Here is a 56,472-nt window from a genome sequence, read left to right on the forward strand (position 1 = left end):
CGAGCGCATCCGCGAACATTTCGCCTATTGGGACGACATCGCCGTGGTGCACAAGGGCGTGCGCACGCTCTCCACGGGACACGGATTCTGCGGCATTGGCCGCATGCGCCTGCTCATTCTCTTGCAGGAGCGCGCCCGCGAACTCGGCATCAGGCTCGAATTCGAGACGGAGATCGACGATCCCCGCCCCTTCATGGCCGAATACGACATGGTGCTGGCCTCCGACGGCCTGAACTCGCGGACGCGAACCACCTTCGCCGACGTGTTCAAGCCCGACATCGACGTGCGCAAATGCAAGTTCGTCTGGCTTGGCACCCATCAGAAATTCGACGACGCCTTCACCTTCATCTTCGAGAAGACAGAGCATGGCTGGGTGTGGGCGCACGCCTACCAGTTCGATGACGAGACCGCGACTTTCATCGTGGAGTGCGGCCCGGAGACCTGGGAGAAGTTTGGCTTCGGCGAGATGAGCCAGCAGGATTCCATCGCCGTATGCGAGCGGATCTTCAAGGATCATCTGGGCGGCCACAAGCTGATGACCAACGCCAACCACATTCGTGGTTCGGCATGGATCAACTTCCCGCGCGTGCTGTGCGAACGCTGGTCGCATGAGAATATCGCGCTGATGGGCGATGCGGCGGCAAGCGCGCATTTCTCCATCGGCTCGGGCACCAAGCTGGCGCTCGAAAGCGCCATCGCGCTGGCTGAATATCTGCACACCGAACCGACGCTGAAAGAAGCCTTCGACAAATACGAAGACGCTCGGCGGCTGGAAGTGCTGCGCCTGCAGTCGGCGGCGCGCAACTCGCTGGAGTGGTTCGAGGAGGTGGAGCGCTATCTCGATCTCGACCCGGTGCAGTTCAACTATTCGCTGCTCACCCGCTCGCAGCGCATCAGCCATGAGAACCTGCGCCTGCGTGATCCCGAATGGCTTGCGGATGCGGAGACCTGGTTCCAGCAGCAGGCAGGCGCCGAGGACAATGCCGCCCGCGCGCCCATGTTCGCGCCCTACAAGCTGCGCGGCCTGACGCTGAAGAACCGCGTCGTCGTCTCGCCCATGGCTCAGTACAAGGCCGTCGACGGCTGCCCGACCGACTGGCACATGGTGCATTATTGCGAGCGCGCCAAGGGCGGCGCGGGTCTCGTCTATATCGAGATGACCTGTGTGAGCCCCGAGGGCCGCATCACGCCCGGCTGCCCCGGTTTCTACAAGCCGGAGCACGAAGCCGCTTGGACGCGCATCGTCGATTTCGTTCACCGTGAGACCGATGCGCGGATCTGCGCGCAGATCGGCCATTCGGGTCCCAAGGGCTCGACCCAACTCGGCTGGGAAGAGATGGACGCACCGCTGAAAGACGGCAACTGGCCACTCATGGCCGCCTCCGAAGTGGCATGGTCCGACGCGAACCAGACGCCGAAGGCGATGGACCGCGACGACATGGACGCGGTGCGCGACCAGTTCGTCGCTGCCGCCGGGATGGCGGAGCGCTGCGGGTTCGACATGCTCGAACTGCACTTTGCGCACGGCTATCTGCTGTCGTCCTTCATCTCGCCGATGACCAACAAGCGCACGGATGACTATGGCGGCAGCCTGGAAAACCGCATGCGCTATCCGCTGGAGATCTTCGCTGCGGTACGGGCCGCATGGCCGGAAGACAAGCCGATCTCGGTGCGCATCTCGGCCAATGACTGGGTGGGCGACGCAGGCGTGACCCCGGCCGAAGCCGTGGAGATTGCGCGCATGCTGCAGGAAGCCGGCGTCGACATCTGCGACGTCTCGGCGGGCCAGACCTCGAAACAGGCGCGCCCGGTTTATGGCCGCATGTTCCAGACCCCGTTCTCCGACCGCATCCGCAACGAGACCGGCATGGCGACCATGGCCGTCGGCAACATCTATGAGCCGGATCACGTCAACTCGATCCTGATGGCCGGCCGTGCAGACCTCGTCTGCCTCGCCCGTCCGCATCTGGCCGATCCCTACTGGACGCTGCATGCTGCGGCAACGCTGGGCGACAGGGGCGTGACCTGGCCCGATCCCTACCTGCCCGGCCGCGACCAGCTCTACCGGCTTGCCGAGCGGGCCGAGCAGATGACGGGGAAGGTGTGATCATGTTTTCCGAGCGCTGGCTCTGCCCCTCATCCTCACCTTCTCCCCGCGCACGGGGAGAAGGGGGCATCAACGTCGCCGCTTCGTCCTTCTCCCCGCCTGCGGAGAGAAGGTGCCGACAGGCGGATGAGGGGCATCGCCCGGCGTCAAGGAAAGGGCCGATACGATGACCGGTTCACGCCACGCACTTGTGACAGGCGGCGGAACGGGCGTCGGCGAGGCCGTGGCCCTTGCGCTCGCGGAAGCCGGCATCGATGTCACGATCTGCGGGCGGCGCGCCGAGCCGCTTGAAAAAGTGGCGACCCGGCACGAACGCATCCATGCGCTGACTGCCGACGTGACCGACGAAGCCTCGATGCAGGCGCTCTACGAGACGGCGGAAGCCGCGCGCGGCCCCTTCGACATCGTCATTGCCAATGCGGGCACGGCCTCCAGCGCGCCCGCCCATCGCACGAAGCTCGAAGACTGGAACCGCATCCTCGACGTCAACATGACCGGGGCGTTCCTGAGCGTGAAGCCAGCGCTTTCGCCCATGGCCAAGCGCGGCAATGGCCGCATCATCTTCATCGCGTCCGTGGCCGGCCTGAAGGGCTACGCCTATGTCGCGCCCTATGTTGCATCGAAGCATGGCGTCATCGGCCTGATGCGCGCACTCTCCGTCGAGCTGGTGAAGACCGGCGTGACGGTGAACGCGATCTGCCCCGGTTACGTGGAAACCGAGATGCTGGAAGAATCCATTCAGCGCGTGGTCGAGAAGACCGGGCGTAGCCACGAGGAAGCCCGCAAGGGGTTCGTCGAAGCCAATCCCCATGGCCGGCTGATTCAGCCCCGGGAAGTGGCCGCTGCTGCGCTTTGGCTCATCAGCCCCGAGGCCAATTCGGTCACCGGCCAGTCGATTTCCATCTCTGGAGGTGAAACATGGTAAGCGCTCCCCTCGCCGCTGTTCGCAGCGGCGCTCCGGCAAAGGAACGCCTGCGCCTGTGGATCAGAATTCTGCGCGCCTCGCGCCTGGTCGAGGCGGTTCTGCGCGAACGGCTCAAAGCCCGCTTCAACACCACGCTGCCGCGCTTCGATGTGCTGTCCGTGCTCGACCGCGCGCCCGAAGGCATGGCGATGAGCGACATTTCGCGCTTTCTTCTCGTGTCGAACGGCAATGTGACCGGGATCGTGGAACGGCTCGTCACCGACGGGCTCGCCTGCCGCACGAAGCGCGACGGCGACCGCCGCACCTCGATCATCAAGCTGACGCCGGCCGGCAAGGAAGCCTTCGCCGCCATGGCCGAAGCGCATGAGCGCTGGATCAACGAACTGCTCGGCAATCTGCCCGAGGAAGAAGCCCGGGCGCTGGCCGGCACACTCAAGACATTCGAAAGCAATTGGGAGGGCGGGGTATGAGCTCCATGGCGGGTTTAAAGCCGCAGCATTTCATCTGGCGGATGGAGGGCAATGTCGCGCTGATCCAGCTTGACCGGCCCGACCGCAAGAACCCGCTCACCTTCGAGTCCTATGCCGAGCTGCGCGATACGTTCCGCGCCCTCCCCTATGCAGATGACGTGGATGCGGTCGTGTTCCTGCCCAATGGCGGAAACTTCTGCTCGGGCGGCGATGTGCACGACATCATCGGCCCGCTGGTCGACATGGACATGAAGGGCCTGCTCGCCTTCACCCGCATGACCGGCGATCTGGTGAAGGCGATGATCGCCTGCAACAAGCCGATCATCTCCGCCATCGACGGCGTGGCGGTTGGCGCCGGCGCAATCATCGCCATGGCGTCCGACCTGCGGCTGGCGACACCGGAGGCGAAGGCCGCATTTCTGTTCACCCGCGTCGGGCTGGCAGGCTGCGACATGGGCGCATGCGCCATGCTCCCGCGCATCATCGGTCAGGGCCGTGCGGCGGAACTGCTCTACACCGGCCGCTCCATGAGTGCGGAGGAAGGCGAGCGCTGGGGCTTCTACAACAGGCTCGTCGCCGCCGACGCACTTGAAGCGGAGGCGCTGAACATGGCCGCGCGGATCGCCGCCGGACCGACCTTCGCGCATGGCATCACAAAGACGCAGCTCAATCAGGAATGGTCGATGGGTCTGGAACAGGCCATCGAGGCGGAAGCCCAGGCGCAGGCGATCTGCATGCAGACCCGGGATTTCGAGCGCGCCTACCGCGCGTTCGTCGCCAAGGAAAAACCGGTTTTTGAGGGGGATTGATGGCTGATCGTTCGTTTCTGGACTGGCCTTTCTTCGAGCAGCGCCACCGCGACTGGGCCGACAGGCTGGATGCGTGGTGCGCCAAAAACCTCCCCGTCGACCACAGCGACGTGGACGCCGCCTGCCGCGACCTCGTCGCCCGGCTTGGCGAAGCGGGTTTCCTGAAACCCACCGCAGTCGACACGGCCAATCCCGGCCCGCTCGACGTGCGCACATTATGCCTGACCCGTGAAACGCTGGCCCGTCATGACGGGCTGGCCGATTTCGCGTTCGCCATGCAGGGCCTCGGCACCGGGGCGATCAGCCTGTTCGGCACGCCGGAGCAGCAGCAATGGCTCGACAGGACGCGGGCGGGCAAGGCGCTCTCGGCTTTCGCCCTGTCGGAACCGCGCTCCGGTTCGGACGTGGCGAACATGGACATGGCCGCCACCCGGGACGGCGGCGACTATGTGCTGTCCGGCGAGAAGACCTGGATCTCCAATGGCGGGATCGCCGACCTCTACACCGTGTTTGCCCGCACCGGCGAAGCGCCGGGCGCAAGAGGCATCTCGGCCTTTCTCGTACCTGCCGACACGCCGGGGCTGGAGGTCGCGGAGCGCCTCGACGTGATCGCGCCGCATCCGCTGGCGCGGCTTGCCTTCAACGATGTGCGCGTGCCCGCCTCCGCCATGATCGGCAAGCCGGGCGATGGCTTCAAGATCGCCATGTCGGTGCTCGACGTGTTTCGCTCGACCGTGGGTTCGGCCGCACTCGGCTTCGCACGCCGCGCGCTTGATGAGACCCTGGAGCGGGCAGGCAGCCGCGAGCTTTTCGGTGCGCCGCTGTTCGACCTGCAGATGGTGCAGGGACATATCGCCGAGATGGCGCTCGACATCGACGCTGCAGCACTCCTCATCTACCGCGCAGCCTGGACCAAGGACATGGGCGCACCGCGCGTCACCCGCGAGGCGGCAATGGCCAAGCTGTTCGCCACCGACCGGGCGCAGGAGGTGATCGACAAGGCAGTGCAGATACATGGCGGCGACGGTGTGCGCCGCGGACACATTGTGGAGAGCCTGTACCGGGAGATCAGGGCGCTCCGCATTTATGAGGGCGCATCAGACGTCCAGAAAGTCGTGATCGCACGGCAAACGATGAAATAGGGAGGAAACATGCTCGGACCGACAGGTCATACCGACACCTTTGCGCGGGACAATCTCCCGCCGGAAGACCAATGGCCGGCCTTCCTTCTCGATGGCTTTGACTACCCCGAATATCTGAACGCCGGCGTCGAGCTGACCGACCGCCTGGTCGAGCGCGGTTTCGGCGATCATGTGGCGCTGATCGGCAATGGACGCCGCCGCACCTACAAGGAACTGGCGGACTGGACGAGCCGCCTTGCCAATGCGCTGGTCGAGGATTACGGCGTCAAGCCGGGCAATCGCATCCTGATCCGCTCGGCCAACAATCCGGCCATGGTGGCCTGCTGGCTCGCCGCCACCAAGGCGGGCGCGGTTGTGGTCAACACCATGCCGATGCTGCGCGCGGGCGAGCTGGCCAAGATCGTCGACAAGGCCGAGATCGAGCTGGCGCTGTGCGACACGCGCATCAAGGACGAGCTGGTGGCCTGCGCCAAGGAAAGCCGCTTCCTCAAGAAGGTGGTGGGCTTTGACGGCACGGCCAATTTCGATGCCGAGCTGGATCGCATCGCGCTCGACAAGCCGGTCACGTTCGACGCGGTGAAGACGGGCCGTGACGATGTCGCGCTTCTGGGGTTCACCTCCGGCACCACCGGCATCCCCAAGGCCACCATGCACTTCCACCGCGATCTGCTGATCATCGCCGACGCCTATGCGAAGGAAGTGCTTCAGGTCACGCCGGACGACGTGTTCGTCGGATCGCCCCCGCTTGCCTTCACCTTCGGGCTTGGTGGTCTGGCGATCTTCCCGCTGCGTTTCGGCGCAACGGCGACGCTTCTTGAAAGCGCCACCCCGCCCAACATGATCGAGATCATCGAGAAGTACCGCGCGACGGTGAGCTTCACCGCGCCCACCGCCTACCGCGCCATGATGGCGGCGATGGACGAAGGGGCGGACCTTTCCTCGCTGCGCGTTGCCGTTTCGGCAGGCGAGACCCTGCCGGGACCGGTATTCGAGGCATGGACGGAGAAGACCGGAAAGCCGATCCTCGATGGCATCGGCGCAACCGAGATGCTGCACATCTTCATCTCCAACCGGTTCGACGACCGGCACCCGGCAACCACGGGTCGCCCGGTGACCGGCTATGAAGCGCGAATCGTGGACGAGGACATGAACGAGCTGCCGCGCGGCGAAACCGGCCGGCTGGCCGTGCGCGGCCCGACCGGCTGCCGCTATCTCGCCGACGAACGGCAGAAAGAGTATGTGCGCGCCGGCTGGAACCTGACGGGCGACAGCTTCTATCAGGATGAGGAGGGCCGCTTCCATTTCGCCGCCCGCTCCGATGACATGATCCTTTCCTCCGGCTACAACATCGCCGGCCCCGAGGTTGAAGCGGCATTACTCGCCCATTCCGAGGTGCTGGAATGCGCCGTGATCGGCGCGCCGAACGAGGAACGCGGGCAGATCGTTGAAGCGCATGTGGTGCTGGCCGAGGGTGTGGCCCGCGACGAAGCAACGGCGAAACGCCTGCAGGACCACGTGAAGGCGGTGATCGCGCCCTACAAATATCCGCGCTCGATCAGGTTTCTCGATGCTCTGCCAAAAACAGAGACGGGCAAGATCCAGCGTTTCCGCTTGAGAGAGACAGACTGAACCATGGCCAGCCAACCGGAACTCGATGACGACAACGCGGCGGACATCAAGCCGCCCATGTCCTACAGCGACTATCTGCATCTGGAGAAGATCCTCGATGCGCAGGAGCCTCTGTCTCCGGCGCGTGACGAGCTGCTTTTCATCATCCAGCACCAGACATCCGAACTCTGGATGAAGCTCGCCATCACCGAGATCCGGTCGGCGCGCGCCGCCATCGCCGATGACCAGCTGCGCCCTGCCTTCAAGATGCTGACCCGCGTGGCCCGCATCTTCGAGCAGCTCAACAGCGCATGGGACGTGCTGCGCACCATGACGCCGAGCGAATACTCCATGTTCCGCGATGCGCTTGGCCAGTCCTCGGGCTTCCAGTCGTGGCAGTACCGCTCCATCGAGTTCCTGGCCGGCAACCGCAACCTGGCGATGCTCAAACCCCATTCGGACCTGCCGCAGATCACGGCGCGTCTTGAGGAGATCCTCGCCGAGCCGAGCCTTTACGACGAGGCGCTGCGGCTTCTGGAGCGCAATGGCTTCGACATCGGCGCTGACGCCGGACGCACCGACTGGCGCACAAGGCGCGAGGCCAACGACCAGGTGCAGAAGGCCTGGAAGGCCGTCTACTCAAAGCCCGACGAGCACTGGGCGCTTTACGAACTCGCCGAAAAACTGATCGACTTCGAGGACTATTTCCGCCGCTGGCGCTTCAACCATGTGACGACGGTGGAACGCATCATCGGCCTGAAGCGCGGCACGGGCGGCACGTCCGGCGTTTCCTATTTGCGCAAGATGCTGGATGTGGAACTATTCCCCGAGCTCTGGCGTGTCCGCACGGACATGTAGCCTGAGAAACGGGTGACAAAGCCGAAAATAACGGCAACTAATAACCTGGGAACCATTGGGAGACACTTCATGAAAAAGCTTATTGCAGCGAGCCTGTTTGCCCTGTCGGCAAGCGTTGCCGGCAACGCCTTTGCCGAGCCGGTCAAGATCGGCATGATCACCACGCTTTCCGGCGGCGGCGCAGGACTGGGCATCGACGCCCGCGACGGCTTCATGCTGGCGATCGAACAGTCCGGCAACAAGGACATCGAGGTCATCACCGAAGATGATGCGCGCAAGCCGGAACTTGCCGTGCAGATTGCGGACAAGATGATCCAGAGCGACAAGGTGGACCTGATGACGGGCATCATCTGGTCGAACCTGGCCATGGCCGTCGTGCCGTCGGCAACGGCGCAGGATGTGATTTACCTGTCGGTCAATGCCGGCCCCTCTGCTCTTGCCGGCGCTGGCTGCAGCCCAAACTATTTCAACGTCGCCTACCAGAACGACAATTTCCACGAAGCGATGGGCGAGGCCGCCAACAAGGACTTCAAGAAGACCTTCATCATGGCCCCCAACTACCCGGCCGGCAAGGACTCGCTCACCGGCTTCAAGCGCTTCTACAAGGGTGAGCTCGCCGGCGAGGTCTACACCAAGCTCGGACAGACGGACTATGCCGCCGAGATCGCACAGATCCGCGCATCGGATGCAGACTCGGTGTTCATCTTCCTGCCGGGCGGCATGGGCGTCGCCTTCACCAAGCAGTATGCGCAGTCGGGCGTCGACCTGCCGCTGATGGGGCCTGCCTTCTCGTTCAGCCAGGACGTTCTGCCGGCAATCGGCGACGCGGCGCTTGGCGTGAAGAACTCGGCATCGTGGGCCTATGACCTCGACAATGAAGCCAACAAGACCTTCGTCGAGGGCTTCAAGGAAGCCTATGGCCGCCTGCCCTCCGTCTACGCGGCGCAGGCCTATGACACGGCGAACCTGATCCTCTCCGCCGCCGGCAAGGCAAGCGTGAAGGACAAGGATGCGTTCCGTGCAGCGCTGAAGGAAGCGGATTTCGATTCGGTTCGCGGCAAGTTCTCCTTCAACAGCAACAACCACCCGATCCAGAACTTCTATGTCCGCGAGGTGGTGAAGGACGGTGACACGCTGACCAACAAGATCGTTTCCACGGCGTTCACCGACCATCAGGACGCCTACGCGGCCGAGTGCAAAATGTAGGACAGCTTCCTTCTCCCCGCTGGCGGGGAGAAGGTGCCGGCAGGCGGATGAGGGGCGGGCGCCAGTCTTTGCAGATCATGGCGCAGCCCCTCACCCTCACCCTCTCCCGGTGAACAGGGAGAGGGAGACGTCCACGCAGCGCTCCACCTCNGGCGCCAGTCTTTGCAGATCATGGCGCAGCCCCTCACCCTCACCCTCTCCCGGTGAACAGGGAGAGGGAGACGTCCACGCAGCGCTCCACCTCAAAACCAGACGGCGAAAGCTCCCCGTGTCCCTGACCCTTCTCATTGAGCAGATCCTGAATGGCCTGCAGTTCGGCGTGATGCTGTTCCTGATGGCCGCCGGCCTGACGCTGATCTTCGGCGTCATGGGGCTCATCAACCTTGCGCATGGTTCGCTCTTCATGGTCGGCGCATTTGCCTGCGCGACCGTGGCCGCAGCGACCGGCTCCTTCTGGCTGGGGCTTGTCGCAAGCCTTGCCGCCGCAGCCGCCGCCGGCGCGCTCGTCGAAATCCTCGTCATCAGACGGCTCTACGAACGCGACCATCTCGACCAGGTGCTCGCCACCTTTGCGCTGATCCTCATCTTCTCCGAGGGCACGCGCTGGGTGTTCGGCTCCTTTCCGCTCTATCTCGATATTCCGCAGCTTCTCTCGGGCGCGGTGCATCTGCCCGGTGGCGCGCAATATCCGATCTACCGGCTGGCCGTGATCGGCGTCGGCATCGCGGTCGCCATCGGGCTCTATCTCCTGATCGGCAAGACACGGCTGGGCATGCGCATTCGCGCGGGCGAGTCCGACCGCGAGATGATCGGCGCGCTCGGCATCGACATCGGCACGCTCTACACGCTCGTCTTTGCGCTGGGCGCAGCCCTTGCCGGTCTGGCCGGCGCAATGGTGGGCGCGCTTCAGTCGGTGCAGGTGGGCATGGGCGAACCGGTGCTGATCCTCGCCTTCGTGGTTATCGTCATCGGCGGCATCGGCTCCATCAAGGGCGCGCTGATCGGCTCGATTCTGGTGGGGCTGACAGAGACGCTGGGCCGCTTCCTGCTGCCGCATTTCTTCGGCCTCTTCATGCCCAATTCGGAAGCTGCCACGATCGGCGCAGCTCTTGCCTCCATGCTGATCTACATCGTCATGGCCCTCATCCTTGCCTTCAGGCCCCAGGGCCTGTTCGCGGCGAATGCGTGAGGGACCGGCCATGACACGCGAAACAACCATCAGCATCCTGATCATTGCCGGCCTGCTTGCCGCCGCCTTCATTGCACAGGCGATGGGCGAGACCTTCTACATCACGCTGGCGACCCGCATGGCGATACTCGGCCTTGCCGCCACCGGGCTAAACATCGCGCTCGGCCTTGGTGGTCTGGTGTCGTTCGGCCATGCCGCCTTCTTCGGCATTGGCGGCTATGCGGCCGGCATTCTCGCCACTCATGCATTCAACAGTGAGCCGCTTCTCCTCGGTCTGCCAGGCACCAACCAGATGATCGTCATCTGGATCACGGGCGCGATTGCCGCCGGGCTCGTTGCCGTTCTGATCGGCCTGATTTCGCTCAGGACCTCCGGCGTCTACTTCATCATGATCACCCTCGCCTTCGCGCAGATGATCTACTATTTCGCGATCTCCTGGCCCGCCTATGGCGGCGAGGACGGTCTGTCGATCTATGTGCGCAACGCCTTTCCGGGCATGAACACGCTCGCGCCGATGAGCTTCTTCCTCATCTGCTTCGGGCTTCTGGCGCTGGGCCTCATCGTCTTCGCCATGCTTCGCGACTCGCGCTTTGGCGCAGCGCTGCAGGCCGGACGACAGAACGAGACCCGGCTTGCCGCCGTCGGCATCGGTCCGTTCCGGGTGCGGCTCACGGCCTTCGTCATCTCGGCCATGATGACCGCGCTTGCCGGCGCGCTCTTTGCCGATCTCAACCGCTTCGTCAGCCCCTCCATGTTCTCGTGGCACATGTCGGGCGAGCTGATCGTTCTCATCATTCTTGGCGGTGTCGGCCGGCTTGCCGGGCCGCTTGCCGGGGCCATTGTCTATGTGCTTTTCGAGTTCGCGCTGGGCGGCATCACCGAGCACTGGCAGTTCTTCCTCGGCCTGATCCTGCTGGCCGTGGTGCTGTTTGCCCGCGGCGGCGTGATGGGGCTTCTGGCCGGGAGGGCGCGTCATGGCTGAACCGATCCTCGACATTCGCGACCTGAGAAAAAGCTTCGGCGCGCTGAAGGCGACCGATGGCGTCAGCCTCGACCTCAGACCGGGAGAGATCCACGCGCTGATCGGCCCGAACGGCGCTGGCAAGTCGACGCTGATCCACCAGATCGCCGGCTCACTCACGCCCGACAGCGGCGAGATCCGCTTCGAGGGCCGGGATGTGAAGCCGCTCGATGTGGCGGCCCGCGCAAGGCTCGGCATGGGGCGCACATTCCAGGTGTCCTCGCTCGCGCCCGAGTTCTCGGCGCTGCGCAATGTGATGCTGGCGGTGCAGGCGCGTCAGGGCTCCAGCTTCCATTTCTTCAAACCCGTCATGCGCGACCGGAGCCTCACCGAACCCGCCCGGGAAGCACTCACGCGCGTGGGTCTTGCCGACCGCGCTGATGTGCCGGCGGCCGAGCTTTCGCACGGCGAGCGGCGGCAGCTCGAGATCGCCATCGCACTGGCGCTCGGCGCAAAGGCGTTTCTGCTTGATGAGCCGATGGCGGGCATGGGGCCGGAAGGCTCGCAGGCGCTGACCGGGTTTCTCGATCGTCTGCGCGACGAAGCGCCGATCCTTCTGATCGAGCACGACATGGACGCCGTCTTCGCACTGGCCGACCGCATCTCCGTTCTCGTCTACGGGCGGATCATCGCCACCGGCTCGGTCGATGACATTCGCAACCATCCCGCCGTGCGCGAAGCCTATCTGGGAGACGGCGCATGAAGCTGCTCGACATCCAGGATCTCAAAACCTTCTATGGAAAGTCACAGGCGCTTTTCGGCGTCGACCTTTCGGTCGAAGAAGGAGAGGCCGTGGCGCTGATGGGCCGCAACGGCATGGGCAAGACGACCACGATCCGCTCCGTCTGCCACCTGACGCCACCGCAATCCGGCAGCATTGCCTTTGCCGGCAAGGACATCACGCGGATGAAGCCGCACCGCATCGCGCGGCTCGGCGTGGGACTGGTGCCGGAGGGCCGGCGCTGCTTCCCGAACCTGACGGTGGAGGAAAACATCCTCGCCGCCGCACGTCCCGGCAAATGGACGCTCGATGGCGTGAACACGCTGTTCCCGCGACTGGCGGAGCGGCGCGATCAGTATGCGAGCACGCTTTCGGGCGGCGAGCAGCAGATGCTTGCCATCGGCAGGGCGCTGGCTACCAATCCACGCCTGCTCATTCTCGATGAGGCGACCGAAGGGCTCGCCCCGGTGATCCGGCAGGACATCTGGCGCGCCATCCGCGCCATCCGGGCGGAGGGCCAGTCGATCCTGATCGTCGACAAGACGCTGAGCGAGTTACTGCCCGTGGCAGACCGCTGCGTCATTCTCGAAAAAGGCCGCACCGCATGGACCGGTGCGCCCCTGGCGCTCACCGATGAAATCCAGCAGCGCTTCCTCGGCGTGTGATCACGCCTTTCGTTCCCAAGCATGAAGGAAATAGCATGACTGTCCCGCTTCACCAGATTCTCCAGCCAGCCGACTGGGTTCCTGCCAAGGGGTATTCCAATGGTGTTGTTGCAAGGGGGCGCACCGTCTTCCTTGGGGGTCAGATCGGCTGGAACAGCAATCAGGTGTTCGAGACCGACGACTTCATCGGCCAGGTGCGTCAGGCGCTTGAGAACATTGTCACGCTTCTCAAGGAAGCTGGCGCAGGGCCGGAGCACGTGGTTCGCCTGACCTGGTTCATCACCGACAAGGAAGCCTATGGCAGCCGTCTGCGCGAGCTGGGCGAAGCCTATCGTTCCGCCATGGGCCGTAACTTCCCGCCCATGAGCGTCGTGCAGGTGGTGGCGCTGATCGAAGACGAGGCGAAGGTCGAGATCGAAGCCACGGCCGTTCTGCCCGACTAGCCGCACGAGGCTCAAGCGCCGCGCATCTGAGAACGACGCCCGGCGCTATCACTTTGCTGCGGTGCCCAAGCGCCCTCGCCCTTCGACAGGCTCAGGATGAGGGCTAGTGGAAACGCCGTGCTTCTTTCCAACGTGGAACGCGGACGCAGGAGCATATGCCGTGCGTGGCGCTACGGCTTTTCTGAGCGGGGTAAGTAGCCCTCATCCTGAGCCTGTCGAAGGGCGAGGGCGCTTGGGCTCCACACCGCGAAGGCTCATCGCCCTGCGCCAGCTTCGCGTGAGTCCACCTCCCGCTCGGCATCCTCCCGCGCATTGCGGCGCAGCGTGTAGACGAAAGCCACAAGGAACATGCCCGTCATCAGAAGCACGATGGTCGGGGCCGGCGCGCTGTCAATGAAGAAGCTCAGATAGACGCCAAAGAACGAGGCGAACAGCGCCACCGCCAGGCTGACAAGCAACATGCGGTCGAAGCGCCGGACGAGCAGGAACGCCACCGCGCCCGGCCCGATCAGAAGCGCAATCGCCAGAATGATGCCCACCGCCGTCAGAGCTGCCACGATGGTCAGCGACAGGATAGCCAGAAGCCCGTAATGCAGTACCCGCACCGGCAGGCCGATTGCCTTGGCGTGCTGCGGGTCGAACGCATTGAGAAGCAGGTCGCGGCGGAACAGAAGAATGGCCGCGCACACAAACAGCGCAATGATGCCCGTCTGCGTGATGTCGCCCCAAGTCACGCCCAGCATGTCGCCGAACAGGATGTGATCGAGATGCACCTCGGTCTGGATCTTGGTGTAGAGCAGCAGGCCGAGCCCGAACATGCCGGAGAAGACGACGCCCATGATGGTGTCTTCCTTCACCCGGCTGTTTTCCTTCAGATAGCCGATGCCCACAACGCAGGTCATGCCAGCCACGAATGCGCCGATGGCGAAGGGGATGCCGATGATATAGGCGATGACCACGCCCGGCAGCACCGCATGGCTGACGGCGTCACCCATCAACGACCAGCCCTTCAGGATCAGAAAGCACGAAAGCAACGCCATGGGTGCGGCGATCAGCACCGAGATGATGAACGCCTGCTGCATGAACGGAAAGGCGAAGGGCATCAGCGCCATGTCGAGAAAGCCGCTCATGCGCCCGCCTCCTGCATCGACTGTTCCAGCGCCTCACGGGCGCGTCGGCGCGCGGCCAGCATGCCGTGCTTGGGCGCAAAGACGAAGGCGGTGAGGAAGGTCAGCGTTTGCAGCACAACGATGATCCCGCCCGTCGCGCCATCGAGGAAGTAGCTGGCATAGGCGCCGACAAAACTCGACACCGCCCCGATGGCGACCGCGATGGCGACCAGACGCGGGAAACGGTCCGTCAGGAGATAGGCCGTCGCACCCGGCGTCACCACCATGGCGATCACGAGAAACGCGCCGACCGTCTGCATGGCGGCAACCGTGCAGGCGCTCAGAAGCGTGAAGAAGATCAGCCGCAGAAAGCCCGGATTGAGACCGATGGAGCGGGCGTGGTTCTCATCGAAGAAGGCGACCATCAGATCCTTCCACTTGACCGCGAGCACGGCCAGCGTGACGCCGGAAATGATGACGAGCTGAAGCGTGTCGGACGGCGTGATGGCGAGGATGTTGCCCAGAACGATGGTCTGGATGTTCACCGAGGCCGGCGACAGCGAGATCATGAACAGACCGAGGCCGAAGAAGGACGTGAAGATCAGACCGATGATCGCATCCTCCCGCAGCCTTGTGCGCTGGTTGAGGAAGAACATCGCGCCTGCCGCCAGACCACCGGCGAAGAACGCACCGATGGAAAATGGCAGGCCAAGCATGTAAGCGCCGGCAACGCCGGGCACGATGGAATGCGAAAGCGCATCGCCGATCAGCGACCAGCCCTTGAGCATGAGATAGGCCGACAGGAAGGCGCAGACCCCGCCCACCAGCGCGCTCACCCACATGGCGTTGACCATGTAGCCATAGGAGAAAGGTTCGAGCAGATAGGCGCTCATTTGCGCTTGCCCTCGTCCGGGCGTCCGTTCTTCTCGTCGCCATAGATGACGAAGGGCCGCTCATCGTCGGTCAGAACGGTGACCTGCCGGGAATCTTCCTCGGCATCTTCATGCAGCTCCGCGCCGCCGAGCGTGAACTGGCGCAGGACGCCGCCAAACGCCTTTTCCAGATTGGCGCGCGTGAACACATCCTCGGTGGGACCGGCTGCCAGTACCGTGCGGTTGATCAGGATCGTGCGGTCACAGAAACGCGGGACGCTGCCCAGATTATGCGTCGAGACCAGCATGACATGGCCTTCTTCGCGCAGCGCCTTGAGCAGCGCGATGATGGATTCCTCGGTGCGTACATCGACGCCGGTGAAGGGCTCGTCGAGCAGAATCACCCTGCCCTCCTGCGCCAGCGCGCGAGCCAGAAAGACGCGCTTTTTCTGGCCGCCCGACAATTCGCCGATCTGACGTTTGCGGAAATCGGCCATGCCGACGCGCTCAAGCGCGGCCTCGACCATTTCATGGTCCTGCCGGCGCGCCCAGCGCATGAAATTCATGTGGCCATAGCGGCCCATCATCACCACATCCTCGACCAGAACCGGGAAGTTCCAGTCGACTTCCTCGGCCTGCGGGACATAGGCCACGACATTGCGCTTGAGCGCCCGACCGGCCGGCTCGCCCAGGATGGAGACATCGCCCTTTGCCAGCGGAACAAACCCCATGATCCCCTTGAACAGGGTGGACTTGCCGCTGCCATTCACGCCGACAAGGGCCGCAATGGTTCCGGTGGGGATGGAGAAGCTCGCATCGCGCAGCGCCGTGTGGCCATTGCGATAGGTGACGGTGACATCACGAACGTCAATGCCGGCGGACTGCGCCGCCGGCTTCTTCTTCATGTTCACAACGGGTGCGTTCATTGCCCGGTCAATCCTTCGGCAATGGTCTCGCTCGTGGCCCTTAAGAGATCCAGATAGGTGGGAACCGGGCCGTTGTCGTCGCTGAGCGAGTCCACGTAGAGAACACCGCCATAGGCCGCCCCCGTCTCGCGCGCCACCTGCTTTGCGGGATTGGGCGAGACGGTGCTTTCGCTGAAGACGGCCGGCGCATTGGTTTCGCGGATCTGGTCGATCACATGACGCACCTGCTGCGGCGTGCCCTGCTGGTCGGCATTGATCGGCCAGATGTAAAGCTCCTTCAGCCCGAAATCACGCGCCAGATAGCTGAACGCGCCTTCACTGGTGACAAGCACCCGGTGATCTTCGGGAATGGCCGCCAGCCGCTCACGGATCGGATCGACAACGGACTGGATCTCGGCCTTGTAGGCCTCCGCGTTCTTCGCATAGATCCCGGCATTCTCCGGATCGTATTGCGAGAACGCGTCGCGGATATTGTCGACATAGATCAACGCATCGCTCGGCGACATCCAGGCATGCGGGTTTGGCTTGCCGGTATAGGGTCCGTCACCGATGCTCATCGGCTCCACGCCTTCCGAAACGACGACGCTCGGCACATCCTTCAGATTGCGGAAGAAGCGCTCGAACCAGAGTTCGAGATTGAGCCCGTTCCAGAGGATCAGCTCGGCGTCCTGCGCCCGCAGGATGTCGCCGGGCGTCGGCTGGTAATTATGGATTTCGGCATTGGGCTTGGTGATCGACTCGACCACCGCAGCATCGCCGGCGACATTGCGCGCCATGTCCGCGATGACGGTGAATGTGGTGACCGCCTTGAAACGTTCGTCCTGCGCAAAGGCGGAGGACGCGGCAAGCATTGCAATGACGAAAGTGGCCAATCGCTTGGCTGATGGCATGAGAATCCCCTGAAACACATCGAAACTGCTGCAACCTTCATAGTTATGGTGAATTCCGCCGCCCGTCAATGCAATTGCAAATCGTTTGCAATAAAAAAGCAAAGAATGCCGGGAATGCGGGCTTTCCTGAGGAGAAGCACCGGCAAGTGAAGATCGAATCTTTGCAACTGATTGTCATCTGGCGCATAGTCTGCCGATGAATCAGCACCCCGCCCACAAGCCGGATTACGAGAAGGAACTGCGCCGCGCCGGTGTTCGCATCACCAGGCCGCGCAAGATCATTCTTCGCATTCTGACGGAAACGGACGATCATCCCGACGCGATGGAAATCTTCCAGCGCGCGACAATCATCGACCCCAGCATCTCGCTTTCAACCGTCTACCGGACCATGAAACTTCTTGAAGAAATGGGCGCGATCCACCGCCATGCCTTCGAGGGCGGACGCGCACGTTTCGAGCAGGCCGACGGTGAACATCACGATCACCTGATCGACATGGATACGGGTGATGTGATCGAGTTTCATTCGGACCGGATCGAGAAGCTTCAGGAAGAGATCGCCCGCTCGCTCGGCTACGACATCGTGCACCATCGGCTGGAGCTTTACGGCAGGAAACGCAGGAAAACCTGACCCCTGAACGCAAGAGCCGCCGTGGTGGAGGGGAAACCACGGCGGCCATGCTTGAAACACCGCGGCAGCCCGGAGAGGGGGGATGAGGCTGCCGCTATTTCGTCCGGTAAAGGCGGGGGACGAGCCTTTTGCGGACCACGGCGAAAAATGCCGCTGTGTGTTATTTTGTGCTTGAACGTGGCTATTCAAGGGCACGGGACATTACAACTTCGTAACAAACGCGTGATAGAAAGCGGTAGGCCCCGTTCCACCTTGTCAGGACACCTGTCCGAAAGGCGCGGACAGCCCCCCTTTTCCATGGACAGGCGCACCCCGCCGCGCTACCCGTAGCAGCCATGAAAAAAGGCGATCATCTCTTCCTCGTTGACGGTTCGGGCTACATCTTTCGCGCCTATCACGCGCTGCCCCCGCTGACCCGCAAATCCGACGGCCTGCCGGTGGGCGCCGTCGCCGGCTTCTGCAACATGCTCTGGAAGCTTCTGCAGAATGCGCGCGATACGGAGGTGGGCGTCACCCCGACCCATTTCGCGGTCATCTTCGACCATTCCTCGAAGACGTTCCGCAACGATCTTTACCCGGAATACAAGGCCAACCGCTCGGAGCCGCCGGAGGATCTGGTGCCGCAGTTCGGTCTGATCCGCGAGGCGACGCAGGCCTTCGACCTGCCCTGCATCGAGCTGGCCGGCTTCGAGGCCGACGACCTGATCGCCACCTATGCGCGGCTCGCAAGCGAGGCCGGCGGCGACACCACGATCATCTCCTCCGACAAGGATCTGATGCAGCTCGTGACCGAAAACGTCTCGATGTACGATCCGATGAAGGACCGGGAAATCAACATTCCCGAAGTGATCGAGAAATGGGGCGTGCCGCCCGAGAAGATGATCGACCTGCAGGCGCTCACGGGCGATTCCGTCGACAATGTTCCCGGCGTGCCGGGCATCGGTCCCAAGACGGCGGCCCAGCTTCTGGAAGAATATGGCGATCTCGACACGCTGCTCTCCCGCGCCGAGGAGATCAAGCAGAAGAAACGCCGCGAGAACCTGATCGAATTCGCCGACAAGGCGCGCATTTCGCGCGAGCTGGTCAAGCTCAGGATCGATGTTCCGGTGGAGCACGCCATCGACACGTTCGAGCTCGCCCCGCCGGACGGACCGAAGCTGATCGGCTTCCTGAAAGCAATGGAGTTCACCACGCTGACGCGCCGTGTGGCCGAGGCCACCGGAGCCGAAGTGGCCGAGATCGAGGCCGCCCATGTGGAGGTCGAAGCCGGCCCGGACGCGCATGGCCCCGACCTCACGCCGGCCGAAGACACGGGCGATGCGGACACACCGTCGAAGCTCGCCAACAGGATCGCAGAAGCAGGCTCGGCACAGACCTTCGATCACGCCGGCTATGAATGCATCCGCGATATCGACACGCTGAAGAAGTGGGTCGCGGAAGCCTATGAGGCGGGCATCCTCGCTTTCGACACCGAGACCACCTCGCTTGATCCGATGCAGGCGGAGCTGTGCGGCTTTTCGCTTGCGACCAAACCCGGCCGCGCGGCCTATGTGCCGATCGCGCACAAGAGCGGCAGTGGCGACCTTCTGGGCGGCGGGCTGATCGAGAACCAGCTTTCGCAGGAAGAGGCGCTGGAGGCGATCCGCGCCATGATGGCCGATCCCGCCGTTCTCAAGATCGGGCAGAACCTTAAATATGACTGGCTGATCATGTATCGGCTTGGCGTGGAGATCGTCGGCTGCGACGACACCATGCTGATCTCCTATGTGCTCGATGCCGGCACCGGCAGCCACGGCACGGTGGGCCACGGCATGGACGCGCTCTCCGAGCGCTGGCTCGGCCACAAACCCATCCCCTACAAGGAACTGACCGGCACCGGCCGCAAGCAGATCACCTTCGACATGGTGGATCTGGAGCGCGCCACCGCCTATGCCGCCGAGGATGCCGACATCACGCTGCGGCTGTGGCAGGTGCTGAAGCCCCGGCTCGCCGCCGAAGGGCTGGTCTCCGTCTATGAGCGGCTCGAGCGCCCCATGATCCCGGTGATCGGCCGGATGGAGCATCGCGGCATTTCCGTCGACCGCCAGATCCTGTCGCGCATGTCGGGCGACTTCGCCCAGACGGCCGCCGGCATCGAAGACGAAATCTACACGCTGGCCGGCGAGCGCTTCACCATCGGCTCGCCCAAGCAGCTTGGCGAAATCCTGTTCGGCAAGATGGGTCTGCCGGGCGGCAGCAAGACCAAGACCGGCCAGTGGTCGACCTCGGCGCAGGTGCTGGAGGACCTGGCTGGCGCAGGGCACGAACTGCCGCGCAAGATCGTCGACTGGCGGCAGGTGACGAAGCTCAAATCCACCTACACGGATGCGCTGCCGGGTTACATTAATCCCGAGACGAAGCGCGTTCACACCTCCTACGCCCTCGCCTCCACGACGACGGGCCGCCTCTCCTCTTCCGAGCCGAACCTTCAGAACATCCCGGTTCGCACGCCGGAAGGCCGCAAGATCCGCACCGCCTTCGTGGCGCCGGAAGGCGCAAAGCTGATCTCTGCCGACTACAGCCAGATCGAGCTTCGCGTGCTTGCCCATGTGGCTGACATTGCGGAGCTGAAGAAGGCGTTTGCCGACGGGCTCGACATTCACGCCATGACGGCGTCGGAAATGTTCGACGTGCCGGTGGAAGGCATGCCATCGGAGGTGCGCCGGCGCGCCAAGGCGATCAATTTCGGCATCATCTACGGCATTTCCGCCTTCGGTCTTGCCAACCAGCTCGCCATTCCGCGCGAGGAAGCCAGCGCCTATATCAAGCGCTATTTCGAGCGCTTCCCCGGCATCAAGGACTACATGGACGCCACCAAGGCCAAGGCCAAGGAACTCGGCTATGTCGAGACGATCTTTGGCCGCCGGGCACACTACCCGGAGATCCGTTCGTCCAATCCGCAATTGCGCGCCTTCAACGAGCGCGCCGCGATCAACGCGCCGATCCAGGGTTCGGCGGCGGACATCATCCGCCGCGCCATGGTGCGCATGGACGAAGCGCTTGCGGACGCCGGATTCGGCGAGGTGAAAATGCTTTTGCAGGTGCATGACGAACTGATCTTCGAAGCGCCCGAAAGCAAGGTCGACGCGGTCATCCCGCTGATCTGCGACGTGATGGAAAACGCCGCCCTGCCGGCCCGCTCCCTCTCCGTCCCGCTTCAGGTTGAAGCGCGCGCCGCCGACAACTGGAACGAGGCGCACTGACGCCATGACTGTCTTTGGGCTCGATCTGACCGTTGTCGCTTCTTTCGCTCTGGCATCGACGCTGATCGAGCTCACGCCCGGACCGAACATGGCCTATCTGGCCCTGATCTCCGCCTCGGAAGGCCGCCGCCCCGGCTTCGCAACGGTTGCCGGCGTGGCGCTCGGGCTCAGCATTGTCGGCATCATTGCCGCGCTCGGCGTGGCACAGGTCATTCAGGCCTCCGACCTGCTCTATGAGGGGCTGCGCTGGGCGGGTGTGCTCTTCCTGCTCTTTCTGGCCTGGGATGGCTGGCGCGATGGCGGCGACGTCTCTGCGGCAGGAGACAAGCCAGACGGCGCGCATTTCATGCGCGGTCTCGTGACAAATCTGCTCAATCCCAAGGCGGCGGTTTTCTACATCGCCGTTTTACCGACCTTCGTGGACCCCACACAGCCACTGACGCCACAGACCGTTCTCCTCACCTCGATCTATGTGGGCGTGGCGACACTGATCCACGGCATGATCGTTGTGCTGGCAAGCACGCTACAGCCGTTTCTGACCGACGCCCGGCGCGAGCGGATCGCACGGCGCACGCTCTCCGCCCTTCTCGCACTCGTCGCGCTCTGGTTCGGCTGGTCAACGGCGCGCTAGAACACCGTGCCTCAATCTGGGCAGGGAGCCGCCCCTGCGAAGCGGCTGAACTTCCTTTCGAGGTGAGTGTTACGCGCGTCAAAAAATGCCGACTCTGCCATTTTCAAAAATTGTGTTAACTTTAGGCAATGATCGCAGTCGATAAGCCAGCCAATGGTTTGTGGCGACAGATCGTTTCCTTGTGAGTCTTGGTTGGCTGATTGGCTTGTCTGAGTTCCGCGATCAACGCGGACAATCAAGAAACCATGGCGGGAAAACCATGACAGCCAAGACACCAAGCGAACTCCGCGACCATATTCGCGGAGATGTCATCACCCAATCCGACAACAGCTACGATGAGGCCCGCAAGGTCCACAACGGAATGATCGACAAACGGCCCGTCGTCATCGTGCGGGCAGCCAATGCCGGCGACGTGATGACTACAGTCAACTATGCCCGCGACAACGGGCACGAACTTTCCGTGCGCGGCGGCGGGCACAGCGGTCCCGGCTTCGGCACCAATGACGGGGGCGTCGTTATCGACCTGTCGCATATGCGCAGCGTCCGGGTCGATCCGGGCGCCAAGACGGTTCGCGCCGAGGGAGGTACTACGTGGGGTGATTTCAATTCGGCCACCCATGCCTTTGGGCTCGCCACCACGGGCGGGATCATCTCCACAACCGGCATTGCCGGGCTCACGCTAGGCGGAGGGATCGGGTACCTCTCCCGTGGTCATGGCCTGTCGCTCGACAACCTGATTTCGGCAGATGTCGTGACGGCTGACGGAAAGATGCTGATCGCAAGTGAAGACAGGAATACCGACCTCTTCTGGGCCATCCGCGGCGGCGGCGGAAATTTCGGCATTTGCACCTCGCTCGAATACAAGCTCCAGCCGGTCGAAACGGTCTATTGGGGCCCGATGTTCTTCGAGATCGAAGAGACCGAAACGATCTTCAGGTTTTATCGGGACTACATCAAGACCGCGCCGCGCGAGATGGGCGCCTTTCCGGCCTTCCAGATCGCGCCGCCACTGCCATTCATCCCGGAAGGCCGCCACGGCGACATGTTTTGTGCCATCGTCGCCTGCTGGTCAGGGGATCCGTCCGAGGGCGAAAAACAGTTCAAGGCGTTCCACGACATTGCCGAGGTCAAGGCCGAACATGTCGGGCCGGTGCCGTACCCGGCAATCAACGCGGCTTTCGATGGCCTTTTCCCGACGGGCATCCGACAATACTGGAAGGGCAACTTCGTCAAGGAGCTCACCGACGAAGCGATCGCGGCGCATGTCCAGCACGGACCGAACGCACCGACGGTCAGTTCCACCATGCATCTTTATCCGATCAACGGCGCGTGTCAGGACGTGGATTCTGATGCCACAGCCTTTGGGCACAGAGACGCCAACTTCTCGATGGTGGTTCTGGCCGCATCCGACGACCCGGCCGATGACGCGGCCCATACCAAATGGGTGCGAGACTATTCGGATGCGGTGGCGCCGTATTCCGAACCAGGCGGCTATATCAACTTCATGGATGAAGACGATGCCGGGCGCGCGCAGGAGAACTTCGGTGGCAATTACGACAGGCTCCTGAAACTCAAGCGCCAATATGACCCGGACAACCTGTTCCACATAAACCAGAACATCGCGCCATAGGCCGACGTTTCCAAGTGTAGATATCGCCCACCCAGGCGTCCGGTTTTCGGCCTGCGGGACAGGCCAAATCTCTTTACACGAGAAGGGAGGAAGACCCCATGATGATCGCGCGTTGGACCTGCGAAGCTAAATTTGGAATGAAATCGGAAGCGCTGGCGCTTCACAAAGAATGGGCCGAGCAGATCGGCTCGCAAACGGATATTGATATGTCGAAAAGCCGCGTGATAACCGGTTCGATCGGCGCCAAGGAGGCCGTTATTCAGGACGAGTTCGAGATTTCTAATCTCGCTGAGCTTGATAATTTTTTCGACAAGATCGGATCGATCAAGATGCATGCCGACTGGGGCAAGAAGATGGGCGAAGTGATCGTTTCGGGCTCGACATATTGGGAAGTGTTCCGCGTCGTCGAGTAGTTTGTCCAATTGGCGTCCGCATCGCTGCCGTTCGTTCACGTCGCGGCGAATGCCCGGTTTCCGGGCAACGAACGGCGGCTTTCAGGGCAAGGGCAAGCGCTGGTGAATGACCAATTTGCGCGGCGCGAAGCGGGCGATTTCCGTTCATGCCAGCGCAGGGCGGGAAGTCGCCGTTTCTTACTTGTTGCAGATTTATGAAGCATATCCGAACCCCAAGGTTCTGCTGGACCAAGGGGCTCGGCTTGTTCTTTTACCATACGCCCGCATTCAGTTCAGGGGCTGGGCTGCGGAGGTGGGGTTTTCTGTATGGAAGGGGCCAGAACCGGCTCTCACCATAATTCGTAGCGCAGGCCAACGCGGATCTCATGCGTGGCAAGATCGCTGTCGTGGCCCTGCACGCCCGTCGCACCGGCTGCCGCCGTCGCGGCATCCCAGGCGAACATGTTGCCGCCATCGACATGACGATAGCGGTAGCCGAGGTCCACCTTCATGTTGTTGGAGAAGTCATAGGACATACCGGCCATGAGCGCGTAGGTGAAGCGCCAGTCCGACTCGCCCGAATGCCTGGACGTGCCCGCAAAGCTGGTGCCGCCGCAGCCGCCACCCACACAGTAGGCGCTGTTGGCGAGCTCATCCCAGCGCATGTAGGTGTAGCCGATGCCCGCGCCCACATAGGGTGTGAAGCCCACATAGGTGCCGAGGTCCACATAGGCGTTTAACAGCGCGGAATACCCCGTGACTTCCGAACCGTCCTCGGAACGACAGGTCGTTCCAGCAGGAGCGCCCGGACAGGGAACCGAACTCGAGGTCGTGCCGTTGAAACCGGCGGTAAAGCGATCAAGCGTCGCGTCGGCGCGGAACCAGTCGGTGAAGGAATAACCAAAACCCAGACCGAAGCTGAAATCTTTCGAGAGGGAGACGCTGTCGAATGCGGCGGAACCGTAGTTCACGCCATCGAAGGTGCGATAGGTAAAGGGGTCCTTGGCGCTGGTTTTCAGCGAATAGCCAATGTCGCCGCGCAGATACCAGCCGCTGCCAATCTCCACCGGCACCACGTCAGGCACTTCTTCAATAATGATCGGTGGGTCATAGTCAGCGGCCTGCGCTGCGCCGATGGAAACCAGCGTCAGAGAAACCGAAGAGACAAGCAGACGGGTGATAGTGCTCATAATCCGAACTCCGCGAGACGCGACGGATTAAGGGTGCCCCCGCCGCTTTATCTCCCCATAATTAACCATTCGGGTTAAGCGGCAGTTAAGGCTAACGCATGGTTATCGCAGGCGTTTACGATAACGGCTGCGCAAAACAAAACCGCCCGGCATTTGGGCCGGGCGGTTTTGAAGAATGCAGACTGTCTGACGAGCAGGTCTTACTTGTAGACCGGCGGCTCGAAGGGCGGCGGGTCGTAGGTGACCACCTGAGGCGCGGCGCAGTTGGTGTTGCCACCGAACTGATAGCGCAGACCCGCGCGGGCCTCGTGAACGTTGAAGCCCTTGTCGAAGCCCGGAGCAACGCCCGAAGCATACTCAAACATGCGACCGCCGTTCACCCGCGTGAAGCGATAGCCCATGTCGAGGTTCAGGTTCTCGGTAAGGCAGTAGGAAGCACCGGCCATCAGCGAATAGGCAAAGCGCCAGTTGCTGGAACCCTCGTGAACCGTCGTGCCATCGGGCGTGGTGTTCGTCAGGTCGTCCCACTTGATGTGAGCGCCACCGATACCCGCACCGACATAAGGCGTGACGCCGTGATAGGTGCCAAGGTCGATATAGGCGTTGGCCATCAGCAGCCAGGCGCTGTAGGCCGAGGTATCCGTGGAAACGCAAGGCACACCGCCCGAACACGTGCCCGACGTGGAGCCGTTGAAATCGGACTTGAACCAGTAGTCCGCCGTCAGATCAGCGCGAAGGTAGCGATTGATCTGGTAACCGACACCGGCGCCCAGCGACATGGCGCCCTTCAGGTCCGTCGTGTCGAAGGAGGCCGTTCCTCCGCGAAGGCCGCCGGCCCCCGGACCATAGGTGATGTATTCGGTGCCGCGCAGCTTCGACCAGTGATAGTCGACATCGCCGCGAATATACCATCCGCCAAATTCCGGTGCGGCGGGCTCGATGATCGGCGGCAATGGTTCGGGCGCTTCGATGATCGGCGGTTCATAGAGATCGGCGGCATAGCCTGCGGTCGGAGCAAAAAGCAGCAAGGCCGCCCCGAAGACCTTCGTAGACTTCAACATATGTTCCCATCCTTGGCGTTGCCGCGCCCCCCTGGGCACACCGGCAAATTGCAACTCGACGGGAGTATTCGACCAAAAAAGTTAAATACGACTTAACCTTAAGCCTTAACCACGACGCGAATACACGCCTGACGCGCAAAGGCGCAAAATCAAAGCCAAAATACAAAAAGCCGGCACGAATGCCGGCTTTTCAGAATGCTTTTTCGACAGTGCCCGTCAGGGCCTGGCTCAGGCGGCGCTCTTCGAATCCGCGATCGCGCCAATCACGTCATCGACCACGCTTTCCACGAGTGCGGGATCATCGGCCTCGGCCATCACGCGGATCAGCGGTTCGGTGCCGGAGGGACGGATCACGAGACGGCCCTTGTCGCCCAGGCGGGCCTCTGCGTCGGCGATGGCCGATTTGACCGGCGCAGCCTCCAGCGGCTTGCCGCCGCTGATGCGCACATTCTTGAGCAGCTGCGGCACCGGCTCGAACTGTTTGCACACTTCACTGGCCGGGCGATCCTCGCGCTTGATGCAGGCCAGAACCTGCAGGGCGGCCACCAGCCCGTCACCCGTGGTCGTGAAGTCGGACAGGACCACATGGCCCGACTGCTCGCCGCCGATGTTCAGACCGTCGGCGCGCATGCGCTCGACCACATAACGGTCTCCCACCTTCACGCGGTGAAGGTCGAGCTTCAGGTCGTGCATGAAGCGCTCGAGACCAAGATTGGACATGATCGTCGCAACAACACCGCCGCCCTGGAGCTTGCCGGCCTTGTGCCAGAACTGCGCGATCAGCGCCATGATCTGGTCGCCATCGATCACCGTGCCGTTCTCATCGACGATCACAACGCGGTCCGCGTCACCATCGAGCGCGATGCCGATATCGGCGCGCACTTCGTGCACCTTTTTGGCGAGCCCCAGCGGATGGGTGGAACCGCAATCATCGTTGATGTTGACGCCATTCGGCTCGTCATTGATCGCGATAACCTCTGCGCCAAGCTCCCAGAGAACTGCGGGCGCCACCTTGTAGGCAGCGCCATTGGCGCAGTCGAGAACAATGCGCAGACCCGAAAGCGACATGGAGCGCGGCAGCGTCCGTTTGGCGAACTCGATATAGCGGTCATGCACGCCATCGACGCGCGTCGCGCGGCCCAACGCGCCATTATCGGCCAGCGCCAGCTCGACTTCCTTGTCGAGCATGGCCTCGATGCGGCCCTCGATCTTGTCCGAGAGCTTGTAGCCGTCCGGGCCGAACAGCTTGATGCCGTTATCGTAATAGGGATTGTGCGACGCGGAGATCATCACGCCGATATCGGCGCGCAGCGAGCGCACGAGCATGGCGACAGCCGGCGTCGGGATCGGGCCGAGCAGGAAAACGTCCATTCCCGCTGCGCAGAAACCGGAAACCAGCGCGTTCTCGATCATGTAGCCGGAAAGTCGCGTATCCTTGCCAAGAACGACGCGATGACGGTGGCTGCCATTCTTGAATGCCAGGCCAGCCGCCATGCCCACCTTCATGGCAATCTCGCCGGTCATCGGAAAACGATTGGCGCGCCCACGGATACCGTCCGTGCCAAAATACTTCTTTGCCATTTTTTCCTTACTGCCCCTACGGCGCACTTTGTCTGGTTTGCGTGTCAAAGCGGCGTCCCTCACTCACTTTTTGCCACAGGAGCAACACTCGTTCGCATCAAATTCTGTGAGCCAGTGTAACGCTTTGCCAATAAACGTCTGCTTGCGAATTATGATTAACAACACGTTAAAAGGCACATAAATACTCGTGATTTCGCCTTTTGCGCGATTTTGGTAACATTATCAAGAAACCAAAAACGCCGTGAAACTGAGTTCACGGCGTTTTCATTTGTTACGGCAATTGGCGTTTTGAGATCTGCCTAGCCCTGCGGCTGAGGTTCCATACCGCCTTCCGGTTCGTCGCCATCCTTCTTCTGGCCCTGGGAGCGCGTACCGGTTTTCGGCACGGCGGAGCCGCGGGAAGGGGGCGTGTCGTCACCGGCATCGCGCGAGGGTTTCTCACCACGCAGCAGCGCCTTGATCTCATCACCCGACAGGGTCTCATATTCGAGCAGGCCTTCGGCAATGGCGATCCAGCCATCGTTCTTCGTGGTCAGGATCTCACGCGCCGTCGCATAGGCCTCATCGATCAGACGGCGAACTTCGCTATCGATCTTCTGCTGCGTTTCCTGCGACATGTTCTGCTGGCGTGCAACGGAATGGCCGAGGAAGACCTCTTCCTGGTTCTCGCCGTAAGCCACCTGGCCAAGCTCGTCCGAGAAGCCCCACTGGGTCACCATGGCGCGGGCAAGCTTGGTGGCCTGCTCAATGTCGGAAGACGCGCCGGAGGTGATGTTCTCCTTGCCGAACTTCAGTTCTTCGGCAACGCGGCCGCCCATCATGATGGCGAGGCGCGACACCATCCACTTGTAGCTCATCGAGTAGCGGTCGCCCTCGGGAAGCTGCATGACCATGCCCAGTGCACGGCCGCGCGGAATGATGGTCGCCTTGTGGAGCGGATCTGCCTTCGGCACGTGGAGCGCGACCATGGCGTGGCCGGCCTCGTGATAGGCGGTCAGTTCCTTCTCTTCCTGGGTCATGGCGTGCGAGCGGCGCTCGGCACCCATCATGACCTTGTCCTTCGCGTCCTCGAATTCCTGCATGGTGACGAGACGCTTGTTGCGGCGCGCCGCCATGAGGGCGGCCTCGTTGACGAGGTTGGCGAGGTCCGCACCGGAGAAGCCCGGCGTGCCACGCGCGACGACCTTGAGGTCGACATTCGGCGCCATCGGCACGTTGCGCACATGCACTTTCAGGATCTTCTCGCGGCCAGCCACATCCGGGTTCGGCACCACGACCTGACGGTCGAAACGGCCGGGACGCAGAAGCGCGGGGTCGAGAACGTCCGGACGGTTGGTCGCGGCGATCAGGATGATGCCTTCATTGGCCTCGAAGCCGTCCATCTCGACCAGAAGCTGGTTCAGCGTCTGCTCGCGCTCGTCATTGCCGCCGCCGAGACCGGCGCCGCGATGACGGCCAACCGCATCGATTTCGTCGATGAAGATGATGCAGGGCGCGTTCTTCTTGGCCTGCTCGAACATGTCGCGCACGCGGGAAGCGCCGACACCAACGAACATTTCAACGAAGTCAGAACCGGAAATCGTGAAGAAGGGCACATTCGCTTCACCGGCCACGGAGCGGGCCAGAAGCGTTTTACCGGTACCGGGAGGGCCAACGAGCAGCACGCCGCGCGGGATCTTGCCGCCCAGCCGCTGGAACTTCTGCGGATCGCGCAGGAATTCAACGATCTCCTCGAGATCCTCCTTGGCTTCGTCGACACCCGCCACGTCCTGGAAGGTCACGCGGCCATGCGCCTCGGTAAGCAGCTTGGCCTTGGACTTGCCAAACCCCATGGCGCGACCGGAGCCCGACTGCATCTGGCGCATGAAGAAAATCCACACGCCGAGAATCAGGATCATCGGCAGCCACGAGATCAGGTAGCCAAGGAAGGAGTTGGAGCTGTCGGTTTCAGGCCGGGCGTTGATCGTGACACCGCGATCCTCCAGACGCTGCACCAGCGACGGATCGCCGGGAGAATAGGTCTGGAAGGTCGTGCCATTGCCGGTATAGGTGCCGGTAATCCGCTCGCCGGTGATCGTCACCGACTCGACGCTGCCCGAAGAAAGCTCCTCAAGAAACTGCGAATACGCGATGTCGCGCGTCGCGCCGCGCTGCTGCGGCGCCTGGAACAGGTTGAAGAGCGCAATCAGCAAGACGGCGATGATCGCCCAGAGCGCAAAGTTTCTGTAATTCGGATTCATATAAGTCCCGCAAACTCGCCGGTTGCCGGCGATCGTCCGTTTTTCGTGGTCTGAAATAACATAGGGAGCCAGTGCTTTCTTGCCAAGCCAAGCCACGGCATCAGCTCGCCTTTAGGTTAAGCCTCTTCGCTGAATGTGGTCCGCTGATGGCGACGCGATAACAGTTTTGGCACCGGTCAGCCGGATCAGCGCCTGCGCCAGCACCATATCGAAGGAGGGAAGAAGATGCGCCCATGGGGCGGGAACCCGCAAACCGCCATCCTTCATGCGGTTTCGCGCGGGGCCCAGGCAGGTTTCCCCCTCCCAGAACGCCGGTTCGGCAAATTGCGCAGCAAATAGAACGTCCTGAGGGGTCACAGACGCCGTTTCCGGCAGGCAGTCGCGCGCCAGAACGCCAAACGGCGCGATCATCACCCCGGCATCCGCGCCAAGACGGTAGCGCCCATCCCACAGGAGCGGCTGGGCCGCACGGTCCATGGCCGGCAGATTGCGCCGCTCGCGATGCAGATAAAGACCACTTGAACGAAGGTCTAAGACCGCCCGCGACAATGTGGCGCAAAAACCGACACGCAACCGCAGCAGGACGCGTCCGGAGGGCTCGATTGCCGGCAATTGCGCAGCGCCACCGGCCATCGCCGCCAGAACGCGCAGCGCGTAGAGCAGCGCCGGTTCATCATCCGCGTCCAGAAACCCGGTTTCGGCGCGATAAAGCCCCGGCGCAACGCAGCGCCAATGCGCATCGATCAGACGTGCCGCCCGCGCGCCCAGCGCCATGCGCTCGGCCGCCGCATCCGCCGCCTCGTGAACCAGTTTTCGGGCGGTTTCCGCATCAAGCGCCTTGCGCACACGAACACGCTCATAAGCCGGATTGTCATTGGTCGGATCGTCGATCCAGCGCAGGTCGCGCGAAGCGAGATAGTCGCGCAGCACCGCACGGTGAAGCCCCAGAAGGGGGCGGGCAAACCAGACTGAACCATCGTGAAGCGTGGCGGGCGCAATGCCGGCGCCGCCGCGCCCCGCGCCACGGTCGGCGCGCATCGAAACGGTCTCGGCCTGATCGTCCTGGGTGTGACCGGTGAAAATCAGGCCAGCGCCCGCATCACGGGCGGCCTGCGCCAAAAGATCGAGCCGCGCCGTGCGGGCAGAAGCCGAAACGCCCGTCGCCGGCTTTTCGCCGCGCCAGACCATTGTTTTGTGCGCAATGCCGTGGCTCCGGCACAGGGCAGCGACAAAGCGCGCCTCATCTGCCGATTCCGGCCGCAGGGCATGATCGACCGTCACGGCTGTCAAAGCCGGCGCATCAGCCTGCGTGTCGAGAAAATCCTTGAGAAGAAACAGAAGGGCGAGAGAATCGCCACCGCCGGAAACTGCCGCAATCACGCTGCTCTGTTTGGCAAATGCGTAATCGCCGAAAAGTGCTCCGGGATCAGGAAGAACCACCGGGTTCAGCAACCCGCAAGGGCCTTTTCCTGTTTGACACGCTCACGCAGCGCGCTGGAAATGTCGGGGTATTTCTGGCCGATTTCATTGTAGGTAACACAGGCCACATCGCGCTGGTTCATCGCTGCCAGCGAGATACCGAGCTTCAAGAGCATGTCGGGGGCCTTGTCCGCACTGGGGTAGTCGCGGCTGGCGCGCAGAAAGATTTCTGCGGCATCGCGGTAGCGATCCTGACCGAGCAGGGATTCACCAAGCCAGAAATGAGCGTCGGAGGTGCGCGCATCGCCCGGGAAGCGCTCAATGTGCTGGCGGAAACCGGCTTCCGCCGTCTTGTAGTCGCCGGACAGGATGAATTCGTAGGAGTTTCTGTAAAGCTCGTCGGGATTGTCGGCCGAAGGCAGCGCCGCCACCTGATCGTTTTGGCCAAGACCGTTTTGACCGACACCGTTTTGACCGGCGCCGTTCTGGCCAATGGGGCCAAGCTGGCCGATTTCGCCCGCCTGGGTCAGATCAACAGGCTCGCCGACCTCGCCACCGATGATGTTGCCATTCTGGTCGAACCGCACGCTGCCGAGCGACCGTGGCGGCGCGCCGACGGTTGGCGCGTCCCGCGACGCGCTCTGTGTACCGTCAGCGGCGCCACCGGGCAGGGGGGCCTGCTCGGTTCGCTGATCGGGCATTCCGCCAGCCGGCGCAGCACCCGAGCCACCGTTCTTTTCCAGCTCCTGGAAGCGGAACTCATTGTCCTGCTGCATGCGGCGCATTTGATCCTGCATCTGCAGAATCTGGAAGTTCAGCTCTTCCACGCGCCCATTGAGCTGCCGAAGCTGCTCTTCCAGAGCGCCAACGCGCGGATCGCCAGCCTGGGCAAGAATGACATGCCCGGAGTTCCGTTCAGCCGAGCCCATTTCGGGCATTGTCGCGGGACCGAAAGCAAACGCCGACCCCGCCATGAGAAATGGCAGCGCAAGAACGCCGCCCACAACCGTTCGCAAAAACATTCCAATCTCGCTTTCGCAATAGATAACAGGGCTGTTCACTGCCCCATTTGCTCTTTATCAGGGCGTGAGACTTCGGCCAAATTTTGATTTCAGCCATCCGTTGCTCGACAGCATGGCGCTTTTCGCCCTCGTAAGCGGACGCAGAAACCGCTATATGGCGCCTCAAAGGACAAGGAATGGCACGCATTTATCAAACACGCGCATGGGAAAGCCAGCTTTCGCCGTCGCTCCAGGAAATGGAGCTTCTGGCGCTAGAATCCTATGCGAACTTCCCGGAAGAGTTCCGCAAGCTGACCGGTGAGATCATCATTCAGGTCGCTGAGTTTCCGACGGAAGAGATCATGGACGATCTGGCGCTGGAAACGCCGTTCGATCTGCTTGGCCTGTTTGAGGGGCGCGGCATCGCCGAACGCTGGAACCCGGCCACGGGGGAAGGTCCCAACCGCATCACGCTTTATCGGCGCGCGATCCTTGATTACTGGGCCGAGAACGAAGAAACGCTGGGCGACATCATCAACCACGTCCTCATCCATGAAGTGGGCCACCATTTCGGCCTTTCCGACGATGATATGGCGCGCATCGAAGAGTCGGTAGCCTGACAACACCAGCCGCAGATCGCGTGGATCAATAGTCCCCGAGCTTCATGTCCGGGGTGTATTCAAGCCCGTCGATTTCCTTGCAGACCGCCTGACCGCAGCGCATCGTTTTGGTCTCCGCGTCATAGGCATAGGTGGGCGAGCCCTGCAGGACCCACCCCTTGTTGAGCGCCGCCGTCACCTTGTGGCAGAAGCTGGAATCGTCCGGACCGGTCAAAAAACGATAGAGCCTCATGGGGCCGTCTCCCTGTTGTCTTTCTCTCTGATCGCATCGGCGCGCGCCAGCAATGTCTGCGCCATTTCCAGATGCAGGCGCTCCACCATGCGTCCATTGAGCGAAATCACGCCGCGCCCGGCGTTCTTCGGATCAGCAAAGGCCGTGACAATGGCCTCGGCTTCGGCGATCGCCTCGAAAGAGGGCGCGAAAACGGCATTGGCAGGCCCGATCTGCGCGGGATGGATGAGCGTCTTGCCATCGAACCCCATGGAGCGCGCCTCAAGGCAACTCGCCTCGAACGCCTCCAGATCACGGAAATCATTGGAGACGCCATCAAGCACCGACAGGCCACCGGCCCGCGCGGCCATGACAAGCTGAAACAGGAAGGGCGACAGATAGCGCCGGTCAGTGGTCAGCTCGATGCCGGTTTCCTTGGCCAGGTCGTTCGTTCCGGCAACAAGGCAGGAGAGACGCGCCGCCGGATCGCGCCCGAGCTCTGCGATGGGCCCGAGATTGAGAACGCTGCGCGGCGTCTCGATCATCGCCCAGAGCTTCAGGCTGCGCGGCGCATCGGTCTCGTCCAGCATCGCGTCCACATCGAGAATGTCGCGTGGCCGGTCGACCTTGGGCAGAAGAATGGCGTCGGGCCGCATGGCGCGGGCTGCCAGAAAGTCTTCCGTGCCCCAGATGCTCGAAAGCGCATTGATGCGCACGACGATCTCGCAGCGCGGCCGGTCACCACCGTTCAGGAAGTCCCGCAGCCGCTCGCGCGCCGCCAGTTTTTCCTCCGGCCCCACCGCGTCTTCAAGATCGTAGATCACCACGTCGCAGGCCAGAGACGTGCTTTTGAGCAGCGCCTTTTCATTGCTGGCGGGCGCGTAGAGAACGGAACGGCGAAGACGTGCGGGATGGTGCTGCATGCCCGTTTCATGGCCCAGTACCGCATCCGAAGCAAGAGAGCTTTGCTTTGCGGAGCCGGCTTGTGTATGGAGGTGCGGCAGATAAAATGGCCGCTCAGACAACGGACCAGGATTTATGGACAAGTTCACCAAGCTGACGGGCGTCGCCGCGCCCATGCCGATCGTCAATGTCGACACCGACATGATCATCCCCAAGGATTATCTGAAGACGATCAAGCGCACCGGTCTCGGCGCCGGACTTTTCGCCGAAATGCGCTTCAACGAAGACGGTTCCGAGAACCCGGACTTCGTGCTCAACAAGCCTGCCTACCGGAATGCCAGCATTCTCGTTGCCGGCGACAATTTCGGCTGCGGCTCGAGCCGTGAGCATGCCCCGTGGGCGCTGCTCGATTTCGGCATTCGCTGCGTGATTTCCACCAGCTTCGCCGACATCTTCTACAGCAACTGCTTCAAGAACGGCATCCTGCCCATCAAGGTGAGCCAGGAAGAGCTGGACATGCTGATGGACGACGCCCAGCGCGGCTCCAACGCAACGCTGACGGTCGACCTGGAAACGCAGGAAATCCACGGCCCCGACGGCGGCGTGGTGAAGTTCGAGATCGACGCCTTCAAGCGGCACTGCCTGCTGAACGGCCTCGATGACATCGGCCTCACCATGGAGAAGGCTCCGGCCATCGAGACCTTCGAGAACAAGTACACGGAAAGCCATCCGTGGGCTTAACCCAAGATGATAGAGGCGGCCAGCGCCGCCTCATCTCCACGGGGTCTCCCTTCGAAAAGACCGCAGGCTACAGCCGCGCGGTCGTTGACGGAGACTGGTGCTTCGTTTCCGGCACCACGGGCTATGACTATGCAAGCATGGCCATGCCCGAGAGTGTGGAAGAGCAGACACGCAACTGCCTTTCCACCATTCGCGCAGCGCTGACCGAGGGCGGCTTCGAGCTCGCCGATGTGGTGCGCGCGCATTACTACGTGACCAGCCGCTCTTATGTGTCCCGTGTCTTTCCGATCCTCGGAGAAGCCTTCGGCGATATTCGACCCGCAGCGACGATGATTGTCTGCGAGCTGAACGAACCGGAGATGAAAATCGAGATCGAGGTGACCGCCCTCAAGCGCAACCGTACCGCTTCGTACGGCAGCAGCCTTGCGCAATCCGGCAGAGCGGATTAGCAAGTCCCTCGAATTACCAGTTCGAGAGGCATTCCATGGCAACGCGCAAACTCCTTCTTCTCCCCGGCGACGGCATCGGCCCAGAGGCAATGGCCGAGGTCAAAAAGCTCATCGACATGATGAACGCCGACTTCAATGCCGGTTTCGAGACCGAGGAAGGCCTCGTGGGCGGCTGCGCCTATGACGCGTGCGGCCAGTCGATCTCCGATGCCGACATGGACAAGGCCATGGGGGCGGACGCCGTTCTGTTCGGCGCGGTCGGCGGTCCCAAGTGGGACGGCGTTCCCTACGAGGTTCGTCCGGAAGCCGGTCTCCTGCGCCTGCGCAAGGAGATGGAGCTGTTCGCCAATCTGCGTCCGGCCATCTGCTACCCGGCGCTGGCCGCCACGTCCTCCCTCAAGCCTGAAGTTGTCGAGGGCCTCGACATCCTCATCCTGCGCGAGCTGACCGGCGGCGTTTATTTCGGCGAGCCCAAGGAGATCATTGATCTGGGCAATGGCCAGAAGCGCGGCATCGACACACAGGTTTACGACACCTACGAGATCGAGCGCATTTCCGGCGTCGCTTTCGAGCTGGCGCGCACCCGGAGCAACAAGGTCTGCTCCATGGAAAAGCACAACGTCATGAAGTCGGGCGTGCTCTGGAAAGAGGTCGTCGCCAACACGCACAAGGCGAAGTATTCCGACGTCGAGCTGACGCACATGCTCGCCGACGCCGGCGGCATGCAGCTCGTGCGCTGGCCCAAGCAGTTCGACGTCATCGTCACCGACAATCTGTTCGGCGACATGCTGTCTGACGTGGCCGCCATGCTCACCGGTTCGCTTGGCATGCTGCCTTCGGCTTCGCTTGGCGCGCCGGACGAGAAGACCGGCTCGCGCAAGGCGCTTTACGAGCCCGTGCACGGTTCCGCACCGGACATCGCCGGCCAGGGCATCGCAAACCCGATCGCCATGATCGCTTCCTTCGCCATGTGCCTGCGCTACTCCTTCAACATGGTTGAAGAGGCGGACCGTCTGGAGAAGGCCATCGCTGCGGTTCTGGAAGACGGCCTGCGCACCCGTGACCTCATGTCTGAAGGCATGACCGAAGTCGGCACCACCGCCATGGGCGACGCCATTGTCGCCAAGTACAAGGCGCTCGCCTGATCGTCTGTGCCCGTCACGGCCCCATGAAGGCCGGGCCACAAAATGCCGAACGGGCCGCTCAGGCCCGTTCATTTACGCTATTGCGTTGACTTGCGACCGATTCAGCGTAAAACAACGCCCGGAAACGGAGACCCCTTTGCCATGCGCGCGCATCACGAAGCGCCATTTGCACAAAGTTTTTTGAACGCAGCCGGGAACGGCAGCGTCGGTCTCTGCTTTACCAAAACGACAGCCAAAACGACGACCAAAACGGTCTGACACCTCGGCTGCTCGTTCTCTCCCCGGGCCTAGCCGGGGAGAAGGTGCCTGCTGGCTGCAGGCCTTCAAATCAAAGCCAAGCGGAGAGAGACAGGAGTTAAAAACCACATGGGTTTCAAGATAGCTGTCGCCGGCGCCACGGGGAATGTCGGCCGCGAAATGCTCAATATCCTCGAAGAGCGCGGCTTCCCGGCAGACGAGATTGTCCCGCTTGCTTCACGCCGTTCGGTCGGCACCGAGGTTTCCTACGGCGACAAGACGCTGAAGGTTAAGGCACTCGAGTCCTACGACTTTTCCGACACCGATATCTGCCTGATGTCGGCCGGCGGTTCGATCTCCAAGGAGTATTCTCCGAAGATCGGAAAGCAGGGCTGCGTCGTGATCGACAATTCGTCGGCCTGGCGCTACGACCAGGACGTGCCGCTGATCGTTCCTGAAGTGAACCCCGAAGCGATCGAGGGTTTCACCAAGAAGAACATCATCGCCAATCCGAACTGCTCCACGGCGCAGCTCGTGGTCGCGCTGAAGCCGCTGCATGAGGCAGCGACGATCAAGCGCGTGGTCGTGTCCACCTACCAGTCGGTTTCCGGCGCGGGCAAGGAAGGCATGGACGAGCTGTTCGAGCAGACGCGCGCCGTTTTCGTCGCCGATCCGATCTCGACCAACAAGTTCACCAAGCGCATCGCCTTCAACTGCATTCCCCATATCGACGTCTTCATGGAAGACGGCTTTACCAAGGAAGAGTGGAAGATGGTCGCCGAGACCAAGAAGATGCTCGACCCGAAGATCAAGCTCACGGCCACCTGTGTGCGCGTGCCGGTGTTCATCGGTCATGCGGAAGCCGTGAACCTGGAGTTCGAGAAGCCGATCACGGCCGACGAGGCGCGCGAGATCCTGCGCGAAGCGCCGGGCTGCCAGGTCATCGACAAGCGCGAGGACGGCGGCTACGTGACGCCTTACGAGAGCGCCGGCGAAGACGCCACCTATATCAGCCGCCTGCGTGAAGACCCGACGGTCGACAACGGTCTGGCTCTGTGGGTCGTCGCCGACAATCTGCGCAAGGGCGCTGCCCTCAACACGGTGCAGATCGCCGAGCTTCTCGTGGCGCGCGGCCTGATCCAGCCGAAGAAGGAAGCTGCCTGATCTCAGGCGGGTTCTTTGATGGAAGAACGAGAAAAGCGGGCCTTTGGGTCCGCTTTTTCTTTTACGCCGTGGTTGTTCGTTGAGGCCGGCGCTCGCCCCTCATCCGCCTGCCGGCACCTTCTCCCCGCACACGGGGAGAAGGAAGATGGCCGCAACGTGGATGCCTCCCTCTCCCCGCGAGCGGGGAGAGGGTAAGGGTGAGGGGCGAGCGCCATCACGGATAGCGTCACACCACACCCCAAACAAAAATGGCGGGCCTCTCGACCCGCCATTCTCAATTCCCGGGCTGCAAGAGCCCAAAGGATGCAAAGCTTACTCGCTTGCAGCCTCTTCAGCCGGAGCCTCGGCAGCAGCAGCGGCTTCAGCTGCAGCAGCCTTTGCCTCTTCCTCAGCCTGCTTGGCAGCGTCGATGCGCTCCTGAGCCTTCTTGCCCGGCAGACCCTTCTTCGGGTTGCTGCGCTCGTCGCGCTTTGCAATGCCAGCCTGGTCGAGGAAGCGCAGAACACGGTCGGTCGGCAGTGCGCCGTTCTCGATCCAGTACTTGATGCGCTCTTCGTTCAGGACAACGCGCTCGCCGTCCTTGGCCAGCATCGGGTTCCAGGAGCCGACCTTCTCGATGAAGCGGCCGTCGCGCGGGCTGCGCACGTCGGCGATGACGACGTGGTAGTAAGGGCGCTTCTTGGAGCCCGCACGGGCCAGACGAATTTTCAGTGCCATGGGATGTTCCTTTCGATAATGGCGTTCAAGCCGGCAGGGCGTGCCGGAATCTCAGGCGCGGTTCACCGCGCAGTTCAGTCGGAGACATGGGTTCAGCGCCCAGTCTCCTTGCAACGGCCTGTGAGGCCAGATTGTCCGGGTGGACGAAGCTCATAAGCGGCGGCAATTTCAGGTCTTCGGCTGCCCAGACCTGCACGCGGCGTGCTGCCTCCACCGCATAACCCTTGCCCTCGAAGCCCTCATAGAGGCTCCAGGCAAGCTCCGGCTCATCAATCGCCGGCGGATGCCAGAGACCAACGAAACCGGCAACGGCATCGGCGTCTTTCGGCTGCACGGCGAACATGCCGTAGCCATTGAGCGCCCATGCGCCGACCATGGACGAGAAAGCGGTCCATGCCTGGAAGGCGTCCTTCGGTCCGCCGGTATGAAGCGTGCGCTTCGCATCCGCGCTAAAGGCTGAATAAGCGGGAAAGTCTTCCCGCTGCCAGCCGCGCAGAATGAGGCGCTCGCTTTCGAGAACCGGCGTCATCTTCAGGCGTCCCCGTTCCTGGCCGCACCATTGCCGTGCTCTTCGGCGATGGCCTCGTGGTGACGGATCACCTCGTGAATGATGAAGTTCAGGAACTTCTCAGCGAAATCCGGGTCAAGATTTGCATCGTCGGCAAGACGGCGCAGGCGCGCAATCTGGCGCTCCTCGCGCGCAGGATCAGCCGGCGGCAGATCGTGAACGGCCTTGAGATGCCCAACGGCCTTCGTGCAGCGGAAACGCTCCGCCAGCATGTGCACCAGCGCCGCATCAATGTTGTCGATGGAAGCACGAAGCTCAAGAAGCTTCGCCATCGCTGCATCCGTATTGCCGCTCATCCCGTCCCCCTACTTTTTCTTCGGCAGACCGGGCAGCCCGCCGGGCAGACCCGGCAAACCACCACCCGGCATTCCCGGAAGGCCCTTGGGCAAACCGCCCTTGGGAAGACCGCCAGCACCGCCGAGCCCTGCGGCCTCGGCCTGTTTCTGCAGTGCCTCGAGCTGCTTCGGGTCCATCTTGGAAAGATCCGGCATGCCGCCCCCCATGCCGCCCCCAAGGCCACCTGGCATCCCGCCAAGGCCCATCTTCTGCGCCATGCCGCCCATGAGGCCGCGCATCATGCCGCCCTTGCGGCCCTTGCCGCCCATGGCCTTCATCATGTCGCCCATCTGGCGGTGCATCTTCAGGAGCTTGTTGATCTGCGCCGAGTCCGTACCGGAGCCCGCCGCGATGCGCTTCTTGCGGCTGTGCTTGAGCAGCTCCGGATTGGCGCGCTCCTTCGGCGTCATCGACTGGATGATGGCGATCTGGCGACCGAACATCTTGTCGTCGAGGCCGGCGGCAGCCATCTGGTCCTTCATCTTGCCCATGCCCGGCATCATGCCCATGATGCCGCCCATGCCACCCATGTTCTGCATCTGGCGCAGCTGATCGGCGAGGTCGTTCAGGTCGAACTTGCCGGCCTGCATCTTCTTGGCCATCGCCGCGGCTTTTTCCGCATCGATGGTTTCGGCAGCCTTCTCGACCAGCGAAACGATATCGCCCATGCCCAGAATGCGGTCGGCGATGCGCTTGGGATAGAACTCCTCGAGCGCGTCCATCTTTTCGCCAACGCCGATCAGCTTGATCGGCTTGCCGGTGACAGCGCGCATGGAGAGCGCCGCACCGCCACGCCCGTCACCGTCCATACGGGTCAGAACGAGGCCGGTAATGCCGACGCGGTCGTTGAAGTTGTTGGCGAGATTGACGGCGTCCTGACCGGTGAGCGAGTCGGCCACGAGCAGGATCTCGTGCGGGTTCGACGCGCTCTTGATGTCCGACATCTCGACCATCAGCGGCTCGTCGATATGCGTACGGCCTGCCGTATCGAGGATCACCACATCGTGGCCGCCGAGGCGGGCCGCCTGCGTGGCGCGCTTGGCGATCTCCACTGGCGTCTGGCCGGCAATGATCGGCAGCGTTGCAACACCGGTCTGCTCGCCGATCTGCTTGAGCTGTTCCTGGGCGGCGGGGCGACGCGTATCCAGCGACGCCATCAGCACCTTCTTGCCCTGCTTCTCGGTCAGGCGCTTGGCGATCTTGCCGGTCGTGGTGGTCTTACCAGAGCCCTGCAGACCGACCATCATGATGACAACGGGCGCCGGCGCGTTGAGATCAATCGTCTCGCCTTCCGTGCCGAGCATCTCGATGAGCTCGTCATGGACAATCTTGACGACCATCTGGCCGGGCTTGATCGATTTGAGGACTTCGGCGCCGACAGCCTTTTCGCGCACACGGTCAGTGAAGGAACGCACCACGTCGAGCGCCACATCGGCCTCGATCAGCGCACGACGGACCTCGCGCAGCGCGGCAGCGACATCCGCCTCCGACAGCGCACCGCGACCGGTCAGGCCGTTCAGGATGGAACCAAGGCGTTCCTGAAGCGATTCAAACATCCGCGTTCCTCATTTCTCGCATCGATTGCTTGTGCTGCGAGAGGTAATGCATCCGCGCCCGGGCTTCAAATGCCAAGCAAAGCCGAAAAGCACCCGGGGGCGCATCGCGCTGCCGGGTGTTGACCTCCAGGATCGTCACTTTCCGCTGAAAGGCGCCCTGGTCGGCTGCTCGGAGTTGTCACTCGTCGCGGAAATTCCGGGCCTGTAGACAGGAAAACGCGCCAAGAGTCAAGAAGTGCGCGTGTCAGGAACGCAGCGCCGCCCGCAATTTCATGCGGGCGACAGAAAGCCGGTCACAGCCGCCGCCTCTGAGCGGCGGACAGGCCACGCCGGTCCATCTCCGCCTCGCGCACATCCTTGCTGCACACACCCAGCATACGGGTGGGGACCTCCTGGCACACGCTGGGATAAACACGCGTGACCACCCACATGAGACCCCATGTCGATGCCGTGCGAAGGCTGAAGTCTTCAGCATTGGTTTGGGTGGCCGTACCCGGCGGACAATCTGTACCCTGATCCTGGCACCCTGTCGGCACCATGTAGCTGCTCTCGCTGGCTGCAAGCCGCACACCACCATGGAAGTGCCGACCTGCCCAAACCGGGGATACAACACCAACGATAATGCCGCCCGTGACCAGCAGCCAGACAGCCGCCGTCACTGCAAAACCTGTCTGCTCTGTTCTCACTTGAGGCCTCCGGTTCCCGCCCTCTGGCGCCGTACGCTAGCGCATCGCCGTGACGTGCTGATCAGAGCCAGCCACGCACATGTCCATTAGCCGGCTTGCATGATGCCGGCAGAAAGACCGCGAAACCCGCGCCAATGTCCACACAACAGCCTTGGATACCGTCCTGCGCACTCCGGCAGCGCTGCCGCGCTCAGGCTCGATACATGGCGATATGCGCGCCGAATGAACGCCTTCGCAAAAGCTCGCCACGCTTTCGTGTTTCCGAGGCACAACCTCTTCGCCTACAGGCTCAATGATGGCAGGCCCCGCATCTCCCTGCTGCTCGGCGGCCGCAGCCCCGTCAAATGCAAATACCGCATAGGCAAGCGCCGTCAGGGCAAACATCGTGCCCACATTTGATTTTGGGTCATACGTAAACATTTGAAATTCCCCTTATTATTAGTCGACTAATTATATAATATGAATTATCTATCCTCAAGCGCATCTGTTTTCAACATGACGCAAAAAAAGCCGCGATGGACACTGTTCATCGCGGCTCCTCATGATCATCCTGGAACGGGTCCAGACCGGCCTTGAACTGTCGCCGCGTCTGACGCTTCTACGATTGTGAGGCTCTCTTAGCGGAGCACGTAGACGATACGACGTGTTTCGGGCTCCACCAGAACCGGTTGCTCATTTACATAGACATACCGGTAGTCATAATCGGGGATCTCCCGCACCTCGACGGTTTCCGGCAGAGCCGCGCCGACCACCACCTCACCGTCCAGATAGACCGGCTCGACGGTGTTGGTCTCCACATAGGTTCTGACCGCCACCGGAGGCGCAGAGATCGGCTCGATCGTTCCGAGCGCCGTCTTGCGGCCAATCAGTTCGCCGCGCACAACTTCCGCCTCGACGCTTGAGGTGACCTCGTAGGATACGGGCGGCAGCGCATCGGCCGGACGTTCCGTTACGACCACATAGTCATCGCCGCCACCGAAGGGCGCGGTCAGATAGTCCGAATACGCCCAGCCATTGATGCCGGCATGGGAAACGGCGCACCATTTGCTGCCTTCCCTGCATCCATTGATGGAAGCGTCCTCATTGACGCCGATCACGCCAACAACCGGATAATGCGGTCCGGGCCCGGACCTGATGTTCAGATCCGCCGTCGCCCTTGCAAGCATCTCCGCGTTGGCGATGCCCACAACGGCGAACAGCGCTGCCGCTGCGGTTGCACTCTTGAGAAGCAGTTTCGTCATGGCTTGTCTCCAATCCGTTTCGACTGGGGCTGCAAACGGCAATGACGATGAGAAGTTCCGCAATTTGCGCTGGCACTTGGACAGCGAAATCAATGAGCGTGCGTGCAACCTACTGAAATACTGTACTTATCTTCCCGGGCAGATGACCTCTGCAGCGTTCATCACTTTATCTGGCGAACGTTCATGATTGCCCGTTTAATGAAGCAGGCCACCAGTGCAGTGGCCTGAGTGCGTTGTCATTTGTGACGAGCGCCAAGACAGCCGCGCCTCAGAAGAACGGCATCACACTCGATCTGCGACATCTCTTGTTGAAGGTTCCCAAAAGCCACTGACACATGAACGTGTCATCCAGGGGCTCCTTGCGCTCGAACTCGAGGCCTTCTGTAAGCGAGCGTGACTGAACGATGAGGTCAACGCCACCGGGAGAGAGGGACTTCCCGTCCATCTCTTTGGTGACGTCCGCTATTTTCTGCGGAGCCATTTCCTTTATCAGGGGATGCGCCTCCTCGTCGTGATGCTTTCGCGCCTTGGTCTGCGCGACGCCGGAACCTGCGGACATCCAGATGAATGCAACTGCGAAGACGCCCAGGAAGGGAGCTATCCGTATCATTGATCTTCTCCTTCATAACAATTAGCCAACTAAATGTTACTTATATGGTGAAGGCAACGTCGTTATTGGACAGGGCGGACCAGGAAGGTTCAATGCGCGCGCCTAATGCGCTGAAATGAACCGATTTCGCCGCTCCCGAAATCATGCGAGAGCATGCATCACTTTGTTTTTCATATATTATTTTACCGGGAGCGGATGCATCTTTATATAGCGGCGTATATCGCCTGACGGACAGTGCTCCGGCGCAGGACATCCAGTACGCCGGTTGATCTGCGTATCAGGGACTTGACAGCCCGCTTCTTCATCTTGGCGATCCGTCGTTCGCACCATCCGAACAATTGAGGCATCAGCCACTCACAATGACGATAGGCCTCTTCAAGTGAAACATCTGCACGCTGTCGAGCAAACAGCTCCCGATCTCCCTTTGGCATATGGAAAGGCAACCCCAACGGCATCTGGCCTGTCTGTTGCTGCATTGATGCAATCCGCCTCCCGTCATCCGGGGGAAGCATTGTGACGGTGAAACCGCCATGAAGTACAAGCAGTAGCGCGATACTGGCGGCAGCTTTCAGAAACATTGTCTCTCCTCCTCCATCCCAGTCACCCAGACGCTGGCGCGGACACTTCCGTCTTTCGACGCAGTGCAACCATGTCGTCGTCGGATATGTGCGCAGACATGAAGCAGGCCGTCGCGATGACGGCCTGCAAGTGCTGAACAAGGTCCAGAGCCACACAACCCGGTTTAGTAGACCGCGCCGGGTGGCGCGAAGAGCCGGGTGCAGAATGATCCGAGAGGCCCCGGCAGATACTGGCAGGGACCCCACTGCTTCTCGAGACTGGATGTCACCGTAACGGCTTGCATGCCAAGCTCTTCCGTCATGGAAGCCGGGTCCTTGAAGAGGTCCGGCACGTCTTTCAGCACCGTCTGGCTCAGCTCCGCCTGGGCAGTGTCAACAGGCAGCGGAAGCACCCCGGTCTTCAAAAGGTCCAGTTTGGTTCCACCTTCAGCCTGCGCCCCAGTCATCAGACTTGCGGACAAACCAAAGAGCGAAAATGCAATCACTGCGGAATTTGCAAACTTGCCATTCATCGGTTCTCTCCTGCTGGTTAATTAGCCAACTAAACAATGAATTGAAAACTTGTGCAATCGCGCAGATCTGCCGTAATTCCGCCGGAAAGGGTTCGGTAATGACCGCCATGCTATAGAAACTGGCGGTTGCGGCCGGTGCGGCGTTGTGTAATCGCTGGCAACATCACTTTATATAGCCATCTTTAATTTTAAGGAGAGCGATATGGCTTTCGCGGGAAGAGCGGCTCTGCTGGCCGCTTCGTTTTGTGCCTCACTTCTCACGGCGGGACATGCCTCCGCTGCTCAATGCGGAAACAATGCCGGCGGTTTCGAGAACTGGAAGGCTCAGTTCAGCCGCGAAGCAGCCTCCCGTGGTATCGGGCAGCGCGGCCTGAACGCACTGGCAAACACGCGTTACGCCAGCAAGACCATCGCCGCCGACCGCGGACAGAAGAGCTTCAAGCTCACTCTCAAATCCTTCATGCAGAAGCGCGGCTCGAACGCCATCGTCTCCCGCGGCAAGGGCATGAAGAAGAAATATGCGCGTCTCTTTGCCAATATCGAACAGCGTTACGGCGTACCCGCCGGCCCGCTGATCGCCATCTGGGGCATGGAAACGGGCTTTGGCGGCTTCCTTGGCAATCAGAACATCGTCTCTGCCGTGGCCACGCTCGCCTATGACTGCCGCCGTTCGGAGTTCTTCACCGGCCATCTCTATGGCGCGCTCACAATGGTGGATCGCGGCATGCTCGATCCCAATGCCAAAGGCGCTGCCCATGGCGAGATCGGCCAGACACAGTTCCTTCCCGGCAACGCGCTGAAATACGGCGTGGACGGTGATGGAAACGGCCGCGTCGACATGATCCGTTCGCAGGCCGACGCCCTCGCCTCGACCGCAAACTTCCTGCGTGCCCATGGCTGGCAGCGCGGCGCCGGCTACCAGCCGGGACAGCCGAACTTCCGCGCCATTCAGGGCTGGAACGCAGCAAGCGTCTACCAGCAGGCCATCGCCATCATGGCCAAGGAAATCGATGGGTGAGAAGCGTTCCGCGTAGCGGACAAAAAGCCAATGATTTGGCTTTTTGAGCGACGAACGCCCGAAGCCATAGCGAAGGGCCGGCAGGCGCCCAAATCAGTCTCCCAGCTCAGCGCACAAAAAAGCCGGCATCACTGCCGGCTTTTTCTTTATCAGACCTATGCGCTCAAGCCGTAATCAGCTGCCGCGCTTGCGGGCTGCCAGCGTGCGCAGGCGCAGTGCGTTGAGCTTGATGAAGCCTGCAGCGTCCTTCTGGTCGTATGCGCCCTGGTCGTCCTCGAAGGTCACCAGCGCATCGGAATAGAGCGACTTGTCGGACTTGCGGCCGGTCACGATGACATTGCCCTTGTAGAGCTTCAGGCGCACTTCGCCTTCCACGTCTTCCTGGCTCTTGTCGATGGCCGCCTGCAGCATCTCGCGCTCGGGCGAGAACCAGAGACCGTTGTAGATGAGCTCTGCATAACGCGGCATCAGCTCGTCCTTGAGGTGGGCAGCGCCACGATCAAGCGTCAGCGACTCCATCGCGCGGTGCGCGGCGAGCAGGATCGTGCCGCCCGGCGTTTCATAAACGCCACGCGACTTCATGCCAACGAAGCGGTTCTCGACCAGATCGATGCGGCCAATGCCGTTGTCGCGGCCCAGATCGTTCAGCGCCTGCAGCAGCGTTGCCGGCGACATTGCCTCGCCATTGATGGCAACGGCGTCGCCCGCCTTGAAGGAGATGGTGATCTCGGTCGGCTCGTCCGGCGCATCCATCGGCGAAACGCTGCGCTGGTGAACATATTCCGGCGGCTCGACCCACGGATCTTCAAGCACCTTGCCCTCGGAGGAGGAGTGCAGAAGGTTCGCGTCAACGGAGAACGGAGCCTCGCCCTGCTTGTCCTTCGGCACCGGGATCTGGTGCGCCTGGGCGAACTCGAGCAGGTCGGTGCGGGACTTGTAGGTCCAGTCACGCCACGGCGCGATCACCTTGATGTCGGGGTTCAGCGCATAGGCCGAAAGCTCGAAGCGCACCTGATCGTTGCCCTTGCCGGTCGCGCCATGCGCAACGGCGTCAGCGCCGGTCTCGGCAGCGATCTCGACCAGCCGCTTGGAGATCAGCGGACGGGCAATCGAGGTGCCCAGCAGGTAGATGCCTTCATAGACCGCATTGGCGCGGAACATCGGGAACACGAAGTCGCGCACGAACTCCTCACGGAGATCCTCGATGTAGATCTCCTTGATCCCCATCATCTCGGCTTTTCTGCGCGCCGGCTCCAGCTCGTCGCCCTGGCCGAGATCGGCGGTGAAGGTCACCACTTCGGCGCCCAGTTCGGTCTGGAGCCATTTGAGGATGATCGAGGTGTCGAGACCGCCCGAATAGGCAAGCACGACCTTTTTAACGTCTTTGAGTTTCGTCATGGTCTTTCCCGGTAAGAGAAGTTCGGCATGGCCGGCCGGCTCCGCACTTCGGAGCCTCCAGGGTCGAGGCGACTAATATCAGGAATGACGGCGCGGGCAAGGCCAGACCCCGCAAATGAGAGAGGCCACACCGTCACCGGCATGGCCTCCTCATGCTCATTCCCGCGCAATCCTCAGGCCGCTTCCAGCGTCGCCACCGTTTTCAGCGCGCCATCCAGCATCTCGCCCTTTTCGTCCTTGAGCGCCGCTTCACGCAGCCGGCGCAGCCAGTCGGCCGCGTCCTCACGGCCCTCCAGAAGCGTCAATCCGGACAGAACCCGGTCGAACTTGGAATGCCCGCGCACATGCGTGTCGCTATAGCCCTTGATGAGCCTGCGGCAGTTGAGAATCTCCACCGCCAGCCCATAATCGCGTCGCGCCGTATCAAGCGCCAGCGCATACCAGCGGTCCAGATGCTCCTTCTCGACCTGATGGCGCAGGAGCGACCGACGCCAGGGCCGCAGCGTTCCAATCACCCACAGCGCCCCGAAGCCGAACAGGCTGTCTGTACGGATGCGCCGGCCGCGATTGATGCGACGGTCGACCCATTTCGAAAGACCCGGCCGGTTTTCGATGAAACGCCCCAGCCCCGTGGGCAGCGTGCCGCAGAACTCTTCGACGCGCGGATGGAAGAACTCGGTCACCTGCAGCACATTGGCGTCGCCGACCTTCATTTCCTTTCGGATGCGCTCGGCCCGCGCCGTGCGCGTCTTCAGATCCGCCACGCGCAAAATGTCGTCATAGCACATGGCGTTCGCCACATGCTTTGCAGCGGCCTCGCCCAGCGCGTGGTCCTTCCCGGCGCTGTCCAGCACCAGCGCCTGATCGAGCCTGTCCAGATACTCCGCGCCATAGGCGAGATCCTGATAGTCGACCACCTTGCGCAGCCCGGCGAGCGCCATCGCCCTCACCGGTTCGGGATAGGCATCGGCGCGCGCTGCCAGCGCGTTCCACGCGGCAACCAGCCGCTCCGGGCCGGCAACGGCGATCCCCTGCCCGGCCGGCGGCGCATCCTGAACAACCGCAGAAGCGTCTTCACCGGCAACCGTGCGCTCGAACGCCTTGCCGAAGGCAGCCAGGCTGGCCTTCACGCCGCGTCCGGAGGCCTCGATGGTCTCTTCATAGCTCTCGCGCGCAAACGGCAATGCGCCGGAACCGGCCAGCGCGCCGAACAGGCTCGACGAGATCACCGACCCAGCCTCGACAGCCACCTTTTCCATGTCGAAGCAGATGTAGCGGCTGGCCGCCTCACGCGCGTTCTTATGAACGGTGGGCGAGTCCGCGCGGCCGTCACCCGGCTCGATCTTCTCCGACACGGCAGCGATGCGGTGCGCCGAGGCGATCAGCGTCGTGCGGTCGGGCGTCACGAAACCGCGCATCACCGCACGGCCCGCCTCCATCAGCTCGGCGGCAATCAGGATGTCGATGTCGCCCTGTGCCGGAGCCAGCGAAAAGACCGGACGGCGGCCGGTGTCGGGACACATCTCGACATAGTAGATCGTCGCGCCGGTGCGCTGGGCCACGCCGGCAACGGAGGTTGCCTGGGCGAGATATCCGTTGCGCTCGGCAACATCGGTGATCCAATTGGTCAGCACACCGCCGCCCTGCCCGCCAACGGCGAGAATGGCGAGCTTGATGATCTTCTGGTCTTCGTTTGCTTTCATCCGTTTGGCCATGGGTCTCAAGCCTCTCCGAATGTCAGACGCCGCTTCTCACGGCGTGTTTGCAGGAAGCCCGTCACGCGGCGACGCAGCCTGTCGGCAAACCGGTCCCACGAGCCGGGATTGTGCACCACATCGGCGCGGTAGAAGGAGGGACACAGCACCGCCGCGTCGGCCACTTCGCCGCAATTGCCGCAACCGACACAGGTGTGGTCAATGGACGCCACCGGATCATCACGCAGCGGGTCATCCAGCTTCTTGACCGAGAGCGACGGACAGCCCGACAGCCGCATGCAGGCGTGATCGCCGGTGCACACATCCTCGTCCACGCCGAAGCGCGGCTTCACCACACGCTTGCCGCCGGAGATCGCCTTGGCGGTCTGCGGCTTTTCGCGACGCTGCCTGTTGAGCATGCATTCGGACGACGCGACGATAACCTTCGGTCCCTTCTCCTCCGTCGTCAGCGCCTCGCGCAGCGCAGCGCGCACCTTGGTCACGTCATAGGTGCGATCGATATGCCGAACCCATTTCACGCCCATGCCCTTCACGGCATCGGTGATCGGATGCTGGGTCGACTTGGTGGGATTGTCGGCGCGCGAGGAAAGCACGTCCTGCCCGCCCGTGGCCGCCGAATAGAAATTGTCCACCACAACGATCACGCCGTCATTCTGGTTGAACACGGCATTGCCAATGGAGGAGGTCAGACCGTTGTGCCAGAAGCCACCATCGCCCACAAAGGAGATGGAGCGGCGCTTGGCGTCAGGCGAATTGAAGGCCGAGGCGGAGGCCGGGCCGAGACCATAGCCCATGGTCGTCGCCCCCAGCTCGAAGGGCGGCATGATCGAAAACAGATGACAGCCGATATCCGACGAGATGTGGTGCGGTCCGAGTTCCTTTTCGATCAGCTTCGTCGCGGCGAAGATCGGCCGTTCCGGGCAGCCGGTGCAAAAGCCCGGCGGACGCCCCGGCACCACCTTGGCGAGATCCGCCGCCAGCGTGTTCTCTCCCGACGCATTGGGCGCCAGCACCTGCGCGGCCAGAAGCTCCGGCGCGTTGGCGCGCAGATAGGCGCTGATGCCGTCCAGCATCACCTGCCCGGTGTATTCGCCGGCCATCGGCAGAATGTCCTTGCCGAGGATGCGCGTGTCGAGCCCCTTCTTGTGCATCAGCGAGGCAATCGCCTGCTCGAGATAGTTGGGCTGCCCCTCCTCCACGATCAGGATCGAATCCTTGTCGGCGCAAAAGTCGATCACTTCATCGTCGATCAGCGGATAAACCGCATTGAGCACATAGAGCGGCACATCCGTTTCGCCGTAGACATCGGCAAGACCGATGCGCTGCAGCGCACGAATGACGCTGTTGTACATGCCGCCCTGCAGGATGATCCCGGCCTTGCCCCGGTCGGGACCGAAGAACTCGTTGATCCTGCGCGAGCGGATGAAATCGACCGCAGCCGGCATGCGCTTTTCCACCTTCTCCTTCTCATGCAGGAAGGAGGCCGGCGGCAGCACGATGCGGTTGGTGTCGCGGCGCGGGTTCTCCAGCGCGTCGGCCACGGTCATCCAGGGCCGTTTGTTTTCCTTGGTCTCGAAACTGCCGGTCACATGGCAGCTGCGGATGCGCACCATCAGCATGACCGGTGTGTTGGACGCCTCGGAAAGCTCGAACCCGTCTTCGACCGCCTTCACGATGGACCGCAGGTTGGGCCGCGGGTCGAGCAGCCAGACCTGGCTCTTCATGGCGAAGGGGTGGCTGCGCTCCTGCATGATCGAGGAGCCTTCGCCATAGTCCTCACCGACGATGATCAGCGCACCGCCCGTCACGCCGCCGGAGGCGAGGTTGGCAAGCGCATCGGAGGCGACGTTCAGGCCGACCGACGATTTGAAGGTGCATGCGCCGCGAATGGGATAGTGAACCGAAGCCGCCAGCATGGCGGTCGCCGTCGCCTCGGAGGCACTTGCCTCGAAATGCACGCCAAGCTCGCCCAGAATGTCCTGCGCGTCGGCAAGCACGTCCATCAAATGGCTGATCGGCGCGCCCTGATAGCCACCGACATAACCCACGCCACACTGCAGGAGCGCCTTGGTGATGGCCAGAATGCCCTCGCCGTGAAAGGTCTCACCGGCCCCGAGGCGAAGCTTCTGAACCTCCTTCACGAACGAACGTTCTGCCATGGTGCATTCTCCCGTCTCATGCGCCGGGGTTGATCGCCCTCAAGCGCAATCTGCTAGAAATCGTGTTGTCGGATGTTGCCCAGTATTTTCTGAAGCGTGGCGATGAAGGCGGAATACTCCGCCTCGTCGATGTCGTTGAACATCTCGGCAAAGGCGTCGTGCATGGCCGGCCATGCACGGTTGAACTCCTCACGCCCCTTGTCGGTCAGAAAGATGTGTCGCGTGCGGCTGTCATCCTGACAGGCTTCGCGCCGCACCAGCCCCTGCGTTTCAAGCGCGTCGAGCGTCCGGCTCATGGTCGACTGTTCGATGACAGTGTAGACCGACAATTCGTTGATCGACATCCCGTCGCCAACCATCAGAACCGCCAGTGCGCGCGCCTGCGGAACGGTCAGCCCCTGCTCCCGTAAATCATGGCGCAGCGTCGCGTTGTAACGCCCCATGATCCGGTTCATCAGATAGGGTGCAAAGTGCTGAAGCCCCATCTGGCCCAGCGTTGCGATCCTCGGGGTCTTGCCGTCCTGCCGTTCGTCCATCAGAGCTTCTCCGCCAACAGATGCTCCGAACCGCCAGCCGGCTTTCCGCTCAGCCCCGCACCCTGCCGGATGGACCCGCCAATGGATATCCGCCGATCACGACCAGACCTGAGAAGCCCACGCCACCGAGAGGACGCAGCACGGGCTGCAAAAGAGCCCATCGCTTCGAGGTCTGCCGGCACAGATGCGCCGTGGTCGATGATCGTGTTTGATGAACTGCCGATATGCCGGTTCGAAATTGCTTCAACGCGGCCTGCATAGGCCTCGCGCTGCGCGTCTGTCCATTCCCCGTTGGTCGGACCCTTCGGCTTTCCAGCCTTATCACCCGTCACATGGCAGCGCGCCCTGGAATGGCGGCGCGACACCCAGGCGCGACCGCACGGATATACGGTCGCGTGAAGCGCCTTTACGACGCTGCCATGGAAGTGTGTTTCGGATCCGCTCATCGGAAGCTCCGGCTCAGTTCCTGGAGACCAGCGCCAGAACACGGCACGGGCTGCCGGTGCCCTGCTCGATCTTGAGCGGCGCGGCGATCAGGATCGCCCCCTTGGGCGGAAGCCTGTCGAGATTGGCAAGGCTGGCCAGCCCATAGCGGTTTGCCTTATGAAGCAGATTGTGCGCGGGAAATGGCGGCTCCATGCCACCGGCCTGCCCGGCATCGGTTCCGATGGTCTCGCTGCCCCAGCCAACAATCCCCTTCTCAAGAAGATATTCGATGGCTTCTGCAGTCGGGCCCGGCGAATGCGGGCCAGTCTCGTCCGCATTGAGAAACGCCTCTTCCGAGCCGTTGCGCTTGTACCAGTCGCTGCGCAGCACCACCCACTCACCGGGGCGAATGTCGCCGTGCTCGGCTTCCCATGCCTTGATGTGATCCACCGTCAGCAGGAAATCATTGTTCTCTGCGGCCTCGGCGGAACAGTCGATGACATTGACCGGCGCAACAAAATTCTGCGGTTCAATCGTGTCCGTTGTTGCATTGGGATGGTCCCGCCCGGTGATCCAGTGGGTCGGCGCATCAAAATGCGTGCCCGAATGCTCACCGAGTTTCAGCCAGTTCCATGCCCACCAGGGGCCATTGTCATCATAGGCCGAGATCTTGTGGATCTCGATTTTGGGCGTATCGACCGCAAGCTCTGGCGGGAGCTTCAGAAGCGGGGTTTTCGGGCCAAGTACGGCGGCCAGGTCAACGACCTCCACCTCGCCGGAAAGCAATTGGCTCGCAAGCTCACCAATGACGGACTTGCTCATGTTTCTCCTCCCAGAGATATGTAAGAGCACAGACATCCTCCCTGTGCTCTCTTCTGACCTAGACCAAAAAGAATGCATTTGCAAATATCTTTAGGCTGACGAAACCCTTGAAATGGGCGAGCGTCCTGCATCAAAAGCGCAAATGCATGTGATGACACGCATCTTCAAAGCTGATTCGCAGTCAGAAAGACGATCAAGGCCCGAAGTCAGCCTCTTCGGAAAAGCCTGCGTCAGCCGAGCATGGTTTCACATGAAACATGCATCTGAATTGGGTCGGGAAACACGCCCTGCCCCTTCGCAGATCCGGTTCGCGACACGCCACCCATACTGGAATTCTCCGTCGGTTATCTCTTCAACCAGCACTGCCAGGCTTCTCCGCGCGGCACACACAAACTGGACGGTGCGCAATCTGCGTCTTTCAACTTTCTCTGGGTGCTCGGCCGGCCTTGCTGTGATATTCAGCCGACATGGCACAGAAGAAAGCGCATGAAGTCGACCGCTGGCTTGCTCGCCCCGAGCAGACCTACCGTATCGTCCTGATCTACGGGCCCGATCGTGGCCTGGTCAGCGAACGGGCGAAGCGTTATGCGACCGGAACGGGATTGCCGCTGGACGATCCCTTCACCGTCGTGCGCCTTGAAGCCAGCGAAGTGGAGCAGCAGCCGGGCCGGCTTGCCGATGAGGCGCAGACGGTTCCCATGTTCTCCGATCAACGCCTGATCTGGGTGAAGGGCGCCGGCAATCACAAGGCATTCGTCGCCGACGTCACCGCGCTGAACAGCAATCCCCCGACCGATTGCACCATCCTGATCGAGGCCGGCGACCTTAAAAAAGGCTCGTCGCTGCGCTCGGCTGCCGAACGCGGCGCAAGTGCAATGGCCCTTCCCTGCTATGCAGACGATGGGCGCGGCGTCGACGCCGTCATTGATGAAGCGCTCGGCGCGGCGGGGCTGAAAATCTCGCTTGAAGCGCGCCAGCTCCTCAAAGCCAATCTCGGCGGAGACCGGCTCGCCACCCGTGGTGAACTGGAGAAGCTTGCGCTTTACTGCAAGGGTGCAACGGAAGTCACGCCGGAAGACATACGCTCACTCATCGGCGACGTGGCCGGACTGAGTACGGATGAAGCGGTTGATGCGATCATTTCCGGGCGTTTTCAGGCGTTCGACAGCGCCTTCCGGCGCTTTGTTGCCGCTGGAAACCCGCCCTTCCTCGTGCTCTCCGCCACATTGCGGCAGGTGCACGCCCTGCAGATCATGCGTCAGGCAATGGACAGCCAGGGCGTCTCGGCCAGTTCCGCCGTTGCCGGCGCAAGACCGCCGGTGTTCTTCTCGCGTCGCAAGACGGTGGAGACAGCGCTTGGCCGCTGGAACAGCACCGCTTTGAAGAACGCCGCCGACCGCCTGCAGGCAGCCATCCTGCGCACACGGCAAAAGCCAGCCCTTGCCGTTCCTCTGGCGCGACAGGCCCTTCTCGCCCTCACGGTCGAAGGCGCGCGCGGCCGGCGCTAACCGGCCGCATATCACTCAAATCATTGGTATTTCCAGAGCAGAAGACCGGCAACCGAACCCCGGTCTCGGGTCATGCCGATGCTCACCAATAGCGCGGATCAGCCCTCCTGCGTCCTCATGGACGCACGGCAATCCAGTTCTGCAAACAGGCCCTTGGCTACTGCTTCAGGAGACGGCAAAGCTCGTCGAGCTGTTCCAGCGAGCGATAGGCAATCCGCATTTCGCCGCCACGCTGCTTGTGATTGATCACGACCTTGAGCCCTGTCTGATCGCTCAGAAGCTTCTGGAGGGCCAGCGTGTCCGCGTCCTTTTCCTTCTTCGGCTCACGCTCGGCCTTGCCTTCCTCCGCCGGCGCTGCGGCCAGAGCCTCTGCCTGGCGGACGGAAAGCCCGTCCTCAATGATACGCAGAGCAAGCGCAACCGGGTCCTGCGCCGTTACCAGCGTACGCGCATGGCCAGCGGACAGCGATCCATCGACAATGAGATCCGCCACGGCTTCCGGCAGTTTGAGCAGACGAAGCGTGTTCGCCACATGGCTGCGGCTCTTGCCGATCACCTGGCCGAGATCCGCCTGCGTATAGCTGTGCTCATCGATCAGCTGCTGATAGCCGCGCGCTTCTTCGATCGCGTTCAGGTCCGCGCGCTGCACGTTCTCGATGATGGCCAGCTCTAGCGCGGCCTTGTCATCCACCTCGCGCAGGATGACCGGAACCTCGGTCAGACCTGCCCGCTGTGCGGCGCGCCAGCGGCGTTCACCCGCAATGATCTCAAACCGGCCCGGCGCATCGCCGGAACGAACCACCACAGGCTGCACGATGCCATGCTCACGGATCGACTGGGCGAGATCACCCAGATCACCCTCGGCAAAGAGCCGGCGGGGGTTGCGCGGGTTTGGCGAAATGAACTCGATTGGCACGGAGCGATCCGCGCGCACCGCTTCCTTCTGCTCGGTATCCGGCTTGTCCATCTCCCCGATCAGAGCGGCCAGACCGCGCCCCAGACGCTTGCGTGAAGGATCTTCGTTCATGTCAAAACACCATCAGCCACAAAACTCATTTAACCGCCCGCCCGATGAAATCGAACTCAGGCAGCCTGCAACCGCCGTTCACGACGGATCACTTCAGAAGCCAGCTGTAGATAAGCCTGGCTACCGCTGCATTTCAGATCGTAGAGCAACGCAGGCTTCCCATAGGACGGCGCCTCGGAAACACGCACATTGCGCGGAATAACCGTGTCGTAGACGGTCTCGCCCATATGCGCCCGCACATCCGCCACCACCTGGTTGGCGAGATTGTTGCGCTGGTCGAACATGGTCAGGACAATGCCCTGAATGCCCAGATGCGGATTGATCGAGGCACGCACCTGCTCAACCGTCTCAAGAAGCTGGCTCAGCCCCTCCAGCGCGAAGAACTCGCATTGCAGCGGAACCAGAATGGAATCGGCTGCCGCCATTGCATTCAGCGTCAGAAGGTTCAGGGATGGCGGGCAATCCACCAGAACATAGGAATAAGGAATTCCGTCCTGATTCAATGCGTTGCGCAGTTTCAGAACACGGTCAGGCGCGCTCGAAATTTCCATTTCAATGCCCAGAAGATCGAGCGTCGAAGCCACGATCGAGAGACCGGGAACAGCGGTTTCCATAGCCGCTTCCATGATGCCTGCCCCACCGGTCAACACATCATAGGACGAAACGAGACGCTTCTGACGGTCAATGCCCAGCCCGGTGCTGGCATTGCCTTGCGGATCAAGATCGACGACCAGAACGTTTTCGCCAATCGCGGCAAGCGCGGTTGCCAAATTTATGGCTGTGGTTGTCTTGCCAACCCCGCCCTTCTGGTTTGCGACTGTGATGATTCGCGTACCGCTATTCATCGCTGCTGCTACCTCGAATAGACTCGACTGAAAGGTTCCGCGACGACCCCGGCTAAAGCCGAACAGGATTCTTCACTTCGAGAATGATGGCTGCCGCATCGACCTTGTCTTTGTGTTCTACCAGATCGAACCGCCACGCGTTACCGCTTTCTTCCACTTCCCTCCGGTAATCCCGGCCTTTGTGAAAGAGCGCCCGCGCACCCTGGCTCAACCAGGGCTCTGTCAGCTCGAGAAGCAGCGAAAGCGGAGCCAAAGCCCGTGCCGTAACGATCTCCGGGGCCTCGATAAGGCTGTAGCAGTCTTCGATTCGCTTCGCGTGAACCTTTGGCCGAACCCCGACCTCGTTGAGCGACGAGACAAGAAAGGCTGCTTTTTTGCGGTTGCTTTCAACCAGATGGACTTCAGCGCCCGGCTTTTCAGCAAGAAGGATTGCCATTACCGCGCCGGGAAAACCGCCGCCCGACCCGACATCGAGCCATTTCCGCGCATCCGGTGCGAGTCGCAAAAGCTGCGCGCTATCCAGGATATGACGCTCCCACAAGGTCTCAAGCGTTGACGGAGCGGCCAGATTGATTCGTCTCGACCAGCGTCGGAAAACTTCCTCAAACGCAACCAGACGATCAAATGTTTCACGTGAAACTGGACCAGCGATTTCCACAAGCTGATCGAAACGCGATGTCGCCATTATGCAGCGCCCCGCTCGGTCTCAAACTGGCGCAGCGTGGCGATGATCAGTGCCAGAGCTGCCGGTGTCATCCCATCGATCCG

At 62.0% G+C, this 56,472-nt stretch carries 55 protein-coding genes (2 of these 55 running past the window's edge); 25 read left to right on the forward strand and 30 right to left on the reverse strand.

Features of this window, described 5'->3' with window-relative positions:
• The 13 genes from NDI72_RS12545 to NDI72_RS12605 form a co-directional block, all read left to right on the forward strand.
• Window positions 1-2,107, forward strand: partial view of a bifunctional salicylyl-CoA 5-hydroxylase/oxidoreductase gene (locus tag NDI72_RS12545; RefSeq protein WP_283800609.1) — the 3' portion only. Its footprint begins 185 nt before the window's first position; the window shows 2,107 of its 2,292 coding nt (coding positions 186-2,292); its start codon lies off the left edge, out of view; the stop codon is at window positions 2,105-2,107.
• Window positions 2,108-2,273: 166 nt separating this feature from the next.
• The gene (locus NDI72_RS12550; RefSeq protein ID WP_283800610.1) at window positions 2,274-3,032 is read left to right on the forward strand and encodes an SDR family NAD(P)-dependent oxidoreductase; all 759 of its coding nucleotides are present in this window, start codon (window positions 2,274-2,276) and stop codon (window positions 3,030-3,032) included.
• A complete protein-coding gene (locus tag NDI72_RS12555) occupies window positions 3,026-3,502 on the forward strand; it encodes a MarR family winged helix-turn-helix transcriptional regulator (protein WP_113153565.1) in 477 nt (158 codons plus the stop codon). Before NDI72_RS12550 ends, NDI72_RS12555 begins: the two co-directional genes overlap by 7 nt.
• Window positions 3,499-4,311: an enoyl-CoA hydratase family protein gene (locus NDI72_RS12560; protein WP_113153566.1), complete on the forward strand. Its 813-nt coding sequence runs from the start codon at window positions 3,499-3,501 to the stop codon at window positions 4,309-4,311. The genes NDI72_RS12555 and NDI72_RS12560 overlap by 4 nt, the downstream gene beginning before the upstream one ends.
• Entirely contained in the window at window positions 4,311-5,453 is a 1,143-nt protein-coding gene (locus NDI72_RS12565; RefSeq protein ID WP_283800611.1) for an acyl-CoA dehydrogenase family protein, read from the forward strand. The genes NDI72_RS12560 and NDI72_RS12565 overlap by 1 nt, the downstream gene beginning before the upstream one ends.
• A 9-nt stretch (window positions 5,454-5,462) precedes the next feature.
• Window positions 5,463-7,082 (forward strand): AMP-binding protein, encoded by a 1,620-nt coding sequence (locus tag NDI72_RS12570; RefSeq protein ID WP_283800612.1) that lies wholly within the window; start codon window positions 5,463-5,465, stop codon window positions 7,080-7,082.
• A gap of 3 nt (window positions 7,083-7,085) precedes the next feature.
• Window positions 7,086-7,919, forward strand: coding sequence for a tryptophan 2,3-dioxygenase (gene kynA / locus NDI72_RS12575; RefSeq protein ID WP_113153569.1), 834 nt, complete (start codon window positions 7,086-7,088; stop codon window positions 7,917-7,919).
• 69 nt (window positions 7,920-7,988) lie between these two features.
• Window positions 7,989-9,125 carry an ABC transporter substrate-binding protein gene (locus NDI72_RS12580; RefSeq protein ID WP_283800613.1) on the forward strand — a complete coding sequence of 379 codons (1,137 nt, stop codon included), beginning with the start codon at window positions 7,989-7,991 and terminating at the stop codon, window positions 9,123-9,125.
• A gap of 268 nt (window positions 9,126-9,393) precedes the next feature.
• On the forward strand, window positions 9,394-10,314 hold the full coding sequence (locus NDI72_RS12585; protein ID WP_206995495.1) for a branched-chain amino acid ABC transporter permease: 921 nt from the start codon (window positions 9,394-9,396) through the stop codon (window positions 10,312-10,314).
• A gap of 10 nt (window positions 10,315-10,324) precedes the next feature.
• Window positions 10,325-11,296, forward strand: a complete 972-nt coding sequence (locus NDI72_RS12590) for a branched-chain amino acid ABC transporter permease (protein ID WP_206548058.1) — start codon at window positions 10,325-10,327, stop codon at window positions 11,294-11,296.
• Window positions 11,289-12,038 carry an ABC transporter ATP-binding protein gene (locus tag NDI72_RS12595; protein ID WP_206545607.1) on the forward strand — a complete coding sequence of 250 codons (750 nt, stop codon included), beginning with the start codon at window positions 11,289-11,291 and terminating at the stop codon, window positions 12,036-12,038. Before NDI72_RS12590 ends, NDI72_RS12595 begins: the two co-directional genes overlap by 8 nt.
• Entirely contained in the window at window positions 12,035-12,721 is a 687-nt protein-coding gene (locus tag NDI72_RS12600; RefSeq protein ID WP_206553284.1) for an ABC transporter ATP-binding protein, read from the forward strand. Before NDI72_RS12595 ends, NDI72_RS12600 begins: the two co-directional genes overlap by 4 nt.
• Window positions 12,722-12,756: 35 nt before the next feature.
• Window positions 12,757-13,164, forward strand: a complete 408-nt coding sequence (locus NDI72_RS12605; RefSeq protein ID WP_113156092.1) for a RidA family protein — start codon at window positions 12,757-12,759, stop codon at window positions 13,162-13,164.
• Window positions 13,165-13,418: 254 nt separating this feature from the next.
• Here the strand turns inward: NDI72_RS12605 and NDI72_RS12610 are convergent, their stop codons facing one another.
• From NDI72_RS12610 to NDI72_RS12625, 4 genes are read right to left on the reverse strand one after another with little or no spacing between them, the layout of a single operon-like run.
• Complete coding sequence (locus NDI72_RS12610; protein WP_283800614.1) at window positions 13,419-14,294, reverse strand: metal ABC transporter permease; 876 nt, start codon at window positions 14,292-14,294, stop codon at window positions 13,419-13,421.
• The gene (locus NDI72_RS12615) at window positions 14,291-15,166 is read right to left on the reverse strand and encodes a metal ABC transporter permease (protein WP_206553286.1); all 876 of its coding nucleotides are present in this window, start codon (window positions 15,164-15,166) and stop codon (window positions 14,291-14,293) included. The genes NDI72_RS12610 and NDI72_RS12615 overlap by 4 nt, the downstream gene beginning before the upstream one ends.
• Window positions 15,163-16,071, reverse strand: coding sequence for a manganese/iron ABC transporter ATP-binding protein (locus NDI72_RS12620; protein WP_390881234.1), 909 nt, complete (start codon window positions 16,069-16,071; stop codon window positions 15,163-15,165). The genes NDI72_RS12615 and NDI72_RS12620 overlap by 4 nt, the downstream gene beginning before the upstream one ends.
• Window positions 16,068-16,922: a metal ABC transporter substrate-binding protein gene (locus NDI72_RS12625; RefSeq protein WP_280530254.1), complete on the reverse strand. Its 855-nt coding sequence runs from the start codon at window positions 16,920-16,922 to the stop codon at window positions 16,068-16,070. The genes NDI72_RS12620 and NDI72_RS12625 overlap by 4 nt, the downstream gene beginning before the upstream one ends.
• Before the next feature lie 235 nt (window positions 16,923-17,157).
• Here NDI72_RS12625 and NDI72_RS12630 point away from each other — a divergent pair, with 235 nt between their 5' ends.
• The 5 genes from NDI72_RS12630 to NDI72_RS12650 all read left to right on the forward strand — a co-directional run bounded on the left by NDI72_RS12630 (window position 17,158) and on the right by NDI72_RS12650 (window position 23,505).
• Entirely contained in the window at window positions 17,158-17,589 is a 432-nt protein-coding gene (locus NDI72_RS12630; protein WP_113153578.1) for a Fur family transcriptional regulator, read from the forward strand.
• 335 nt (window positions 17,590-17,924) lie between these two features.
• Window positions 17,925-20,831: a DNA polymerase I gene (polA, locus tag NDI72_RS12635; RefSeq protein WP_283800615.1), complete on the forward strand. Its 2,907-nt coding sequence runs from the start codon at window positions 17,925-17,927 to the stop codon at window positions 20,829-20,831.
• 4 nt (window positions 20,832-20,835) lie between these two features.
• Window positions 20,836-21,462 carry a LysE family translocator gene (locus NDI72_RS12640; RefSeq protein ID WP_283800616.1) on the forward strand — a complete coding sequence of 209 codons (627 nt, stop codon included), beginning with the start codon at window positions 20,836-20,838 and terminating at the stop codon, window positions 21,460-21,462.
• 259 nt (window positions 21,463-21,721) lie between these two features.
• A complete protein-coding gene (locus NDI72_RS12645; RefSeq protein ID WP_283800617.1) occupies window positions 21,722-23,092 on the forward strand; it encodes an FAD-binding oxidoreductase in 1,371 nt (456 codons plus the stop codon).
• A 98-nt stretch (window positions 23,093-23,190) separates the two neighbouring features.
• Window positions 23,191-23,505: a hypothetical protein gene (locus NDI72_RS12650; RefSeq protein ID WP_113153581.1), complete on the forward strand. Its 315-nt coding sequence runs from the start codon at window positions 23,191-23,193 to the stop codon at window positions 23,503-23,505.
• 329 nt (window positions 23,506-23,834) lie between these two features.
• On the opposite strand, the gene NDI72_RS12655 is transcribed toward NDI72_RS12650, so the two are convergent.
• The 6 genes from NDI72_RS12655 to ybgF all read right to left on the reverse strand — a co-directional run bounded on the left by NDI72_RS12655 (window position 23,835) and on the right by ybgF (window position 31,997).
• A complete protein-coding gene (locus NDI72_RS12655; protein ID WP_283800618.1) occupies window positions 23,835-24,674 on the reverse strand; it encodes an outer membrane protein in 840 nt (279 codons plus the stop codon).
• Window positions 24,675-24,874: 200 nt separating this feature from the next.
• Window positions 24,875-25,735, reverse strand: coding sequence for an outer membrane protein (locus NDI72_RS12660; protein ID WP_206545600.1), 861 nt, complete (start codon window positions 25,733-25,735; stop codon window positions 24,875-24,877).
• A gap of 228 nt (window positions 25,736-25,963) precedes the next feature.
• A complete protein-coding gene (gene glmM / locus NDI72_RS12665) occupies window positions 25,964-27,316 on the reverse strand; it encodes a phosphoglucosamine mutase (RefSeq protein WP_113153584.1) in 1,353 nt (450 codons plus the stop codon).
• A 299-nt stretch (window positions 27,317-27,615) separates the two neighbouring features.
• Complete coding sequence (ftsH, locus tag NDI72_RS12670) at window positions 27,616-29,556, reverse strand: ATP-dependent zinc metalloprotease FtsH (protein WP_206545599.1); 1,941 nt, start codon at window positions 29,554-29,556, stop codon at window positions 27,616-27,618.
• A gap of 111 nt (window positions 29,557-29,667) precedes the next feature.
• Window positions 29,668-31,008, reverse strand: a complete 1,341-nt coding sequence (gene tilS, locus NDI72_RS12675; protein WP_283800619.1) for a tRNA lysidine(34) synthetase TilS — start codon at window positions 31,006-31,008, stop codon at window positions 29,668-29,670.
• Window positions 31,002-31,997, reverse strand: a complete 996-nt coding sequence (ybgF, locus tag NDI72_RS12680; RefSeq protein ID WP_206545597.1) for a tol-pal system protein YbgF — start codon at window positions 31,995-31,997, stop codon at window positions 31,002-31,004. The genes tilS and ybgF overlap by 7 nt, the downstream gene beginning before the upstream one ends.
• Before the next feature lie 176 nt (window positions 31,998-32,173).
• Here ybgF and NDI72_RS12685 point away from each other — a divergent pair, with 176 nt between their 5' ends.
• Complete coding sequence (locus NDI72_RS12685) at window positions 32,174-32,596, forward strand: metallopeptidase family protein (RefSeq protein ID WP_113153588.1); 423 nt, start codon at window positions 32,174-32,176, stop codon at window positions 32,594-32,596.
• A gap of 25 nt (window positions 32,597-32,621) precedes the next feature.
• Here the strand turns inward: NDI72_RS12685 and NDI72_RS12690 are convergent, their stop codons facing one another.
• On the reverse strand, window positions 32,622-32,828 hold the full coding sequence (locus NDI72_RS12690; RefSeq protein ID WP_206545596.1) for a DUF1737 domain-containing protein: 207 nt from the start codon (window positions 32,826-32,828) through the stop codon (window positions 32,622-32,624).
• A complete protein-coding gene (locus NDI72_RS12695) occupies window positions 32,825-33,730 on the reverse strand; it encodes an HpcH/HpaI aldolase/citrate lyase family protein (RefSeq protein ID WP_283800620.1) in 906 nt (301 codons plus the stop codon). The genes NDI72_RS12690 and NDI72_RS12695 overlap by 4 nt, the downstream gene beginning before the upstream one ends.
• Window positions 33,731-33,845: 115 nt before the next feature.
• Between NDI72_RS12695 and leuD the strand changes: the two genes are divergently transcribed.
• The 4 genes from leuD (at window position 33,846) to NDI72_RS12715 (ending at window position 37,446) form a co-directional block, all read left to right on the forward strand.
• Complete coding sequence (leuD, locus tag NDI72_RS12700) at window positions 33,846-34,451, forward strand: 3-isopropylmalate dehydratase small subunit (RefSeq protein WP_113153591.1); 606 nt, start codon at window positions 33,846-33,848, stop codon at window positions 34,449-34,451.
• Window positions 34,442-34,900, forward strand: coding sequence for a RidA family protein (locus NDI72_RS12705; protein ID WP_283800621.1), 459 nt, complete (start codon window positions 34,442-34,444; stop codon window positions 34,898-34,900). The genes leuD and NDI72_RS12705 overlap by 10 nt, the downstream gene beginning before the upstream one ends.
• A 35-nt stretch (window positions 34,901-34,935) precedes the next feature.
• Entirely contained in the window at window positions 34,936-36,045 is a 1,110-nt protein-coding gene (leuB, locus tag NDI72_RS12710) for a 3-isopropylmalate dehydrogenase (RefSeq protein ID WP_283800622.1), read from the forward strand.
• 366 nt (window positions 36,046-36,411) lie between these two features.
• A complete protein-coding gene (locus NDI72_RS12715; protein ID WP_206545593.1) occupies window positions 36,412-37,446 on the forward strand; it encodes an aspartate-semialdehyde dehydrogenase in 1,035 nt (344 codons plus the stop codon).
• A 312-nt stretch (window positions 37,447-37,758) separates the two neighbouring features.
• Here NDI72_RS12715 and rpsP read toward each other — a convergent pair whose 3' ends face one another.
• The 8 genes from rpsP to NDI72_RS12755 form a co-directional block, all read right to left on the reverse strand.
• A complete protein-coding gene (gene rpsP, locus NDI72_RS12720; RefSeq protein ID WP_113153595.1) occupies window positions 37,759-38,163 on the reverse strand; it encodes a 30S ribosomal protein S16 in 405 nt (134 codons plus the stop codon).
• A gap of 25 nt (window positions 38,164-38,188) precedes the next feature.
• The gene (locus NDI72_RS12725; protein WP_283800623.1) at window positions 38,189-38,692 is read right to left on the reverse strand and encodes a GNAT family N-acetyltransferase; all 504 of its coding nucleotides are present in this window, start codon (window positions 38,690-38,692) and stop codon (window positions 38,189-38,191) included.
• A gap of 2 nt (window positions 38,693-38,694) precedes the next feature.
• Window positions 38,695-39,027 carry a chorismate mutase gene (locus NDI72_RS12730; protein WP_206545591.1) on the reverse strand — a complete coding sequence of 111 codons (333 nt, stop codon included), beginning with the start codon at window positions 39,025-39,027 and terminating at the stop codon, window positions 38,695-38,697.
• Between the two features lie 9 nt (window positions 39,028-39,036).
• The gene (gene ffh, locus NDI72_RS12735; protein ID WP_283800624.1) at window positions 39,037-40,623 is read right to left on the reverse strand and encodes a signal recognition particle protein; all 1,587 of its coding nucleotides are present in this window, start codon (window positions 40,621-40,623) and stop codon (window positions 39,037-39,039) included.
• Window positions 40,624-41,926: 1,303 nt separating this feature from the next.
• Window positions 41,927-42,550: a DUF1236 domain-containing protein gene (locus NDI72_RS12740; RefSeq protein ID WP_283800625.1), complete on the reverse strand. Its 624-nt coding sequence runs from the start codon at window positions 42,548-42,550 to the stop codon at window positions 41,927-41,929.
• Between the two features lie 268 nt (window positions 42,551-42,818).
• Window positions 42,819-43,160 (reverse strand): hypothetical protein, encoded by a 342-nt coding sequence (locus tag NDI72_RS12745; protein ID WP_206545588.1) that lies wholly within the window; start codon window positions 43,158-43,160, stop codon window positions 42,819-42,821.
• A gap of 203 nt (window positions 43,161-43,363) precedes the next feature.
• Window positions 43,364-43,738 (reverse strand): hypothetical protein, encoded by a 375-nt coding sequence (locus NDI72_RS12750; RefSeq protein WP_206545587.1) that lies wholly within the window; start codon window positions 43,736-43,738, stop codon window positions 43,364-43,366.
• Window positions 43,739-43,902: 164 nt separating this feature from the next.
• A complete protein-coding gene (locus NDI72_RS12755) occupies window positions 43,903-44,250 on the reverse strand; it encodes a hypothetical protein (RefSeq protein WP_283800626.1) in 348 nt (115 codons plus the stop codon).
• A 202-nt stretch (window positions 44,251-44,452) separates the two neighbouring features.
• Between NDI72_RS12755 and NDI72_RS12760 the strand changes: the two genes are divergently transcribed.
• A complete protein-coding gene (locus NDI72_RS12760; protein ID WP_113153604.1) occupies window positions 44,453-45,268 on the forward strand; it encodes a lytic murein transglycosylase in 816 nt (271 codons plus the stop codon).
• A 174-nt stretch (window positions 45,269-45,442) separates the two neighbouring features.
• Here the strand turns inward: NDI72_RS12760 and NDI72_RS12765 are convergent, their stop codons facing one another.
• The 6 genes from NDI72_RS12765 to NDI72_RS12790 all read right to left on the reverse strand — a co-directional run bounded on the left by NDI72_RS12765 (window position 45,443) and on the right by NDI72_RS12790 (window position 52,324).
• Entirely contained in the window at window positions 45,443-46,666 is a 1,224-nt protein-coding gene (locus NDI72_RS12765) for an argininosuccinate synthase (protein ID WP_113153605.1), read from the reverse strand.
• A gap of 173 nt (window positions 46,667-46,839) precedes the next feature.
• On the reverse strand, window positions 46,840-48,369 hold the full coding sequence (locus NDI72_RS12770) for an indolepyruvate oxidoreductase subunit beta family protein (RefSeq protein ID WP_283800627.1): 1,530 nt from the start codon (window positions 48,367-48,369) through the stop codon (window positions 46,840-46,842).
• A 17-nt stretch (window positions 48,370-48,386) separates the two neighbouring features.
• Entirely contained in the window at window positions 48,387-50,540 is a 2,154-nt protein-coding gene (locus NDI72_RS12775) for a thiamine pyrophosphate-dependent enzyme (RefSeq protein WP_283800628.1), read from the reverse strand.
• A gap of 53 nt (window positions 50,541-50,593) precedes the next feature.
• Window positions 50,594-51,076 carry a MarR family winged helix-turn-helix transcriptional regulator gene (locus NDI72_RS12780; RefSeq protein ID WP_113153608.1) on the reverse strand — a complete coding sequence of 161 codons (483 nt, stop codon included), beginning with the start codon at window positions 51,074-51,076 and terminating at the stop codon, window positions 50,594-50,596.
• Window positions 51,076-51,522 (reverse strand): hypothetical protein, encoded by a 447-nt coding sequence (locus NDI72_RS12785; protein ID WP_283800629.1) that lies wholly within the window; start codon window positions 51,520-51,522, stop codon window positions 51,076-51,078. Before NDI72_RS12785 ends, NDI72_RS12780 begins: the two co-directional genes overlap by 1 nt.
• Before the next feature lie 13 nt (window positions 51,523-51,535).
• Window positions 51,536-52,324 carry a cyclase family protein gene (locus tag NDI72_RS12790; protein WP_206548076.1) on the reverse strand — a complete coding sequence of 263 codons (789 nt, stop codon included), beginning with the start codon at window positions 52,322-52,324 and terminating at the stop codon, window positions 51,536-51,538.
• A gap of 467 nt (window positions 52,325-52,791) precedes the next feature.
• On the opposite strand from NDI72_RS12790, the gene holA reads away from it, so the two are divergent.
• A complete protein-coding gene (gene holA / locus NDI72_RS12795) occupies window positions 52,792-53,832 on the forward strand; it encodes a DNA polymerase III subunit delta (protein WP_206548077.1) in 1,041 nt (346 codons plus the stop codon).
• A gap of 157 nt (window positions 53,833-53,989) precedes the next feature.
• Here holA and NDI72_RS12800 read toward each other — a convergent pair whose 3' ends face one another.
• The 4 genes in view from NDI72_RS12800 to mnmG are tightly spaced (at most 56 nt apart) and all read right to left on the reverse strand, a layout consistent with a single transcriptional unit that may run on beyond the window.
• Window positions 53,990-54,859, reverse strand: coding sequence for a ParB/RepB/Spo0J family partition protein (locus NDI72_RS12800; protein ID WP_206545579.1), 870 nt, complete (start codon window positions 54,857-54,859; stop codon window positions 53,990-53,992).
• A gap of 56 nt (window positions 54,860-54,915) precedes the next feature.
• Window positions 54,916-55,704 carry a ParA family protein gene (locus NDI72_RS12805; protein WP_206545578.1) on the reverse strand — a complete coding sequence of 263 codons (789 nt, stop codon included), beginning with the start codon at window positions 55,702-55,704 and terminating at the stop codon, window positions 54,916-54,918.
• Window positions 55,705-55,756: 52 nt separating this feature from the next.
• Entirely contained in the window at window positions 55,757-56,389 is a 633-nt protein-coding gene (gene rsmG, locus NDI72_RS12810; RefSeq protein ID WP_206553300.1) for a 16S rRNA (guanine(527)-N(7))-methyltransferase RsmG, read from the reverse strand.
• A protein-coding gene (gene mnmG / locus NDI72_RS12815) for a tRNA uridine-5-carboxymethylaminomethyl(34) synthesis enzyme MnmG (protein WP_283800630.1) crosses the window boundary here: on the reverse strand, window positions 56,389-56,472 show its 3' portion. It continues 1,788 nt past the right edge of the window; the window shows 84 of its 1,872 coding nt (coding positions 1,789-1,872); the start codon falls outside the window, past its right edge; it ends in the stop codon at window positions 56,389-56,391. The genes rsmG and mnmG overlap by 1 nt, the downstream gene beginning before the upstream one ends.

This window comes from Nitratireductor sp. GZWM139, assembly GCF_030068685.1.
Classification (GTDB): Bacteria; Pseudomonadota; Alphaproteobacteria; order Rhizobiales; family Rhizobiaceae; genus Nitratireductor; species Nitratireductor aquimarinus.

Coding starts and splice junctions, on each gene's coding strand:
- NDI72_RS12550 (WP_283800610.1), top strand. CDS start 2,274: ATGACCGGTTCACGCCACGCACTTGTGACAGGCGGCGGAACGGGCGTC.
- NDI72_RS12555 (WP_113153565.1), top strand. CDS start 3,026: ATGGTAAGCGCTCCCCTCGCCGCTGTTCGCAGCGGCGCTCCGGCAAAG.
- NDI72_RS12560 (WP_113153566.1), top strand. CDS start 3,499: ATGAGCTCCATGGCGGGTTTAAAGCCGCAGCATTTCATCTGGCGGATG.
- NDI72_RS12565 (WP_283800611.1), top strand. CDS start 4,311: ATGGCTGATCGTTCGTTTCTGGACTGGCCTTTCTTCGAGCAGCGCCAC.
- NDI72_RS12570 (WP_283800612.1), top strand. CDS start 5,463: ATGCTCGGACCGACAGGTCATACCGACACCTTTGCGCGGGACAATCTC.
- kynA (WP_113153569.1), top strand. CDS start 7,086: ATGGCCAGCCAACCGGAACTCGATGACGACAACGCGGCGGACATCAAG.
- NDI72_RS12580 (WP_283800613.1), top strand. CDS start 7,989: ATGAAAAAGCTTATTGCAGCGAGCCTGTTTGCCCTGTCGGCAAGCGTT.
- NDI72_RS12590 (WP_206548058.1), top strand. CDS start 10,325: ATGACACGCGAAACAACCATCAGCATCCTGATCATTGCCGGCCTGCTT.
- NDI72_RS12595 (WP_206545607.1), top strand. CDS start 11,289: ATGGCTGAACCGATCCTCGACATTCGCGACCTGAGAAAAAGCTTCGGC.
- NDI72_RS12600 (WP_206553284.1), top strand. CDS start 12,035: ATGAAGCTGCTCGACATCCAGGATCTCAAAACCTTCTATGGAAAGTCA.
- NDI72_RS12605 (WP_113156092.1), top strand. CDS start 12,757: ATGACTGTCCCGCTTCACCAGATTCTCCAGCCAGCCGACTGGGTTCCT.
- NDI72_RS12610 (WP_283800614.1), bottom strand. CDS start 14,294: ATGAGCGGCTTTCTCGACATGGCGCTGATGCCCTTCGCCTTTCCGTTC.
- NDI72_RS12615 (WP_206553286.1), bottom strand. CDS start 15,166: ATGAGCGCCTATCTGCTCGAACCTTTCTCCTATGGCTACATGGTCAAC.
- NDI72_RS12620 (WP_390881234.1), bottom strand. CDS start 16,071: ATGAACGCACCCGTTGTGAACATGAAGAAGAAGCCGGCGGCGCAGTCC.
- NDI72_RS12625 (WP_280530254.1), bottom strand. CDS start 16,922: ATGCTTGCCGCGTCCTCCGCCTTTGCGCAGGACGAACGTTTCAAGGCG.
- NDI72_RS12630 (WP_113153578.1), top strand. CDS start 17,158: ATGAATCAGCACCCCGCCCACAAGCCGGATTACGAGAAGGAACTGCGC.
- polA (WP_283800615.1), top strand. CDS start 17,925: ATGAAAAAAGGCGATCATCTCTTCCTCGTTGACGGTTCGGGCTACATC.
- NDI72_RS12640 (WP_283800616.1), top strand. CDS start 20,836: ATGACTGTCTTTGGGCTCGATCTGACCGTTGTCGCTTCTTTCGCTCTG.
- NDI72_RS12645 (WP_283800617.1), top strand. CDS start 21,722: ATGACAGCCAAGACACCAAGCGAACTCCGCGACCATATTCGCGGAGAT.
- NDI72_RS12650 (WP_113153581.1), top strand. CDS start 23,191: ATGATGATCGCGCGTTGGACCTGCGAAGCTAAATTTGGAATGAAATCG.
- NDI72_RS12655 (WP_283800618.1), bottom strand. CDS start 24,674: ATGAGCACTATCACCCGTCTGCTTGTCTCTTCGGTTTCTCTGACGCTG.
- NDI72_RS12660 (WP_206545600.1), bottom strand. CDS start 25,735: ATGTTGAAGTCTACGAAGGTCTTCGGGGCGGCCTTGCTGCTTTTTGCT.
- glmM (WP_113153584.1), bottom strand. CDS start 27,316: ATGGCAAAGAAGTATTTTGGCACGGACGGTATCCGTGGGCGCGCCAAT.
- ftsH (WP_206545599.1), bottom strand. CDS start 29,556: ATGAATCCGAATTACAGAAACTTTGCGCTCTGGGCGATCATCGCCGTC.
- ybgF (WP_206545597.1), bottom strand. CDS start 31,997: ATGTTTTTGCGAACGGTTGTGGGCGGCGTTCTTGCGCTGCCATTTCTC.
- NDI72_RS12685 (WP_113153588.1), top strand. CDS start 32,174: ATGGCACGCATTTATCAAACACGCGCATGGGAAAGCCAGCTTTCGCCG.
- NDI72_RS12690 (WP_206545596.1), bottom strand. CDS start 32,828: ATGAGGCTCTATCGTTTTTTGACCGGTCCGGACGATTCCAGCTTCTGC.
- NDI72_RS12695 (WP_283800620.1), bottom strand. CDS start 33,730: ATGCAGCACCATCCCGCACGTCTTCGCCGTTCCGTTCTCTACGCGCCC.
- leuD (WP_113153591.1), top strand. CDS start 33,846: ATGGACAAGTTCACCAAGCTGACGGGCGTCGCCGCGCCCATGCCGATC.
- leuB (WP_283800622.1), top strand. CDS start 34,936: ATGGCAACGCGCAAACTCCTTCTTCTCCCCGGCGACGGCATCGGCCCA.
- NDI72_RS12715 (WP_206545593.1), top strand. CDS start 36,412: ATGGGTTTCAAGATAGCTGTCGCCGGCGCCACGGGGAATGTCGGCCGC.
- rpsP (WP_113153595.1), bottom strand. CDS start 38,163: ATGGCACTGAAAATTCGTCTGGCCCGTGCGGGCTCCAAGAAGCGCCCT.
- NDI72_RS12725 (WP_283800623.1), bottom strand. CDS start 38,692: ATGACGCCGGTTCTCGAAAGCGAGCGCCTCATTCTGCGCGGCTGGCAG.
- NDI72_RS12730 (WP_206545591.1), bottom strand. CDS start 39,027: ATGAGCGGCAATACGGATGCAGCGATGGCGAAGCTTCTTGAGCTTCGT.
- ffh (WP_283800624.1), bottom strand. CDS start 40,623: ATGTTTGAATCGCTTCAGGAACGCCTTGGTTCCATCCTGAACGGCCTG.
- NDI72_RS12740 (WP_283800625.1), bottom strand. CDS start 42,550: ATGACGAAACTGCTTCTCAAGAGTGCAACCGCAGCGGCAGCGCTGTTC.
- NDI72_RS12745 (WP_206545588.1), bottom strand. CDS start 43,160: ATGATACGGATAGCTCCCTTCCTGGGCGTCTTCGCAGTTGCATTCATC.
- NDI72_RS12750 (WP_206545587.1), bottom strand. CDS start 43,738: ATGTTTCTGAAAGCTGCCGCCAGTATCGCGCTACTGCTTGTACTTCAT.
- NDI72_RS12755 (WP_283800626.1), bottom strand. CDS start 44,250: ATGAATGGCAAGTTTGCAAATTCCGCAGTGATTGCATTTTCGCTCTTT.
- NDI72_RS12760 (WP_113153604.1), top strand. CDS start 44,453: ATGGCTTTCGCGGGAAGAGCGGCTCTGCTGGCCGCTTCGTTTTGTGCC.
- NDI72_RS12765 (WP_113153605.1), bottom strand. CDS start 46,666: ATGACGAAACTCAAAGACGTTAAAAAGGTCGTGCTTGCCTATTCGGGC.
- NDI72_RS12770 (WP_283800627.1), bottom strand. CDS start 48,369: ATGAAAGCAAACGAAGACCAGAAGATCATCAAGCTCGCCATTCTCGCC.
- NDI72_RS12775 (WP_283800628.1), bottom strand. CDS start 50,540: ATGGCAGAACGTTCGTTCGTGAAGGAGGTTCAGAAGCTTCGCCTCGGG.
- NDI72_RS12780 (WP_113153608.1), bottom strand. CDS start 51,076: ATGGACGAACGGCAGGACGGCAAGACCCCGAGGATCGCAACGCTGGGC.
- NDI72_RS12785 (WP_283800629.1), bottom strand. CDS start 51,522: ATGAGCGGATCCGAAACACACTTCCATGGCAGCGTCGTAAAGGCGCTT.
- NDI72_RS12790 (WP_206548076.1), bottom strand. CDS start 52,324: ATGAGCAAGTCCGTCATTGGTGAGCTTGCGAGCCAATTGCTTTCCGGC.
- holA (WP_206548077.1), top strand. CDS start 52,792: ATGGCACAGAAGAAAGCGCATGAAGTCGACCGCTGGCTTGCTCGCCCC.
- NDI72_RS12800 (WP_206545579.1), bottom strand. CDS start 54,859: ATGAACGAAGATCCTTCACGCAAGCGTCTGGGGCGCGGTCTGGCCGCT.
- NDI72_RS12805 (WP_206545578.1), bottom strand. CDS start 55,704: ATGAATAGCGGTACGCGAATCATCACAGTCGCAAACCAGAAGGGCGGG.
- rsmG (WP_206553300.1), bottom strand. CDS start 56,389: ATGGCGACATCGCGTTTCGATCAGCTTGTGGAAATCGCTGGTCCAGTT.